This is a genomic window from Nonomuraea bangladeshensis (assembly GCF_039529455.1).
Classification (GTDB): domain Bacteria; phylum Actinomycetota; class Actinomycetes; order Streptosporangiales; family Streptosporangiaceae; genus Nonomuraea; species Nonomuraea bangladeshensis.
Window position 1 is genome coordinate 1 of sequence record NZ_BAAAMV010000020.1, and the last position, 50,718, is coordinate 50,718.

The window sequence follows — 50,718 nt, forward strand, 5'->3', positions numbered from 1 at the left end:
GCAAGAGATGGACCATGCGCTGGAAGGCACCGTTGAACGCCTTCCAGATCGCCTTCGAAGGCCGCCTCACCCCTGCCAACCTCTGAACACTTCAACAACCAAGATCAGCCGTTAAGTTGACACTCCCGCTCCCGGCCCCCAGAGGCCGGCGGGGGGGGTGGGGGGGTGTCAGCGGCGCCGGTGCCCGGAACGCGGAAGCGCCCCACGTGCGGGGAAGCACGTGGGGCGCTGAGAGCGCGTGTCGCTAGATGTACCTGGTCGGGTTCTTCAGAACCTCCGCCATCCCGCGACGGATGGCCGCTTCACTCTGGGCCATCACGAGGCGGAGCTTCTTGATCTCCGCGCGGGCCGCGACCTCGTAAGGACTGTTGGGCGTGGCGTTGGCCAGCTTCCGGGCGAGAGTGATGCCCATCAGGTCATGAGCGGCCGTGTGCGCGTCTGCCAACGGCTCGGCGATGCCCTCATGCCAGAAGATGGCGGCGTTGTGGACGGCCTCGCAGTGGTCACTCATCAGGAACACGGTCCGCCGGGGCTCGCCCGACGTGGAGAGGATGATCTGGCCGATGATGTTGAGTTCGGTCATGGCGAGCGCGTAAAGCTCCGCCGTTTCTTCGATCAGGCCGTTGGTCGGGGTCGTGTCGTACAGCATGGGTTCCCTTTCGGGGTTGGGTTGGTTGGGAGTGGAGCCGGGCCACGCGGGTACGTGGCCCGGCTTAGGTGCTGCTAGCTGGTCTGCTCGCCCGTCTGCTCGCCCGTCTGCTCGCCCGCCTTCTGGGCCTCGAACGCGGCCAACATGGCGCGTTGCGGGGTCACGTCAAGCCCCAGGTTCTCCGCGACCTTGATCGCAGCCACCATGTCCGCGATGGTCTTGTCCAGCAGCTCACCGGCGGCCTTCTGCTCCGCCAGCTTCCGGGCCGCTTCACGCTGGGCCGCGATGCGCTCCACGGCGTCCGGCATCACGTCCTGAACCCACTTGCGAAGGTCGGGGACGCTGACGGAAGCCGTCTGTGCGAGCGGGTGCGTGGCGTCCACCTGAAGCAGGTACATGCCGTACTGGCGGAGCGTGGTGAAGTGCTTCGCGGTCTTGCCCGATCCCCGGCTGTAGACGTAGCTCGCGGGGTAGTCGTCCACCTCGGGAACCTCGATCAGCTCCTCCGAGACAGTCACGTCCCCGGCAAGCTGCTCCATCTGGTGAAGCGCAACGAGGGTCGCGATGCTGGGACGCATCCCCCCGACGAACGACCAGAAGGAGGCGGTTCCGCGCCCGGAGCCGGTTCCCTTCGCGTTCTCGCCGCGAGTGAGCCACGCCCACACGGGAAGCAGGGCGTTCGCCTGAGCCTCAGTGAGCTTGATCTGGGGGGCGGCGGCGGTCGTGTTCTCCGACATGATCAGTCCTCCGTGTTGGTGGGGGTTGGGTTGGTTGGGATGTTGTCACGCAAGCGCTTTTGCTTGCGGGAACGCCAGTGAAGCCAGAGAGCCGCACTGGCCGAACAGAGGGCGACGGCGGCCAAGCTGCCGACCGCCAGACCCATCGGGCCACCCATTGCCGCCGGGGCAGCGGCAACGGGCACGTCGGGGACGGGAGTGTCCGGCACGCATGCGAAGCCGGGCACCGGGGGGGTCGCACATCCGGGCACGGGCGGCATGATCGCGTCGCGTCCGGGCGTGGGGTTGCCGGGCGTGGCCCCTACGGCGGAGCCCGGCAACGTGGGTAGCGGGTCCGTGGTCACGAACGACACCGACACGGACACTGACACCGATGGCGCGGGCGTGGAAATGCTCACGCTAGGGGCGGGTGTCTCGGTACGGGTCCGCGTGGGGCCCGGTGCCGTCACCGTGGCCGTGGGGCCCGATGCCGTCACCGTGGGGCCCGGTGCCGTGACCGTGACCGTAGGGCCCGGTGCCGTCACCGTGACCGTAGGCGGCGTCACAGTGATGGTCGCGGTCGTCGTGACCGTAGGGTCCGCCGTGACCGTGGGGGGCGGGTCCTCCGGCGTGGAGGCATACCCCCACGCCACGGACGGGGTTAGGAGGGTTGCGCACGTGATGGCGGCGGCGAGTGCCCCCGCTGATCTCCCGTGCGCTTCGTTCAACTTCATGCCCCTATCCTAGGGTCGTTTCGATTTCGCGTCAACCCTTGCCGGTGAGGGTTTTCCCAGGTCAGACGTTGTGGCCTGGCCAACGCCCCATTTCGTCGTGTCCGTGTTGCGTCTTGTGTCCCCGTTTCCCTTGTGTGGCCCTGATTTGCCCGTGGAGCGTTTTTGATCATGTCTTGCGTGTCATGGGACCAATCGCACGCGCTAGCGCTTCAGCTTGCGTCTGAGCGCGTCCTAGGGGGGTCCTGGTCGTGTCCGTGCGTGGGGGTCGCGTCGTGGTTGAAACCCATCAGCGACGAGGGGTTGCCTCGGCCTCGTGCGCTGCTGCACCCCGGGCAGTGACTCAGGTCTTCGGTGTGGGTCCAGCCCAGTGCAGCTGTGGCTGCGCGGGCGGCGTCGGGGTGGCGGACCTCGACGCTGATGCCGTAGGGGCAGGTGCTGGTGTCGCACCAGACGTGGTAGATGCCGGGCTGAGGAGTGGCGCTGATCATTCGTGGTCTCCGGTGGGGCGTCGGTTGATGATGCGCTTCGCGTGGTCGCGGTAGGCGGCGTACTGCTCGGGGGTGAGGCGCTGCTGCTGGGATCGGACCTTGACGACGGCGTCGCGGACGCGGAGCCGGCCGCTGGGGTCGTCTCTGGCGGCGAGCAGCGATTCGAGGGCGAGGCGGGGGCTCCAGGGGCAGCCGACGAGTTCGCCGAGGACCTGGTCGAGGTCCCAGTCTTCGCGCATCTCGACGAGGAGCGCGGCGAGGGGGCCGTACGCGGGCCGGAGGGTGGGCTGGGTCATGGGCGGGTCTCCGTGTGTTCTTCGAGGGGCCAGTCGATCTGGGGGCGGTAAGCGAGGGCGATGGCCCAGCAGGTGGGGCAGGTGCGGCCGTGGGTGCGGGTGGGGTAGGTGGCGAGGTGTTCGTTGAGGCCGCGGCGCCAGGCGGGCGGGCCGGCGGCGGCTGCCTCGAGTAGCGCGGCGAGGTCGTCGGCTGCGTCGGGCGGGGTCCAGAGCTGGTCGAGGGTGAGCTGCGTCATGGGGCTCCTTCGTGCGTGCGTGATTGCTTGCGTGAGCGTCGTGGTCCTCGGTGCGTGATCTTGCCCCCCTTCCTCCTTAGCCACGTACGGGGAGATCCATAGAAGGACATAGAGAAGGGATAGCTAGTAGGGATAGGGGCCCCCGCTTGAACGTGACCTAACTCGGGGTTTGGTTACGGTCTGAGCGTGACCTACGGGCCACGCTCAGACGTGACCTAACTCCTCCCGATTCCATGATCATCTAGGAGTTATCCACAGGCTTTCTCCGGCGGCTTTGGCCACGGTCTGAACGTGACCTAACCGGCGCCGGAGGGAGCTCCACCGACGCCGGCAACGGCGGCAGGTGGTAGTCGACCGCGTGACCCCGCCGAGCGAACACCGGCCGCCCGAGCGAGTCCGTGTCGATCTGCACCCGCACCTCGATCCCGCGCGCCGCGAGCCGCTGCAACGCGTCGCCCAGGCCCCGCGCGCCGAGCCCCGTCCGGATCTGCAACGTCTCCGTCAGCGTGATCTTCGTGCCGTCGTCTCTGCGGTCCCCGCGATGCCACAGCATGCGGCGCGACGTCTTGTTCGACCGCTCCGCAATGATCATCAGCACCAACCGGTCCGAGGCTGGCATACCCTCCGCAGCTGGCGTCCCCAGCCACGCAGCCACCTCCCCGACCAGGCTTTCGGCCACCACTCCCCCTGTCGTTCATCGTCCTTGAGGGAAGGGCGGTCATATCGGGTCACTCCGGTCTTCGAGTCCAACACCGTAACGCCAGCTCTTTCGCTGGCCTGTCCCATCTGCCATCGGCTCTCCTCCCAACTCCGTCACCGGCCCGGCCGAGGAGCCCGGCCGGTCAAGTCGTACGTCTGGCGTTTGCGAGGGTCCGACAGCACGTCGTACGCCTGCGTCACCCGCTTGAACCGCTCGGCCGCGGCCTCGTCGCCAGGGTTGACGTCCGGGTGCAGCTGCCGGGCCAGCCGCCGGTACGCCCTCTTGATGTCGTCCGGGCCCGCGGACCGCTCGACGCCGAGCACCTGGTAGAACGACTCGGCCGCCGCCGGCCTCGCCCTCGGCGGGCGCGGCGGCGTCGTCGTCCTGGTCCTCGTCGGCGGCTTGCACGTCGCTACGTGCGGCATCATCAGCTTCTCGTGCGCCGCGAGGGGCCTCTCCTGGGTGACGCGACGCGACCGCAGAACCCCGGTCACGTCGCGCCACACCGCGACATTCCCCTTCGGGTCCGGGGCGAGGTTCACCGGGAACGGCGCGCCGGCCTCGGTCCTCGTCATCCGGACCTGCTGCCCGCACGACGGCTTGACGCCGAACCCTCTGCAGATGCGGATGTCAGCCTTGGAGAACACGACGCTCCCCCTCGGCGGTCACCTCCGCCACGGCTTCAAGACGGCACTCGTGGTCGTCGTAGCAGTCGGGGCACAGCAGCCCGCCCTCGGCCGCGCAGCCCACGTGGAACTGGCAGCACGGCGTGACGCCCAGGTGCTCGTGGACGCACCCCATCAGCAGCACGATCACCGTGTCCCGGTCGCACGGCTCGTCGTCGGGCAGGTCAACGACGGCGCACGACAGCAGCTCCTCGGCGTCGCCGTCGAGCAGGTCGATGAGGGCGCCGGTCACCCTCGTCCCTCCTCTCGCGGGCCGCCCTGTTGCTCGGCCGTCACGGTCGCCTGGCACTGCGGGCACAGGCACAGCACGAGGATGACCGCGCCCATCGTCACGGCGCTCACCGCCGCCTCGCCTTCCGGGCTGGTCCGGCCGCACCGGTCGCACGTCGACCACATGGCCTCCCTGAACCGGGGGTAGAAGCATCGCAAGCACCACAGCGCGCCCATCTGCGACGCCGCGCCGAACACCGGCTGAGGGCTCTCCAGGTGCCCGCACCCACGCAGGTCCGCCAGGTACGCGGCTGCGAAGTCGTCCGCCACCTGCTGAACCCACCCGCGCGGGTCGTCCACTTTGCTACCCGAGGCGAATACGTGGGCCGCGATGCGGCCCGTGTGCGCGACCGCGGCCTCTATCTGGTCGTCTATGGGGTTGGCGCTCATACCGCCGTCTCCTCGATCACTCTCAGGCCCCGGAACTTGGCGTAGGCGGCGGTGCCGGCCGCGCCGCGCGACTCGGGGTGCAGGTGTGCCAGCATCGCCCGGCTGCCGGCGGCGGCCAGGGTCCGCTCGACGATCGCGCCGTTCCGGTAGAAGCCCGCGGACTTGTCCACCTCAGGCAGGTGCCACGGCGCGGGCAGGCACTCCGCGAGCACGCCCGGCGCTTCGACGGCCCAGTCGTAGGCGTGCATGTCGCCGCCGCTCGGGGTGCGCTTCTTCGGGTCGAACCCGACGATGAGCCGCAGCGGGCCGACCTCGCGCCTTATCCGGGTCAGGTCCGCCCACACCTTCTCCCGAGACGCCCGCCGCCACCCGGTGTAGCCGAGGGTGAACACGTCCGGCTCACACCAGACCGACACGTCCGTGAAGAAGAAGCTGGTCACCACGCTCCGGGTCTGCTGATGCGACACCCCGGCCTCGCGCAGGACGCGGTGCAGGATGCGCGCCATGTCCTGCCGCTGCTCGAAGCTGACTCTCGGCCGCTGGTCCGACGCCATCAGCCGCCACCTCCCTTTCCTCCGGTGCCGCTCTTGCCGAACCCGCCGCGCTGGATGGACTTGCCGACGCGGGTCTTGATCTGTGCGTTCGGCGGGCGGCTGGTCGTGCCGCCGCGCACGTAGCCGGTCCGGCTCGTGGCCGAGCCGCCGTACAGCCAGTGGTAGTAGGCGGCGTGGGAGCCGCCGTCGCAGAACCGGTCATCGACCACCTGGTAGGTGCCGTCCGCCTGCTGCGTCGCGATGACGCAGTCCGCGACGACCTCCTCGGGGTCGTCATCCGCGACACCCACGACGATGGTGGCGACGGCCAGGCCCAGGAGGGTCAGCATGCCCAACCCGGCAGCAACGTCGTCGATGTCCGGGCCACTGCCACGGGAGGAACGCTTACGCATCGGCGGTCACCGCCTCGAAGTGGGCGATGAACACCCTGCAGGGGTGCGTCGCGAGGAAACACCGGTAGCAGAACGTCAGCCCGTCGCGCATCTGCTGCAGGTGCCGGCCGCAGGTCCAACCGGTCCGGTCGTGGCCGTGTGCGCACCGCGCGGTCACCTTCGCCGCGGCGGGCTCGCCGCACGCCTGGCCCAGGTCGATCTCCTGCACAGCCCCGCAGGGCTGCGCGTCGGCGGCCGTCATGACGCCTCCCACGGCAGGCGCGTGGCCTCGTCAACGATGACGAGGGTGGGGCGCGCGCCCTGGAACGGCCGGCGGGTCTTCTTCGCCGCCGTGTGCGGGCCGTAGTGCCAGTAATCGCCGCAGGCGAACGCCCGCAGCTTCTTGCCCGGGTGAATCTGCCGGGCTGCGATCTTCGCGGCCTTCTTCGAGACGTACCGGACTCTGCCGCACTCGCTGCAGGGGCCGAAGTGCCTGTCGGCGTGGATCGGCTGCAGCGCCTGCTGCTGTCCCTTCACTGCGTATTCCTTCCCGCGAGCTGTTCCGCTTGCGTGTTCGGCGAGCCGTGTCGTGCCAGGCACGCCTCCAGAGCGGCCACGGTCACGCCGAGACGTTCCGCGACCAGCGCCACCCCGTCCGGCTCGTGCAGGGGCCAGCCCTCGTGCTCGGAGACGAACAGGGCGTCCTCCGCGAGCTCCGGCCCTTTCCGCGCCGGGCGGTAGCCGTCCAACGTGCCGTGCTTCTCCAGCCGCTCCGCGCACGCCGCGCAACGGAGACGGCCCGGCTTCACTGCGCGGCTGCACTCCACGAACTCGCACAGCACCGACGCCCAGTCCGGCTCGGCGTCCGGGTCGTCGATGTCGACGCCCTCCCACGCGGCCGGCGGCGCCCACCGGCGCCGCTCAGCTCGCGCCTTGGCCCTCCTGGTGTGGACGTCGGCGGGCGGGGCCTGCGTACGCAGGTCCTCGTAAACGGCGCTGATCTCATGCGCGAGGGTTGCCGTGACGTACCGCTCGTTCATGACGCGGGTGATGTTGGTCCAGGTGTCGCCGCGCCGCGACGCCACGCGGCGGCCGACCTCCTTGACCGTCCAGCCCATCACCGCGAGCGCCTGGAGGCGGCGGCGCGCCCCGATCGAGTCGATCCAGATCGCGCCGATGGAGGGGGTCACCGCGAGAAGCTTCCGCTCGGTGGCCGGCATGACGGTTTCCTGGCCATGCAGGATCATCCAGACTGCCTTGTAGGTCACGCTGGATGCCTGCGCGATGCCCATGATGCTCATGGTGCGGCGCAGCACCAGCAGGTGCTGGCGGACGCGAGTGGCGTCCACGCGCGTCTTGATGCCGATCCGGTGCGCTTTCCGCTGCCGGGTCGCCGCTTTCACGCGGCGGGCCTGCTCAACTGCCATCGACACCGCCCCCCGGGGCAGGCCGGGTGTCGATGTCCTCGATCCACGCGAAGATGACGGCGGCGGCCTTAACGAGACGCTGACGCGCGACGGGCAGCTCGTCAGCGGCCATCGCCGCGTACACCTGCTCCAGCAGGATCGACTGCCAGGACTTCGTGGCGGGGTCGGCGTTGATCAGCCGCTCGATGTCGGCGAGCCGCGCGTGATAGTCGAAGTCGGCCTGGTCGAAGCTGATGCGGTGGCGGTGCTGCTGCTGGCCGTACTTGCGGTGCTGGCGCATCCGCTCCTCCAGGACCTCCCGCGTGAGGGCGGCCCGCACGCGGGCGTTGGCCAGGAAGTCGCCGGGCTTCACCATCACACGCCTCCGGTGGACGCCACGGCCAGGCCGAGCGCCATCGCGCGGGCGCTGGCCAGGTCCGCCGCGGTGACGCCGTAACCCTCGACGACCGTCACGACGCCCTCGCTGACCACGACCTGGTGGCGGGGCAGCTGCGGCGTCTTCTTCTTGTGCTTGATGACCCGCTTGCCGTCGATCCGGCGGGGCTTCTTCTTCTTGCGACCGTACGGGGGGAACTGCTCGTCCATGGAGCCGCTCATGCGGTTGATCCTTCCGTGAGGTTCTTCTTCCGGGCCTGGTAGGCGGCCCGCTTGCGTTCTACGCGTTCCTGGTAGGCGGCCCGCTGCCGCGCGTTCTCGCAGGTCTTGCACTTCGACGACCGGCCGCCCTTGCCGCGTTTCCGGGCGTAGAAGTCCGGCAGCGGTTTGGTTTCGTGGCACTGCGAGCATTCGCGGGGAGCGTCAGCCAGCCCCCCGGCCAGGTGTTCGGCTCGGGTCAGCCCGGCCACGACGAGGTCGGGCAGCTCGTCCTTCCGTTTGCCTGCAGCGTCAGCGGCGCAACGGTGCAGGGCGGGGCAGCCCGCGCACACCTTCCGCTGCCGCTCGACGTCGAGGGGGTGTTTGGACGCCCACAGCTTGCCGAGGGGGCCGCACGCGGCGTCTCGATGCCAGGACGGCAGCGAGCCGATCGCAGAGGAGAGCGTCACTCCCCGTCCTGGGGCTCGGTGGCGCGCAGGGTGCCGTACGCCTGTGCGCGCCGCTCGTACCGGCGCATCCGGAGGCTGCTGCGCGCCTCCTGGACGACGCCGCCGCCGATCCACAGCGCGGCGAAAGCCCAGACGATCGCACCGGCCGGGATGACGATGTGGCCGATCAGCGGCCACACGTACGCCAGCACCCACAGGGCGACCGCGAGGACCGCCCACGAGCCGATGGCCAGAAACTCTCTCACTGCTGTCTCCAATCACATCCATGGGGGTGAGGGGATGCGCAGACCAGGCCCCCGCCGTGGTCTGCGCATCCCCTCCGGCTGTTACGGGTGGCTGACCTGCAGATATCCGGGTGGGGCCGGGGTGCTCTGCTGGACCGCGCGGTTGTCCTCGGCGGTCAGGATCCAGACGAGGAGGGCGAAGGCGGCGAGGCCGAGCATCATGCCGAGGACGACGTAGATCAGCGGTCTCATCGCGCGTCGTCTCCTGCGGTGCCGGCCGCGCTGTGGGAGCCGCGGACCTGGTCGAGCGTCCACGTGCCGATCAGCTTGGTCGACTCCAGCTCGCCGCAGCCGTCGCACTTCTGGAGCACGGCGGTCGCCTGCGGCGCGAATGACGCCGCCTTTATGTCCGAGACGGCCACCGGCGTCCACCTGCACTGGTGGGGGCGGCGCTGCGCGCTGGACGCGAGGTAGCTGAACACGGCGAGCCCACCAAGAACGGCGATCACGCCGCCGACGATGAACGCCGCGCCGGGGCCGGTCACAGCGCAACTCCCACCCTGCCGCTGTCGGCCAGAGCGGCGGGGCCGCCCTCCTGGTCTCCCAGGAGAGCGGCCACCACCTCGACGGTGAGGTACGCCCGGCGCGGCTCGATCGCCTGCTGCAGGGCGGTGATCGTCGGCAGTTCGACGTCGAGCTGCCCGACCTGCCACACGATCGTGTCGTGCGGGTCGCGGGCGTACGCGGTGAACGTGCCGCGCTGGGCGTCCCAGGCCGCGTAGACGCGCAGCCCGCCCCACCCTCGGAACGTGCGGTACTGCATCAGCCCTTCGACCCCGCCTGCGTCTGCTGGATCAGGCCGAGGAAGCCCTGACCGGGGGTGAACTTCGGCTTCCACCGGTCCGGCACGGCGACCTCGTCGCCGGTGCGGGGGTTCCGCGCCGTGTGGGCCTCCTTGTGGACCAGGGCGAAGCTGCCGAAGTTGGTGAACGTGACCTTGTTGCCCTCGGCCACCAGCTGCTGGATCGCGTACAGGGTCGCCGTGACGGCCTTCTTCGCGGTCTTCTCGTCGAGGTCGGTCGCGTTCGCGACGAGGGCGGCGACGTCGCTGAGGTTGCGGTTCTCGCTCATGTGTCCTTCTTCCGATCGTGGTTGTGCGGGGGTCAGTGGGTCGGCGTGGCGGTCGGAGCTGCCGGAGCCGCTAGGGGCCGGGTGGGCGGCGGGGTGAAGGCGGCCGAGCTCGGCATGGGGGCGCGGCCGTCGTCGTGGACGACCTGCAGGGGGAGCGGTTCGACCGAGGCGTTGACGATGGCGATGCCGTGGCCCGCGCAGTCCGGGCAGCCCTTCCCCTGGCAGCCGGGGCAGGGCGGGTTGTCGAGGTGGTGGCAGGGGGCGTCGGCGCGGTGCGCGGTGTTCGGCGCGGCTGGCTCGCCGCACCTGCACGGCGTCGGCGCGGCCGGGGCTTGGGCGGGCGGTGCGGGGATGTGGGTGCGAGCGGCGGCCAGGCGCAGCTGCTCCGCCTGGTTCTCCAGCCACGCGATGCGGGCCATCGAGTCGCGGTAGGCGTGCTCGGCGGCCTCGGCGATCTTCTTGTAGAGGACGACGTTCTCCTTGAGCGCGCCCAGGTCGGTCGTCGGCGTCGGCAGCCGGTACGCGCCGATGGACAGCGCTGCCTCGTGCTCGTATCGGACGTAGCCGATGCGGGAGGTGTCGAGGTGTTCGGACTCCACGTAGAGGGGTCGCATGGTTCGGTTCTCCTTGAGGGTTGGGGCCCCGGCCCTGGGTGCGGGCCGGGGCGAAGAGGGTCAGTTCGTGGGCTGCTCGGCGCGGGCGCCCTGGATTTGGGCGATCATCGCGTCGTAGGTGGCGATGTCACCGCCTGCGGCTTCCAGGACGTCGATGGCGTCCTGGATCTGCTGCGGGGTGGGCGGGGCAGCCGCGGTGACGTTGGAACCGGTGATGATGCTGATGTCCCGCAGGATGTCCTCCCGGTCCTTGATGCCGAGGGCGCCGAACAGCGCCAGCAGGTGGGTGCGGCGCGCGGCCGGGTCCTGCTGCTGGGGCTGCGGGGCGTCGGCCTGCTTCGGCTTGCTCGGGTGGGTGACCGGCATGGCCTTGAGCCGCGCCATCACCAGGTCAGCTTCGCTCTCGGTGAGATCCGCGGTGGACTCGACGGGCCGTTTGACCGTCTCGGTCAGCCATGCCGCCTTGGCCGCCTTGTTCGCCGCGGTGCTGCCCTTGCCGGTGGCGGAGGCGATGCCGCGCTCACCGATCATGATGTTCATCCGGGTCAGGCGTTCCTTCGCCACCGGAGGGTCGTCGACCACCTCGGCGTCCACGATCTCGTCGTCCGGCGGCATCGGCATGTCTTCCGCGCTGCGGCCGGCGGGGGCCTGCGTGGGCGGGGCCTGCTCGGCGGCCGGAGGCTCGTCGGGCTGGATGTGCTTGAGGAACGCCTTCAGCTCGTCGGCCGTGGCGTCCTCGATGCGGCGGCCTCGGGAGAAGTCCGCGAACGCGCGGTGCAGCGCCTCCATGTCTCCGCCCTCCCAGGCGGTGACGACGTCCTTCCACACCTTGGCGAGCAGGTCGATCTCCTTGGCGCGCTTGGCCGCTTCCGCCTCGATCTCCGCGCCCCTGGCCATCCACTCTTCGCGGTCGGCCTTGGCCAGTTTCCACAGTTTGACCACGGTGTCGCGGGTCTGCGCGGCGCGGATGGCCGCGATGTAGTCCGTCTTCTCGGGCTGGCCAGCCTCGATCGCCAGCCGATCCTCCGACGCTCCGGCACCGAGCTCGGCGTGCTCGGGTGCGGCGGCCATGATGCGCGCCGCCGCCTCCTGGGCGGCCATGCCGCGCATCGCGATCTCGACCTTGGTGTAGAGCTTGAGCTTGCCCTTCTCTCGGGTCTTGCCAGGGACGAGCCACAACCTGACCGGTACGGCGACCTTGGTACCGAACATGGCCTGGATGACGTCGACGAAGCCGGGCAGCTCCGCGCCAGCGTTCGCGCCTTTGGTCTCCAGCAGCCACACGCCGATGTCCCGCACCTCCGGGAGCCAGATGTTCAGGCGGGTGTGCAACTTGCACGCCTGCTGCGGCGGCGCGCTCTCCCAGAACCGCGGCCCCCACTGCGCCTTGCAGATGCAGGGACGGCCGCCCAGGTTCTCGACGGTCTCGCCGTTGCAGCGGGCCTGCTTGCCGCCGCGTGACCACTTCTCGTACGCCTGGTCCAGCGGGTCCCGGTGCGGCGGGATGATCGCGTCGAGGGACGTCAGTTCCTCGTTCATCAGCCGCCACTGCATGCCGCCGTCGCCCTGCGGCTTCCACTGCTCGACCTTGCCGCCGTAGATGTCGGCCAGTTCCCGGATGAAGTGCTCGAACTCCGAGGTGGGGATGAAGAACTCGCTGGCCTTCGGTCGGCCTTCGAACGTGCCGAGGCGGATCCGGCCGATCGTGCGGAGCCGGTGCTGCCGGTCGATGATGCGCCCGCCCATCAGGCTGCCTCCTCCGTGCTCTGGGTGTTGTCGGTGCCGTCGTCGAGGGTCAGCGGCTCGCCGATGACGCTCTTGGACAGGCCGGTGTGGAACTCCGCGACGCGGCGGATGGTCTGGAAGATCGCGTACATGTCGTCGCCGCAGCGGGCCGGGTAGAGGTTGTAGCCCTCCGGCCTCAAGTGCAAGATCACGCCCACGTCGTGCCGGGGCGGCAGCTCGATGCGTTCGCCGTCGCGTTCCCACCCCCAGGGCGCCTTGCGGTAGGCGCTCATCTGCAGGCCGGCCTCCGGGTAGACGCCGTGGACGTGGCCGCTGTAGGTAGTCCCGTTCAGGGTGCCGCCCGTCTTGGTGTCACCTGGGAAGATCGTGTCCGGCGGGACGCCGAGCTTCTTCGCGAGCGGCCGGGACCGGAAGAGGTAGTCCAGGGTGCCCGCGTACTGGTCTTCGTAGTGGGCGACGACCATCTCCGACGCCTCGAAGTCGATCTCCCAGTCGGCGACCCACCGGTTGAAGTGGACGATGTACGGCTTCAGGTCCTCGTTGGCCAGCAGCCGCACCGGGGCGGGCTCTCCGAGGATCTTGCATTCGATCAGCTTGTGGACCGCGCTGCCGACGTCGGCCCGCTCGTCCTTGCGCCGGTCCGGCTCGCCCTTGAGCCACTTGATCATCTCGGCCTTGCCCTCTTCAGTACGGGCGGCGTCGAGCAGCTGGAACACGTTGTCCATCGCGGTCTCGGCGACGACCTTGGCGGCCCAGTAGATGAGCCCTTCGTGCGCCGAGCCCTGGTTGAGAATGGTGGTGACCGACCGCAGCATCACCCCGGTCACGGGGTCCTTGTAGAACCCGGACTTGCTGCGGTGCGGGATGCGGGCGGTGAGGATCGGCGCGCCGCTGCCGGTGCACGGCAGGACGTCGCCCTTGTTGGTCTTGTGCTTGCGCATCCGGCCGTTCTTGTTGACCTTCTGCAGCTTGCCCGTCTTCTTGCACTCGCCGGGGCAGGGGTAAACCTCGGGGAACACCTGCTCGGCTGCGTCCTGCCAGTCGTTGGCGTCCTCGTCGGCCAGGCCCTCGGCCAGCTCTTGTGCGGCGGCTGCGGCGAGTCGGGTCACTTGCTGGTCTCCATCTCGTGCATGGCCTGTGCGTACTTCTGTGCCTGCGGGCTGCCGGGGCACGGCGTCGTGTGGGGCTCGCCCGCAATCGCGACGGCCGCGAGGCCGATCAGGTCGTCGGCGTGCAGCTTCGCTGCGGTGGCCGGGTGGCCCTCGATGCGGAGCGCGTTGACGAGCGCCGTACGCAGCGGCTCGAACGCGGAGCAGCCGAGGTGCCACGCGGCTTCGATCGCCGCTGCGGCGTGCTTCCGGTCGAACTGCAGGTCAGAGCCCTCACGCCTACCGGCAGCAATAGTGCTTGCGTGATGCGACATGGTCGTGTCGGTCTCCTCCGTGGTGCCTGGGTTGGTTGGTTACGCGACGGCTTGGGTGGGCCGTCTGCGGTGGGGGTGCGTGTCGGCGCCGATCTGGTTGAGCTTGGCTTCGGCGGCGGCGATGCGCTCGTTGAGGTCGGCCAGCTTGAGCATGGCGGCCTCGATGGCCTGTTGGGTCTCGGCGAGCTGCTGTTCGGCGGCCGTGAGCTTCCGGGGGATGAAGCTCTCCAGCAGGTAGTCGACCAGCACGGCGCGAGGGATGCGATAGCCGCGCTTGCCGGTGCGGACGTAGCTGAGCCTGTTGTCCTTCAGGGCGTAGAGGACGGCCCGGTCGGTGACGCCGAGGACATCCGCGACCTGCCCGACGTCGAGCATCTGCACGTCTTCCGGTACGACGGCGTCGATGAGGTCGCCGACGATCTGCTCCGGCGTCGTTGCCGTGTCTGTGCTGGTCATTGGCACCTCCCGTGTGGTTTGTGATCTTCGTTCCGAAGATCAACGGATCTCGTAAGCGACATTACCCTGTTGTTCGCGAAAAGCAAGTCGCTTCGCGAAGTGTCGCGAAGCGACGCGAAGTTACGGAACGTAACGGAAATCTCGCGAAGTACCGGCACGGTCGCGCACCAACTGATACGGTGATCGCGTACCGAAAGAACTGAAGATCAGTGCAAGAACCGAAGGAGGCGGTTACCGTGCCGCAGCCGTCACCGCATGACGACACCCACCTCCCACCCGACGCCGCCCTCATCCATCGGCTACGCACCGACCGAGGCATGGAAAGCCCACTGAGTGTCGCCAAGTGCGCCGAGATGCTGGGCCACTACACCAGCACGCCCTTCAGCGACCGCACCTGGTCCGCCTATGAGCAGGGGAAACGAGCCATCCCTGACCGGGAGTACGTCCTCATGGCCCTCGTCGTCGGAGCCACCCCGGAGGACGTCAAGGCGGTCGGCCGGGAGAAGGCCGGCGACCTCCTGCGCCAGGAACTCGACAAGCGCAAAGGTCCTCGATCGAGCGGCGCGTCCGCGCGGACGGCCGAGCGGGTGGAGGCCGCTATCGCCCGCATACATGAACTGCCGTTCAGCGACAACACGAAGGAGGAGATGGTCGCGGTGCTCCTCCGCCAGGTGGATGCCTTGCTGGATTTGCACACTAAGCAGATCGACATCATGCGGCACGAGGCGCCGCCGCAGCCTTAAGCCTGCTGAACGTCGTTATATTACGGACACCGAAAACGCAGGAAATCCGGATGGATGAACTGTAAACCAAACCTATGAGGTGTGCGTCTTAGCGCGCCACGCAGGTACTATGCCGCTCTGGCCCGGATGGCGCATGCCTGCATGGCCGACATTGGCCATGACAGATTTCGGTCACGAATCCCCCTAGACGAACGGCATTTCAAAGCTTTACAACATATGTCCTGTCGTTCCCGCAATCGCCGCGAGCACACGGTTCATCGCGTTTGGAACGTTCAGACCAACCTTCGTCTAGGAGTGACTTCATATGCGAATGCCCTCGTTCACCCGCCTGCGCCTGCCCGCCGCCGCCCTCACCATGGCGTTACTCCTGACTGGGGCCGCGGCCGCCCACGCCGACACCCCGGCCGACAGCCCGGACGCCACTCCCGGCATCACCACCACCGAGACCGAATCCACCCAGACGGTCACCCACCCCGACGGCAGCAAAGTGATCACGAAGACCAGCACCACCACCACCGTCACCGTCGTGCCGGCACCGAACCCCAACGAGGCCCCGCCGGCCCTGCCCAACAGCACCACAGGCGGCATGTAGCAGAACGGCGCCCAACCAACCCAGCGAGGACGGTTCGATAGCGGATCGCCTCAAACCGCGTCAGACCTATAGGACCACCCGTGCCATTGAGTGGCGACGACAGCAACGAGCTGCGTCTGTACAAATATCTGATCGACAACGGACCCACCCCAGCAGAGAACCTGCTCCACGTCGTGCCGGACCCAGAGCACACACTGGACTGGCTGCGCGACCACGGCTTCGTGGTAGGCGACCCGCCGCGCGCTCGTCGCCCCCGCCGCGCTTTCATCCCGGCCGTCTCCCGAGCGGCCTACACCCTGGACCGGCTGCAAACCCTCATGCTGGACCTGGAGCATCGCTACGAAGACAGCCCGCACTACCGGAGCGCCGGCGAGCCTGTGGCCCAGCTGACCAGCAGAGAAGAAGTCACCAGCGTCTTCGACCTGCTGCAGAACACCGTCAGGCACGACTGGATGCAGCTCATCACGGGGCCGTTCCTCCCTCTCGCGCCGCCTCCCCCGCCTCCCTCACCCGATCGGAGCCTCACCACCACCGGCGGTCCCGCCTGCCGCCGGCGAGTGGTGTACGAGAAGGAGGTAATGTCCAACCCGGCCGTGATGGAGGGCCTGCGCGCCACCCTCCGCTGGGGAGGGGCGCAGATCCGGTTCACCGACCGGCTGCCGACGAAACTGCTCATCGTTGACAACGCTGTCGCGTTGACACCGGTCGAGGAACGCGGCGGCCTCCCCATGATGATGATCGAGTCTCCGCCGCTCGTCGCCGGGCAGGTCGCCCGCTTCGAGGAGGAATGGGACAAGGCCATCCCGTACAACGTCGACATCTCCAGCGCCCCCTCCGACCTGGACCCGCAGGACCGCAAGATCCTGCAGCAGGTCGTCGCCGGCGAGACCGACGCAAAGATCGCACGCATCTGCGAGTCGTCGCCGCGGACCGTGGGCCGCCGCATCGCGCGGATGCGTCGCCTGGCTGGCGTCTCCACGCGCGGCCAGCTCATCCACTACGCAACGAAGCACTGGCTGTAGCCAGCAACAACGTCACCTACTGGGGGAATCGCAATGCTGCGCACCAAACGCGCCATGGTCGCGTCCGTGACCGTCACCGTGCTCGGCTGGATCGCGGCGGGGGTCAACAGCATATTCGTCATCCGCAACCCGCACCTGCACTACGCCCCTGTGTCCCTGCTGTGGCTGCACAGCTTCGCCATCGTGGCGACCATCATGACCATGATGCTGCTCGCCACGAGGGCGTTCCACCGCATGATCGGCGAGACAGCGCAGGCATACGCGGTCGGACTGGAGACCGGCATAGAGATCCGCGACTCGATGCCGGCCCCGGGCAGCTTCGCGCCGACGCCCGAAATGAAGGAAGCTCCGGCGGTCGCCGGAGCTTGCCGAGGCTAAGTCGAAGCCTTACTCGTCCTGCTGCTGGAGGTCCGACACCACCTTCAGGATGGTGTAGAGGGTCAAGCCCTCTCCTGCGGGGTCGGCCTCCTTGAGGATCTCTACCATGCGGCGGCGAGTCACGAGGGATTTCTTGTCGCTGGCGGGCACGCCTTCGGGTGGGCCCGCCGCAGCGGCGAGAGCCTGGTTGAGCTTCCTGGTCGGCTCCTCGATCGCCTTGTAGTACTCGCGGGCCGCCTCCAGCAGGGCTTTCTCCGCCGCTTCTCTCTGCTCCTTCGGGGGGAGCCTGCCCGGATTCTTCATGAACATCAGTCTGCCACACCTCGTTTCGTTTTCGTACCAACCTTGCGGGATTGGCGGCGCCGCCCCACCAACTCGGCGACGTGCTCCTCGTACTCCTCCTCGGTCCACAGCGCCCCGCACCCGCCGATCTCCTCGCGGGCATCGCACTCGATGTACCGCTCCCCCGCCGTCCGGATCAGCGCCCGCTTCCCGCACGACGGGCAAGGCCCGACGAGTTCCTGCACGTGCACAGCCCACGGCGCGAGACCATGCGCCCACCGGCGCAACGCCCCGACCTCGCCGATTAGGTCGTCCACCCACGGCTGACCGGCCGCCCAGCCCAGGTGCCGCAGTAGCCACGCCGACAGCTCGGCGACGTCGGCCCGCTGTGGGTAGACCAGGCCGCGATGCTCGGCGATCAGCCACGCCCAGTTCTTGAGCGTGGACGGGATCGACGGCGGCCCGATCTGGTCGTCGTCTTCACCGTGGACCGGCACCGCGCCGTCGTGCAACATCGACAGCACGTCGAGCCGCGCCGGGGTGCCGGCCTCCTGCGACCCGGACACCCGGTCCCCGCCGCCCTGGCCAGGCGTCTTGTGCTGCTCCAGCCACCGCACGAGCTGCGGCGTGATCTCCACGTCGCGGCGCAACCTGGTGGTGCAGGTCTCGCAGATGAGTCGCCCGGCCGCTGCCTGGCGAGGTTCGCCCCGCCTGCAGCGAGGGCCGATGCACAGCGAGGTCGTGGTTTCGGGCAACGCCGTCCTTCCCAGTCCATGAGGGGTGCGAGCCGTTCCGTCATTGCTGCAAGCGGAACAGCTCGCGTTAGTGGACTAAGGTACGTCCTTCCTGGTAGGGACGCCGTTCGCCGTGGCCATCGCCTCGTACGACGGGTACAGCTCCGGCCAGCGATCACCACGTTCCAGCGCGTCCAGCGGTAGCCTGCCGTCTCGCAACGCCAGCCGGACACCTATGTGGTTGTGGCCCTCGACGGCGAGCCAGCCCGCACATGCCAGGTCCTCGCCCGTGCGAGGATCACCGACGTGGCAGCCGAACATCGGCGTGCCCGGCAGCGGCGGCATCCCAGCCGCGTTCGGACGGCAGGTGGCGCGCAGTTCCTCGTACCGCTCCGGCGGAAACTTCCCGACTGGGGCTTTCACCTGCCACGGGCATTCGCCGCACGGGAACTCGCGGCGGGGCATCTTGTCGCCGCTCACCCCTCCTCCTCTCGCATCACCTGAATCATTCCGGCAATCTCCATGCAGTGGTGCTCCAGCGCCCGCCGCTCCCCCGGCAGCATCTCGGCCAGGAGCGCGCGAGCGTGGTCCACGTCCTCATTGACGATGGCGAACAGGACCTCCGACTCAACGAACGTCGTACCGTACCGGCCGAGGTAGACGCTCACCGCGACCTCCGCTTCGCCGGGCGCCGCTTGACCAGCAGCACCTCGCCGCCCACCTCCCAGCACGCCAGCAGGCCGCCGTCCCACTCCTCCGCGAGCCGGAGCGTATAGCGGATGCGATTGAACGGGCACACCACCTCGACCTCAAGGTCGGAGTCCGCAGGGACGGTCAAGCTCCGCTCGCAGCACGGAAGCTCGGTGGTTACGGTGTCCGCACCCTCTTCCTGCACGGTGTGCCGCTGCACCACCATGCCAGGGGTGGAACGGAGCTCGCCAGGCGTCACGTGAGTGCTCGCCGAGCGGACCGGCGGCGTCGGCTGTGCCCGCCGCGCCGAGGGCGCCGGTGCCCGGCGCACAACGTCATACCTTCTGGTGTCCAACGCCTGGAGCAGCCGGTCAGCCATCCGCAGCCGGTAGTCCTCCTCAGCGAACGGCCCCAGCGCCTCGCTGCGCTCCAGCTCGTCAGCGAGGACATGCATCGCTGCCGACCACGTTGAGGTGCTCATCACACCATCCCGTACTTGTCGTCGATCAGGTCCCACACCTTGACGCCGAGCTCGACCAGCGCCTCGGGGTCGTCGAAGAACTCCAGCGCCCAGTTCAGGGCGTGCTGTTCGTCCTGGGCAACGACGCAGGCCGCGGCCGCGAACTTGACCAGCTCGCGCACCTGCTCGTCATCGAGGCCCAGGTGCCTCATGCTGACGGCCATGAAGTGATCTCCTTCGCGGTGAGTCCGAACCGTTCTATGAACATCCGGATGATGTGGAGGGCGACGCGCCGGTCCTCGGCCTCGTCGTAGTCCTCGGTGTGGCTGTACGTCTTCGTCCCGGTGTCGGTGTCCAAGTCGTAGTCGTGGTACTCGATCTCGAACAGCTCCGGCCGGTCGGGCATGTGGTCGCGCCAGTCGCCGCCGTAGCGGTCGGCGTCCCGCCGCGCGCCGTCCAAGACGTCCTGGATCTCGACCCATGCCCGCTCCAGGCAGAGCGCGTTCTCGTAGGTGCCGCTGATCGTGGTGGCCTGCACGGCGACCATCTCGGACGGCTGGCCGGGCCGGATACACAGCAGGCCGGCCACCTCGGCGATCTCGTCGCGGGTGATGTAGCCGTGCGCGCTCATCGGCCCTCAAGCTCCTTGACCCGCTGCTGCAGCCTGACGACCTGGAGACGGAGCGCGTCAATCATCTCGAACAGCTCATGTGCCCTGGCCGCCACCTCGGAGGTCATGTTGTCGGCCTGAACGCGGTTGCGCGCCACGGTGTCCGACAGCATGTCCAGGTCGTGCCGTACCTCTTCGGCGGTCCGCTGCGCGTCGCGGGCGGCCGAGCAGTCCTCTCCGTAGCCGTAGCTCATGCCTTCGGTCCTTCCTCGGGGTGTACGAATCGGGCGTTGTCCGGGTAGCGGTGCCGCCACTCGGGCGGCACGGTGCCCTGGTGCCACAGGTTCCGGGTCGTGGCCGTCCGGCCGTCGAACCACGCGATGTCGAAACGGCGGCCGCCGTGCCCACGGAACCCGCCGGTGTCGCCGCCGATCGCGTAGTGCTCGCCGTCGACCACGACCCGGTCGGCCGGGTCGGTGCTCTCCTCTAGGAAGCCGCCGGGCCCCCAGAACGGAGGCAGGTCCGAGGTCTCTTCGCTGCCGGTCAATGGAGGATCCCGCGCGTGATGCCGTCGTGGACGTCCCGCACGCAGCGGGCGTCACCGAGCGCGGTGTGCTTGGTCTCCGGTTCCTGCGTGACACCGACGATCTCCCAGGCCAGCACGTCCGAGTCTCCGCTCAGCCAGCGGCGGACGTACTCGGCCTGCGCGGGCAGGAACGCGTCGTCGACGTCGCCGCCGGCCGCGGCCAAACGGCCATAGACGTAGCCCTTCAGCAGGGCCCGGATGTCGTCCATCCGGTGCGAGGCCGTGAACGCCTGGCCGTGGGCGCGCAGGAAGGAGCGCAGGAAGTCCCAGTCGTGGCGGGGGTTGTTCGCGACGATCGTCGCGCCGTCGAGCTGCTGAGCGAGCTGCAGCGCGATCTCTTCCGCCGTCACGTTCTCCCGGACCGCGCCCTCGGAGAGAATCTCCCGCTCCCGGACTGCGCCCTTGGAGAGGATTTCTCGGTCCGCGCCGCATGAAAGGTCCACGCCGTGGCCAATCGGGAGGTGAGCGACCTGGCTCCGGTCGTAGTACCGGCTGATCTGCAGCGACTTGGGGTCGGCGGCGGTGAGGTCCGGGCGGACCTGCCACCAGAACTCCAGGTCGCCGCCGTCAGAGAAGTCGAGGTCGCGCACAATCAGCGCGACCTCCCACAGATGACCGACCTCGGAGTCGAGGTGCGTCGACTCGGTGTCCAGGTAGACGTACTTCACGGGTGTTCCTTTCTCGGTGGGGTTGTGCATCGGGTTCTCGGGAGCAAGGCAGGGCGACCCGGCGCGTGGCCGGGCCGCCCTGCACGGTCAGGGTCGGGCCAGCGGCGCGGGCGGTGCCGCCGAGGCGGCGGAGATCGGCTGCCGATCGGGGTTGCGGTGGTCGCCTCGGTGGAACCGGGCCAGTTCCTCCGAGGCGGCCTTGACCACGCCGGGGTGGCTGGCCCACGGGCCGCCGTCGACGCCGAGCGTGCAACCGGGGGTGCGGCAGACGGCCTGGTGCCGGAGCTCGCCGTTGACCGTGACCGGCTCGATCTTCACGACGATCCGGGGCATCAGGTGTTCTCCTCGCCGCCGCCGATGGTGATCATGACGACCGGGTGGATCTCCGGGTTGATCGCCTCGGTGGCCTTCTCGATCGCCGCTTCGTCGTCGGCCTGCACTGCCTGGGCGAATGCGTGGAAGTTCGCTCGCGGCAGCCACCGGGAAGGGCTGCCCAGCCGGGGGTACTCACGAAGTACCAGGCCGTCGTCGTCCCAGTCGCCCCTGCCGAGCAGGTCGCTGGTGCCGGTGGCGTGGACCCGGCCCATCAGCTCGCGCGTCACGCGGGGGCCGAACTGCTGGCCCAGGGTCTCGATCTGGGCCAGGTCGCCCGCGCCGAGCGGCGCGTCACAGACGGTGGACCAGATGAAGTACAGCTCCACGTCCGAGCTGGCCTTGATGATGAGGTGCATTAGTCGCGAGCCTTTCCGCTTGCGTGAGGGAGCTGGAGTTCGGTCCAGTCCGTCCAGTTGGTGCCGTCCATGCCGATCCAGCCGGGGTGGACGAGGCGCGCGCCGCTGCAGGCGATGCCGACGACCCAGCCGACGTTCTGGTGGAGCGTGTCGTCCGCTGCAGGCAAGACGCCGCAGACGGGGCAGGTGATGGTCAGCCACTTCTTGAGGTGCTGGGATGCCGTCTCCAGGTAAGAGGCCAGGTTTTCGAGGTAGCCGGCGTCGTCGGCGAAGAACGTGTGCCCGCTGACGACCTCCCGGTTCTCGGCGGTGAAGAAGTGTTCCTCGATGTCGTCGGCCCACGCCTCGGTGTTGTCGGTCAGATAGGCGGCCAGTTCGTCAGCCGTCACGCCGACGTGGACCGACAGCTTCATCTCCCGCTCGTAGGCGACCAGTTCCTCGACCCTGATGCGGACCTTGCGGATCTCGCGGGGCAGGGCCTCCTCGACCTGGTACGGCGGCATCGCCGTGAAGCAGGGCGGGTTGGTGGCGGTGGTGTGCTTCCACACGTCAGGACGGCCGTCCTCGGCCTGGTTGCGGAGCGGGGTCTTGCAGCTGGTGCAGGTCGTTTCCGTGTTCTCCACGGTTCTCCTTCAGGGTTGGTTGAAGGGCGGGCGCTGGGTGGCGCCCGCCGCTGACGGGGTTAGGAGCTGATGGCGCGCTGGCCGGTGGCGCTGAGGCGGGCGTTGCCGCCGATGTCGGCGCGGTCGCCCGCCTCACGGCCGGCGAGGAAGGCGTGCGGGTCGCCGATCGTCGGGCCCCTGTTGGCTCGGGTGTTCGGGGCCTGCTTGTTGAAGTAGGCGTCCACGGCGGCCTTCCGGTCGCGCAGGACCAGGGCGGTGGAGCTGCCCGTGCTGCTGGTGGGGGTCTCGGCGGCGGCGGCCTGGTTGGCTTCGCGCAGCTTCTCGCCGACGCGGGAGGCGAAGCCGAGCATGAAGCTCTTGCGGACGGTGGCGACGCGCTTGGTGGCGGTGACGGCCTTGACTTCCTTCGTCATCTGCAGGGCCAGGGAGGTGTAGAGCATCTTCACGGCGTCGAGGTCGCTCTGGTAGCCAGACACCATGACGTAGGTGGTGCCGTTGACCTTCCACGTCAGGACGCGGCAGGTCTTGGCGTTGGTGATGGCGGCGAGGAGCTGGATGCGTTCGGCCTGGTGGGGTCCGTCGACGACGAAGCCCCAGCTGGCGAGTTCGTCGGTGATCTGTCCGGCGGCGGCGAGGTGGGCTCGTTCGACGCCGTACTTGGCCATGAGGGCGTAGGCGCGCTCGCGGAAGGTTTCAGCTTCTGCGGTGCCGGTGTTGGGGTGTTCCGCGATGGCGAGGTATCCGCGGATGCGGTCGAGCGTCTTTTCGCTGGCGGTGGTGGTCACGGCCTGCCTTTCTGGGTTGGTTGGTGCTATCGCTTTTGCTTGCGTGAGTTGGGTCGCTCGCGCTCGCTTGTGGTTTGGATCTTGCGCCATTCTCGCATGTTCGTTTCGCTTTCGCAACAACCCCTAGAGCGTGCTGAAATGCTCGTGAGCGAGCGTGCGACGCGGGATGATCGTTGGGGGCGCACAAGCCCCTGAGAAGCGCTCACGTTGGCTCTGAGCCCTCCGTAAGCGCACTTCAGCGCCACGCGAGACGGGCAATTTCACTGCACCCGGCACCGCCCTGCGACCGCCGACGCGCAAGCAATGCAACTTGCGGAATAAACCGAAGCGCGGGAAGGTGGAGATGACATCAGCCGCCCGCCAAGGAGACGCCGTCCGACCATGGCCCGCTCAACCACCGCCGCCGCCCGCAAGGCACTGGTCAAGCAAGCAGAACGGCAAGCATCTCCCCTGCGCACCAAGGCCCGCGCGGACAAACCCACCCTCTCCACCCGCATCAGTCCCCAGCTCGACGAACGCCTCAGCCGCGCCAACGAAGCCACCGGCCTCGGCATCTCCGGCATCGTCGAAGCCGCCCTCAGCGAGTACTTCGACTTCCTCGGCATCCCCGCCGACGCCGAGCCACCCCTCAACCCGGACGGCAGCCGGCCCAAGCGAGAGCGCACCGTGAAGAAGCGCACCCGCCGAGCCAAGGAGGAGATCGACGACGTGGCCATCGCCCCGCGCATCACCCGCCAGACGGACAACCGGCTCACCGTCGCCTGCCTGAACACCGCCACCGGTCCCCAGGAAGTAGTGGAAACCGCCCTCAAGGCGTGGCTGCTGAAGCGCGGTATCTCTCTCTACGGCCGGACCCCCGGCACCTGACCTCACCAGGCCGTCCTCATGTAGCGCTCGCTACACGGGGGTATGCTGTCGCCGGACCTGTGAAGAGGCCACCAGAAGGCCGCCACCGCGCGAGGGTGGCGGCCTTCTGCGTGCCCCGGCCTAGGCTTCTGCGGTGCCTTTCAGGCCCCGCCACCGCCCGACCCGGACCACCTGCCGTTGGCGTCGGTGACCTCGATCACGCCTCCTCCCGCTCCTTCGCGTTCTCGACGAGCAGCGGCCACAGCTCGTCCGCGAAGCCCCAACGGGACTTGCGGCCCTTGGTAGTGGACTCCCGGCCGGTCACGTACTCCTTGATCGCCTGGACGACGAGCAGGTGGTCCGCGAGGGTGTCGACGATGGGCAGCGGGTTGCCCTCGTTATCGATCCAGCCGGCGGGGTGCCACACGATCGTGACGCCCTCCGGCCAGGACTCGGCGAGGCTCGGGTTGCCGGGCTCGAACATCCAGTACGCGCCCGGTCCTTCCTCGTGCTCCCCGCCGTTCCACTCGTGGCGGTCCGGCTGAACGCCTGCGTCGATCAGCGTTCCGGTGATTGCCTGGAAGTAGATGTTCAGATCGTGGTCCAGCGAGCCGGGCGCGGGCTGCTCGGCGGCGGTTCCCACCAGGTCGGAGTGGGTGCTGTTCATAGGAAAACTCTTTTCTATAGGTCGAAGATTGCCAACAACAGGGGGACACCAGCCACAGCGCTCGCGTCCCCGACCAGGCAACGGATAGCCTGACAACGCGGGCCGTCACGCTCGCACATCATCACCCTGGAGGGATTGGCCCCAGCACCCTCATGCCGTGGGCACCGCGACCACCAGGAGCATCCCCCATGGACCGCAGCACCCCTTGGCGGCGAGCCAACATGGACGCCGCGTTCACTGACGACATGCGCGCCCACGTCCTGCGCGCCGTCGCCGCCAGCACCCGCCTTGCCGACGCGATGGCTGAGTTCGAGCTGCCCCAGGAGGTCGCGTACGGCCGCGCCCGCTGGGACGCTGAGTTCCGGGACGCCTTGTACTCGGCGCTCATGGACGGCCGGGACCCGCGCCTACGCCACGGGTCCTGGACGACGTACGACCGCGATGGGTGCCGCTGTCCTGAGTGCCAGGCCACGCAGCCCTCCTGCACCGGCGCTCGGCGATGGCTACAAGAGCAGGGTCTCTCTACGCCGGCGGGTCAGGCAGACGCCTGAACTCCAGCCGGTCGAGCGGCTCGAACTGCTCGATCAGTCGCCGCACGCAGCCCGAGCGGACCTTGCGGTAGTCGCCCTCCTGAGTCCAGGCCACCATGTCGTCATCGCCGATGAGTTCGCGGGCGCGGTCGTCGAGACTCCACCACATCGGCCCCTTGGTGACCTTGACGAGGATGTAGCTGGGGTGGTGCTGACCGTTCTCGTCGAGGAAGCGCCGCCTGTTGCCCTTGACGTACCTGGCGTAAGGCGGCTTCACCTCAACGCCTGCCTCGGCGAGCATGGCGTCGAATGCCTCTGGGTGGTTCTCGACGCGGATCTCGCGGACGGTGACCCGACGCGCATTCTCACCGAGCCGGGCGAGGAATCCCTGCAGGTGCTTCCGCGGCAGGAGCATGTAGCCGAACCCCATGCTGAAGGTGCTCCGGGGCGGCGGGACCTCGTCGTCCCAGGCGTCCTGGAAACCGACCCAGTTACCGTCCTTCTTGACTGCCACGTGATCGGGGTAGCGGTCGATGACCTCGCTCCACTTCGGCGCCGTCCAGTCCTTCAAGGGCGGCTTGATCTCGATCGCGGCCATGGCCTTCCTTCCTGTGTGAAGAGGTGTTCCATTGTGCCGAGACGCCAGCAGTTTGGCTGGCGTCTCGGCAGTTTCAGATGCGCTTGACGCGCTTCTTCAGCACATCCGCTTCGGCCTCGGTCAGCCGTCCACCCTCGGGTACGCATCCGTACTCGCACGGCAGCCCCTCGGTGGCGCCGTACAACCGGCAGATCAGGGGACGCACCTCGTACGCCCGGCACCGGCCGTCGTCGCCGAGCGCCGCGCACGGCGGGGCCTCCGTCACCTTGCTGAGCCGCTGCCGCAGCAGCGGGCCGGCCGCAGTCGGAAGGCCGGGGAACCCCGCCTCCTCCATCCGCTGCGACTCCCGCTTGCTCCCGGCGATCGTGTGACAGTGCGCCTGGCACAGGCCCTTGCAGCCCGCGTCCGGCACCTTCGCGTAGATGCCTTCGAGCAGGGCGTCTTGCCGGTCGGTCCACTCGCTCACCGCTCCTCCTTCGCTACCTGCGCCAGCGCCTCACCCAGCCGCTCTAAGGTGACGCCGCGCTGCCCGCCCGGCAGCAGCCGGGCGATGAGATCCCACTCGTCCACCTCGGAGAGGCGGGCCACCTCGCCGACCGGCTCGACCAGCGCGGCCCGGCCGTCCATGACGGCCCACGTCGCGAGCACCGGCCCGGTCCCGTCCTCATCGACGTCGAGGACCTGGGCGTGCAGCTTCAGGTACGGGAACGCCGCGGCGATCGTCTGCCACTCGGCGGTCACCTCCTCCACGCTGGGGTGCTTGCCGATGTTGTAGTTGGAGCAGCCGATCCGGCCGTCCCAGTCGCACCAGCCATGAGGGCCGCCGATCCAGGCGGACATGATGCGCTCGTTCTTCAGGTACTCCAGCCGCAGGACGCCGATCCGCTCCCGCCACGCCTTCATCGGGCCCCAGTACGCCTTCCACGCCTCGGGGCCCGCGCCAGGAGCCGGTTGAGCTGGCATGCCGTGCTCGGCGGCCACGCTCTCCACCGCTGCCGTCCACTCCCAATCGCTGAACCCGGCCAGGAACCAGTCGCTGGTGCGGATCAGGATCTCGTTGGTCTGCTCGCGCGTCACCGGCTCGCCGGCGACCAGGAGTCGCGGCCACTTCGTCAGGTCGGTCATCAGGGGAACTCCAGATCATGGGTTGGTTGAGGGGGAAGATCGTAGCCCGTCATGGCGCAGCCCCGAACAGGTCGAGCTGGTCGCCACCGATCGGCGCCATCTCCGCGGCCTTCCGCGCCGCCGCCGTCGTACCCACCTTCTGCGACAGGTTCGTCTCCGGGTCCACCTCGTAATGCCACTGGCAGATGTCCGCCAGCCGGCCCCGGTAGAGCCCGCGATACCAGCCGCCGAAGAACGCCGTCGGGTGGAACGCCAGCTCCCGCCCGCGCTCGATGCTGTCGGCCTGCTCCTCCGAGAAGAGGAGCCGCCGCCCGCAGCTCGTGTACTCGCAGTCGATCACGACCAGCGCGACCAGCTCGGGCGCGGCCGGGTACAGCGCCGCCGCCATCTCGCGGGCGTGCGCCACCGTGCGCACCTCGAAGCGATACGAACGGTCTGTCGTGTACGGGTTGCTCCCGCGCTCGTACAGCCAGATCCAAGCCGTCACTCGGCACCCCCCGGCCACTCCAGCTCCAGGGTCGGTTGAGCGGGACGAGCGTCCCGAGTCTTCTTCGCCTGGTAGTACGACGCGGCCAGGTCGTAGCCGCCGCCCGGCGCCTTACCGGGCAGATGCCGGGAGAACCGGGAGTCGGCGCGGACGGTCACGATCGGGCCGCCGGCCTCCAGCCAGCCCGGCGGGTACGCGCGGCCCACCTCGACCAGCCACCGCGCGTGATTCGACTTCGGCGGCTTCACCGCGGGCAGGTCACGCCAGCCGGGCCAGGCGTGGTCGTGCGCGTCCTCGACGGCGTCGCCGCCGCTCTGCCGCGTCTCGCCCTCCCAGTCGCAGCCCAGGCACGCGCCCCGGTACAGCTGGTGCCAGCTCGGTTCGTCGACCACGCGGGCCAGCAGAGTCGGCCGGTGCTCCGGCGCGGTGGACGGGAAGTCGTCGCCGCGCGCGTTCGCGCCCGGATGGCCGAAGTAGATGCCCCACATGCCGCGCCCCTCGCCGATCGGGAGCTGCCGGCGAGCGGCGAAGCGGGCGGCCGCGCCGCGAGGCTCACCGCTCATCGGGCTGCTCCTGCTCGGCGAGCGACCAAAGGATCACCTTCGTGCAGTCGTTGAGGTCGCGCGTCGTGCCTCGGGCGCCTATCTCGTGACGTACGAGCCCGTCCCGCTCCAGGGAGCGCAGGGCCTTCTTCACGGTCTGCTGCGCGGTGCCCGGCAGCCCGAGCACCCGCGCGAGCATCCACGCGGTGATCCGCAGATGCGGATACGTGCGGAGGTGTTGCAGCACCATCGGTTTGAGCTCCGGGTACACGGTGCCGCGCCGGTCGACGTCGCCTTCCAGCTCGCGCAGGTACCGCTGGATGGTCCGTGAGTGGACGCCGAGGCGGTCCCCGATGAGGACCGGATCGGTGACGCCGGCGTGCCGCAGCTGCTCGGTCTGCTCCTTCCGGCTGGCCCGCCGGTTGGTGCGGGCAGCGCTGGCAGCGGTGGTGTCGCGGCTCACTGCGGCGTCCCCCGCTCCAGGTCGTCGGCCGCCGCGATGACGGCTTCTACCGCGCCTTCGGCCGGCTGCAGCGTGGCCGCGGGCGGCTCCCAGTCGGGGCGGGACGCGACCATGGCCAGGTACAGCCAGTCCGGCCGCATCGCCCACGACTCCGGGTGGGTGCCGAGCGTGCGCTCCGTCACGGTCATCTGGCCGACCGAGCCGTCCGCTTTCCGGTTGGGTCCGGACAGCTCGTACCGCTCCAGGTACCAGCCACGCTCGGGCGTCCACACCCACCGGTAGTTGGCGTCGCGGGGGAAAAAGTCGCGCTGGCCGGGCCGGACGATCGGCTCGGCGGCGGCGAACTCGTCCTCGACGATCACCGTCACCTTCTTCCGCTTGACCGTCGTCCAGCCGTGCGCGGCCCCCGGCCCCGTCGCGGTGGCCGGCGGGTCGAACAGGGTGTCGTCGTTCACGTCAGGGGTTCCTTTCACAGCAGGGCGAGTTGTTCGTGTTCAGGTCGAGGCCGCGACGGCTTCTGCCGTCGCGACCAGCCGGGGGGCAGCCACTGCGCGAGGTCGTAGCTGCCGTCCCACGGGTCGAGGTCGCGCCGGGGCGGGTCGAGGACGAACAGGCCGGGCGGCGGCTCGTCGTCGCGGCGCAGCGCGTCGTGCCAGCCGAGGACGGTCGGGATCGCCCGATCGGGGCCGGCGCGCTGCAGGTAGGTGCCGTCCACGGAGTCGGCCCAGGCGACCATCCGGTAGCGCAGCAGGGAGTTGACCCGCCCGACGTGCGTCCACAGGCCGATGCTGTTGGCGACGCGGCCGAGGTTTTCGGCGGCGTCCGACAGCTTCCACGCCGTGGTGCCGCCGATGAACAGGCAGTCGAAGTCCTCCCAGTCCCACAGCGGGCAGAACTCCATGTAGTCCTGCGCGACGAGGGCGGCCGGGAGGCCCATGGCGCGGATCTCCTTCAGCATGTGCCGTGACCGCGCCACGGTGGCGAACGCGTCGCCCACCACGTCGGGCGCGGTCACGAACAGGCACCGGTCGGCGTGCGGCACGAACCGCTCCAGCCAGCGCAGGTACTTCCGGTCGCCGGGGTACTTGCCGCTGAACACCGCGTTGTCCACGCCGAACAGGCCCTGCTCGGGCACGCCGTTGCCGCTGGCGGGGTTGAGGATCGCCCCCAGCCGGTCGGCGGCGACCTGCTCCCGGATGGCCGGAGTGGACGGCGGGGCGAGATACAGCGGCCGGGGAAGCATCAGCTCTTGGCCGCCTCGCGCAGCGCGGCGTGCAGCTCGCGAAGCCTGCCCGGCCCGAAGTTTTTGATCCCCGTCAGGTCGGCGTCGCTGTAGGCGGCCAGGTCGCCGAGGACGCGCATACCGGCCCGCATCACGAGGTTCCGCACCCCGCCGTACGGGCTGGGAAGCACGTCGTAGAGATCGGTGTCCAGCGGCAGCCCGGTCCGCCTCACCCGGTCCGCCATCGTCAACGTCTGGGCGCCGAGCTGGTCCACGATCTGGTCACGCCAGTCGCGGACCTGCTTGCCGTACTTGGCGGCCTCCTGGTGCTGGGGGCACATTGCGGGCGCGGCCTGGTCGCAGCCGTGGCAGTCGCCCAGCCACGGGCGTTCCTCGGCCGCGTCGGCGTAGTCGCCGAGCCGGTCGATGATGTGGTCCCAGATGTCGCTGGCCAGGGTGACGGTCAGCATCCGGGACGGGTCGATGGGCACGATGACGCTCCTTCGAGAGAAGGCGCTGGCAGTTTTGCTTGCGTCACTGCCAGCGCCGGAATGGGAGATCAGCAGGGGATGACGACGATGACCGTGCTGACGGAGATGCCGGACATCGCGAAAGCGTCAGCCGGAAGCGCGGTGATCGAGCCGCCTCGGTCCTCGACGAGCTGCCGGAACTCGGCCGCGGCCTTCACCTTGTGGAAGGCCACGCCCCCGCTCATGACGGCGACGAGCCGCCCGCCGGGCTTCACGAACTGCAGGGCGTGGGTGACGTGTGCGATGTCCCGGCCGCGTGAGAACGGCGGGTTCATCACCACCCGGTCGTAGGCGGCCTGCTCCATCTGGGTCAGGGACAGGAAGTCGGCGCGGCGCACGCTGTTCACGCCGGGGACACGCTCGACCAAGACGTTCGCCAAGCCGTTGTCGAGCTCCACGCAGTCCACGACCGCGCCGGCGTCGACGGCCGCCGCAGCGATGTTGCCGGTCCCTGCCGAGGGTTCGAGGACGGCCATGCCAGGCTCGATGCTGGCCAGGTCCAGCAGCCGGGCCACGACATCGGGCGGCGTCACGAACGCTTCCCGGTCGCGGCCGACCTCCATGTTGGAGGCCAGGTCGGCGGCGGCCTTCAGCTTCTCGACGTCGATGCTCGGCACCTCGACCTTCGGCCGGGCATCCTGGGGCTTCTTCTTGGGCCGGTTCGTCACGGTGACGGCCGGACCGTCGTCGCCGTGCGGGCACTCCACGGCCAGGATGTCGGTGAACTTCACCTTGTCGGGCCAGGAGTAGCCGGACTGCACGCTCACGGTCACCTTGTTGACCTTCAGCACGACGCGCCGCCGGTCCCGCATCCAGTACGTGACGAGGTCGCCGACGTGGACGTTTCCCTTGTGCCACATCACGTACTCGCCCGCCTCGATCGCGGCGGCGAGCTGCGCCCGGTCGTATTCGAGCTGGTTGTCCAGCTGCGCCTTGCGGGCCAGCAGCCGCTCCCGGTAGTCGCCCGTGGCGGGCTCGTGCCGCTCGATGTAGATCGGCCGGTCGTTGTGGTCGAGGTGCCTGCGCTCGTGCCCGTCCAACGCCTTCTGGATCTGCCGCAGCTCCGCTTCGGCCGTCTCGATCCGGCGGCGGGTCACGTCCGGCCGGGCGGACCGCTTGAGCTGGGAGCCGACCGCGTTCGCGCGGCGAGCCACCTCCTGCGCGGTGTTGTTCTCGCTGATGCTTTTACGCATCGCGTCGTGCATGCGCTGCTGGTCACGCCGCGCGCCCCGCTCGGAGTGGTGGCCGGGGATGATGGGCTGGCCGCCCGCGAACCGCTCGCTCAGCTGGTCCGCTCGGTCGTGCGCGGCCGCCGCCGCGCCGGCGTGCCGGTCGACCTTCCGCTCCAGCGCGTCGCGCCGATCCTCCAACCGGTCGGCCTTGTCCGCGAGGACCTGGGCGCGGTCTCGGGGAGTGTCGTCGATATCGACCTCGACCTCGTACCCGGCTTCGCGCAGGGCCTTCGCCGCAGCGTTGATGGCGTACCGGTCGGCGACCTGGTCACGGCTGTTGCGCAGGCCGATGCACGGCAGTCCTTGCCTGGCCATCGACGGGAAGAACTTGAAGTTGCCGTTCTCCCACTTGCGGATGATGTCGTACACGCCGTCACCCTTGCGGGTGCCGTACACGAGGGTGCCGTCCTCGTGGTTGTGCCTGATGATGATGGTCAACGTGCCCCTCTTCTGGGTTGGTCAGGTGAAAGGGGGCGGCGGTGGGTGGCCGCCGCCCCGGGCGGGTGATGGTCGCGGTCAGGACCGCTGGAAGGTCCAGCCGGGCGGCAGCGACACCGGCCGGCCGCAGCCGTGGCACTCGAAGCCCTCGGGCTCGCCGAGGTCGTCGTCGCCGACAGAGGCGCTGACCACGCGCTCCTCAGCGATGTAGATGGGGAGGTCGCCGCCGTCAGAGGTCTTCACCATGATCGAGTCGTCGCCGCACCCGCTGTACGGGCAGGCCAGGCTCATGCGGAGGAACAGGGTCGCCGCGTCGGCGCGCACGGGCACGGTCTCGTTCACCGCATGCTCACGCTGTTGGGGTCGTCCGCAGTCCGGCACTGGTCCTTGTGCAGGTAGCCGATCTGGTACTGGTCGGCCCGGCCCTCGATCGCGGCGGCCCGCGTCTTCACCGCCAGCAGCGTGGCCGGCTTGCCCTGGCCGACGATGCCAATCTCCCCGTCTTCGGGCAGCGGCTGGCCGGGCCGGACGACCTGCACGAACCACGTGCGGGCCTGCACATTGTGCTCACACACCGGGATGCCGGTGAGCGGGTCGGTGCCCTTCGGCTCGGGCAGGAACGGCACCTGCAGCCAGGAGTCGTCCCACGGCAGGCCCATCTCGTGCGCGGTGTCGCCGATCGCGCCCTCGTACGCGTTGGCGATCTCCTCCAGCGTGTAGCCGTGATCGGCGATGTAGCGGCTGATCTTCCGGACGACGGCCTGCGGCGTGATCTCGACCAGCAGGACGGCGTCGTCCGTGTGCCAGCCCTCGGCCATCTGCTGCAGGTTCCCGGCCGCGTAGTAGCGGCCGTGCCGGAACTCGCCGGTCCAGGTGAGGTCGCCAGCGACGGGCCGGGGCGCGTTGACGACGGCCAGCCCCTTCGTCCGGATGAGGTGGTCGTGCTCGCCCCAGCCGGGCATCCCGGCCAGGACGTGCCGCTTCTCCAGGGTGATGTCGGTGGTGGTCATTGCTGAGGTCCCTTCGGGCAGTAGCGGAGGAGGTGGTCGTTCATGAGCTCGTCGAGCGCCTGGATGACGGTCTGGCCGTAGCGGTTCTCGGGGCCGCGGACCTTCTCCTGGCAGAGGGGGCATGTCACGCCGATCTCGAACTCCTCCCGGTTGTGGGAGTAGCCGTGGCGGCGGGCCTGGCGGGCGATCTGGGCGCGGCCGGTCTTCGTGGCCGGGTCCGGCGGGCGGCGGGTCACGCGTCCCCGTCTTCGGGCTCGTCGTCGCTGATCTGCGAGAGCAGGAGGTCCATGACGTACTCCCTCGGCGGGAGCACGCCCTCCCTCGGCAGGAACACCGAGCACGTCGGGGGGCACTGGGCGTTGCTGCGCTCGGTGCCGTCCGGCTCGGTGCCGCAGTGCGGGCACCGCTCGCGGGGGACGGTCTGGGACACGTCGAACGTGCCCCGCTTCACGTAGTAGCCGCGGTTACGTCCCGTCTTCTCTTCGCCGTCCTGGCCGTCCTTCGGCTTGTCCTCGGCCTCGTCCGTCTTCTTGCGGCCGATACGGCGGAACGTCCCCAGCGCCTGCTCGCCAACGGCGACCTGGCGGCCCTGCGCGTGCCAGTCGCGGAAGCCCGCGCAGTGGGTCAGGCCGGGCCGCTGCGCCAGGAGCAGGGCGATGTTCAGCAGGGAGTAGCCCGGCTCGCTGCTCGCGGGGTCGAGCTTCCAGCCGAGGCTGGCTGCGGCCTGCCTGTACGCCTCGAACTCCTCGGGGTTGTTCAGGCAGGCAACGGCGTAGTTGTGTAGCAGTTCGTTCGCGGCGGCCTTGCTCGCTGCGGATCTGGCCTGCATCGCAGGCGTGACGGTGCGCCGCTTGCGGCGCTTCGTGGCGGTCTTGCCCATGGGTTGGTTGGCCTTTCTTGCATGCGTTATTGCTTGCGTGATGGTGCTGGCCCCAGGGGTGGGGCCAGCACGTGCGGAGGGGTCAGATCCGGATGTGGGCGGGCGGCGGCCCGAACAGGTCCGTGCCGAGGAGCACGAGGTCGTCGTAGGTGTTGGTTTCGGCGAACAGGTCGTAGCTGCCGTCCAGGCCGAGCAGCCGGACGGCGCGGTTGTGCGCCGAGGTGACGGTGATGCCGTCCCGGACCGAGGTAAGGATGTCGTCCGGTTCGGCAAGCAGCAGGTCCATCGCGCCGAGGACCGAGCCCCTGGGCGGCTTGCCGTCGACGAGGAGCCCGCCGTGCTCGTCGAGGGTCACCAGCCATCTGCCGCCGCACACGTCGCTGATGTATCCGGCGAGGCAGAAGGCGGTGCCGCAGCGGTCCTTGCCGACGAAGTCTCGCCACGTGCCCTGGTCCCACCGGACTTCGCCGGGCAGCACCGGGCTGCAGGGGTTGGTGTTCGCCTGCTGCAGGATGAACGTGCTCATGACGTGCCAGAACAGGTCAGCGCCGCGCAGCGCGACAGGCTGCTCGTTGACGATGGTCATCACAGATCCTTTCGGAGGAGGCGGCCCCGCCCGGGTGGGCGGGGCCGTGAGGGGGTCAGTAGCGGGTGGCGTCGCGGTCGTCCTGGGTGAACCCGTCGCCGCCGCGCGACACGAGCCGCCCGGCGCGGGTCATGGTCTCGGTGGTGCGGTGGGAGGAGTAGGACAGCGTCGTGTCCGTGCCGATGCCGATGCCCTGGGCGGCGGCGAACGCGTCCTGGTCCGCGCCGAGGAAGACGAACGTCCAGCCCTTCTTCTGCAGCTCCTCGATCAGGCGGCGGATCTGGCGGCGGGAGCGCCACTCGCGGGAGGCGTTCTCCTCGCCGTCGGTGAGGATGACGACGCTGACGCTGCCGGGCACGTCGCTCTCGGGCATGGCGTCGAACTGGGCGGTCATGCGGGTGAGGGTCTTGCCGATGGCGTCGAGCAGCGCGGTCGTGCCGCGCGGCTTCAGCCGGTAGTCGGGGACGTCGGCCAGGGGGCGGAACTCGTACACCGCCTCGTACTCGTCGTCGAAGTGGTAGAGCGAGACGAGCGTCTCGTCGGAGTTGGCGGTCTGCTCGGCGAGGAACGCCTTCAGGCCCCCCTCGGTGTCGGCCTTGACCCCCTCCATGCTGCCGGAGCGGTCCAGGATGATCCTGATGTCGTGGCGGTTCGGGTTGGGCATGGTGTTTCCCTTTCGGGTTGAAGGTGGGCCGAGGCCGGCGGCGCCGGTCGGCCGGGGGGAATGGTCAGGAGGTGGCGGTACGCCTGACGCAAGCAATGTTGCTTGCGTCAGGCGGGACAGGGTTACACGTACTCGTGGACCCAGGCCAGGCCGGTGTTGTCGAGGTCGTACTGGGCGCGGGTCACCGTGACGTACGCGAGCATCGCGTCCGGGCGGGAGATCCGGCCCAGCTTGCCGTCAGCGGTGGGCTTCGGCTCGGGGAAGCCGCTGGCCACCTGAACGCGGTGCCACTCGCGACCCTTCGCCTTGTGCGCGGTGGAGATCTCCACCTCGGGGTTCGCGGTGACGAGCTTGGACACCGTGTCCAGCACCACGTCGGGGCCGTGCTCGTCGATGAGGTTCACGAAGGGCCGCAGGTCGGAGCCCTCCTCCTCCTCGACGTAGTCCTGCAGCTCTCCCCAGTCCTTGAACGCGAACAGCTCCGGGTGGGAGCAGCCGCGGCCGTCCTTGAGCTGGATCGCCGCCTCAGCCAGCTTGCGGATCTGGTCGCCGCCGCCGACGAGGGAGACGCGGCGGCCGGCCTGCAGCTGCTGCATGACCTGGGCCATGGCGGTGCCGTTGGTGCGGCACAGGATCGCGTCGGGCTCGTCCAACTCGATGATGCGGGAGTTGATCTGGTCGAAGCCCCGCAGCCGCAGAGGGGCGTCCAGCAGCTCCAGCCACACGTTCGCCTCCTCGGCGACGGCCGCGCCGAATCTGAAGCTCTGCGAGAGGGTCTTGCGTGCGCCGTTGAACCCGGCCATCGCGTTGTCGGCGCCGCGCCACCCGTAGATGGACTGGGCGCTGTCGCCGACGAGGACGAGCTGGGCGTGGCGTTGCTGCTCGACCACCTTGGCGACGGGCGGGTTGGAGTCCTGCGCTTCGTCGAGCAGTACGTAGTCGTAGCGCAGCTGGGGCTCCGACAGGCACCACATCTTGAGGTAGCAGTCGTGGGAGAAGGGCAGCTGGCCGCGCGGGTCGAGGATGTCGTCCCACGCCTTCTTCGCGAAGAGCGGGATCTCGGCGGCGAGGGTCTGCCTCGTCTCACGATCATCGAGGCCGGGGATGCGCGGAACCGGCTGGGTGAGGATGTTGGTGCGGGCGGAGCGGGTGAACGCGCCGACCGTGGCCATGACGATCCGGGCGACGTGCGCCGGGGGGATGATGCTGGTCGGCGTGTAGATCGGGTTGTTGATCTTCAGCAGCCGGGCGACGTCCTCGGACTTCATGCGGGCCGCCTTGAGCCGGTGGGCGTACTTGCGGCCGACCGCGCCGAACGCCAGGCCGTGCGAGGTCTTGCAGGTGACGGAGTCAGGGAAGCTCGCGGCGGCCTCGACCTGGATGGCCTTGTTGTAGGCGATGTACAGGCCCTTGCGCTTGGGGACCGCGCGGGCCGCCATCTTGAGCACGCTGGTCTTGCCGCAGCCTGCCCCGGCCTCGATGACGAGGTTCTTGTCGCCGGGGACGAAGGTTTCGACGATGTCGGTCTGCTCAAGGGTGGGCTTCGGTGCCATGACTGGTCTCCTCGGGGGGATGCCGTGTTGCTAGCTGTAGTGCTAGCAACAACGGCTGGATGGGTTGGTTGGTGGGCCGGGGCGGTGGGTGGCCGCCGGGGCCGGGGGTGGTGCTGGGTCAGCCGATCTGGCAGGCGAGCATCGCCTGGCGCAGCGTGGTGCCGTGGGTGAGGGCGTGGTGGATCGCGTCGAGGGCCATGCCGCGCGGCCAGGCGGCCTCGTACATGAGGGCGGCGAGGCTTTCGGTGAGGTGGTCGGCCGCCTTGTCGTACTGGTCGGGTGAGAGGGGCCGGTCGGTGGCGGCGGCGAGCTGTCGCAGCGTGTTGAGCATGTTCTCGGCGATCTGGGCGCTGGCCGGGGGTTCGGCCGCCGCCGGGGGCGCGGTGATGGTCATGCGTGCCTTTCTGCTTGCGGTAGTGGCGCGGTGCTGGTCGGTGGGATGTTGCCGGGCGGTGGAGGGTTGCCGCCGGTCCGGCGTTTCACCGCGTTTCCGCAGGTCACGTTGTGTTTTGCTGAGATCATCTTGCCATAGGTTCGTCTCGTTTGCAAAACGACCCTCTGACGTTGGGAAACGCGCGTCTCAGAGCGTCCCTGAGCGCTCGAAAGAGCGTCGCAAACCCATCACGCGAGACGAGCGCTCGGAAGCGCTCACGCGCGATTCTGGCCACGCACGGACGCCAATACGCAAGCCTGATCGCTCGCAACAACGCCAAGCGCGGACACGCAATCACCACGGCTCGGCAGGCCCCTCCCCCGCTAACCGACACCACTCCCACCCCTCCGACTCCCCCGCTCCCACCGCGCCCGAGCCACCGCCCGCAACCGCGCCACCTCAGACGGCTCCAACTCCGGAGACTCCGGCTCCGGCTCCCACACCTCACTCACAGCACCAGCCGCCACCGCAGCCGCCGCCACCTCATCCACCCGCTGCCACCGCTCCCGGTCCTCACGCGTCCCCGTCTTCCGCTCCCGGCCAGCCAACGGCTCAGCCGCCGCCGGCAACACCCTCCCCACGATCTCCCGCGCCCGCTCGACCGCAGCCGCCGGATCAGGCGCCGCCCGCCGCGCGACCTCCTCCCGCGCTGCTCGGGCCAGCGCTTGTGCTCGCGTCCTCGCCGCGTTTGCGCGGGCCACCTGCTGCGACCGCGACAGGATCGGCTGCAGCGCCCCGTCCATCCAGAGCCGCAGCCGGGCCCTGGCCACCTCCCACCGCATCGGGTCGCCCCACAGCGGCGACCCGTCCGGCGAGTAGTTCAGCGCGTGCAGCACATCCGCGTGGCTCCACCCGGCATCGAAGAAGCGGCCGGCCAGGTCCAGCAGATGCTTCGGCACCTGCGGCGACGAACTGCCCGTCACGCGCCCACCCCCTGTGCTCGCAGCGCCGCCCGGGCGGCCACGTACTCCGCGGGCGGCGTCCGCCGATCGGCCAGCTCGACCACGGCCGCGGCCTGCTCGACCGGCTCAGGCCCGAAGTCGTGCAAGCCCCATGCAGCGACGAGGCGACGCCCCTGGTCCCGCCACATCGCGGCCTCAGCGTCCTCGGCCTGCTGCGACGCCGACCGCACCAACGGCGTGCCGTCCGAGCCGACCCACAAGCCCACCCGGTGCCGGATCCGGGCCCGCATGCCCCGCCGACGCTCGACCGCGCCCGCCCGGCGGCCAGGGTCGATGTCGCCCCACTGCCGACCGTCCGGCGTCCGGTTCAGCACGTGCTCCACGTCCGCGACGGTAAACCCAGCGACGAACAGGGGACGCAGCAGCGACCGCAGGTCCTTCGCCGACAAGATGCCGAGCGTTAACGCGTGGTCCCGGCGCAGCCGCTCGCACGCCGCGACCTGGTCCTTCTTGCTGCCAGGCGTTGCGTGACGTGGCCACGAGGGGGACGGGCCCGTAAGTCCGGAGTTGTCGCGCGCGCCCGCGTTAGGGATAGATCCTCCCCAAGAGAAACCCCGAACAGCGGGGGTGCAAACTTGTTCCACACCCTCGCTGACGTGGGAAAACGTGGGGCGTTCCGTGACGGTTTCGCACGGCCAAGGGATCTCTTCGTCGTCGGAGTCGTCGAGCTCCGCCACCTCGAGGTCGTCGACGTCGTCAGGCAGCAGCTCGGCCGGGACGGTCAGGGCGTACTCGGCGGCGAGGTTGCCGAGGCCGTCATCGAGCAGGCCCCACAGATTGCCCGCTCGGGTGCGGGAGGTGGAGCCGGTGACGACGGTGACGAGCAGCTGCTGGTCGCGCATCCACGCCAGCAGGTAGGCGATGGTGCGGCGGGAGACGCCGACTTCCTCGGCGAGCACGTCCCAGGTGGCGCCGCGTTTGGGTGCGGTCATCATGGTGGCGTCGGTGCGGGTGGCGAGCTGCCACGCGAGACGCATCAGGTTGCGGTGCCGCTGCCGGTTGCAGTGGGCGCGGGCGAGGTAGTCCACCGCGTCCAGCCATGCCGCGCGGGTGGGTGCAAGTTTCTGCCCGTCCATGGGGACGGGCGTGACAGGGGCGTGCGCTGACCTGCGCAGACGCCCCCCGCTTTCGGTTTGTTCGCATACCGAGGGCAGGCGTGTTATCTTGTTCTCCGAGAGTAAGGCCCCCACGGGGGCAACGCGAAGGTGCCCCGCTCGCAGCCGGCCAAAGCACAGAGCAGGGATCGCAGTCGCGATGAAGTGGTTACTTCAGGAGCGGCCCGCACTGCGGGCCGTTTCTCATTTCAGCCGATAGATCTCCTTCGATCAGGTCGCCGGATTATCCCACAGATTCCGGACTTCGCCATTTACTGAAGCGGGCGGGCAACACGCGCTGCCGCGTCTCCCCCCACACCGAATGCACGACGATCCACGCCTTCGTGGGATCTGTGCGGAACACCTCCACGCGGTGAATCACCTCGGCCAGGATGTCCCGCAACTGATCAGCGGGCAGAGTGTCCCATTCCTGGATGAGCCCTTCGACCACTGGCACGTACTCCATCAGCGCCTTCACCTCCGGCTGGTCCTCGAACTCCGCCAGCCTGCTTAGGACCTCGGACCGTTCGCCGAGCAGCCTGTCTCTCAGCGGCTCGTACGACGATTGCGGGATCACCTCGGCTATCAGCAGTTCGGTCTGCCGTTCCAGGGCCTTATCGATGCGTTCAAGCTCGCGCTGAAGCACGTCCGACTCAGACTCTGCGACCTCTCGAACCGTGAGGCCGGCAGTCTCCGCAGCAGCTGCAGTCTCGATGTCGGGTAACCACTCGGCAAGCACCTGCTGAACCGCTTCTTCAAAGGCGTCCATCGTCACGTGGCGGGTGCTGCACTTCACCTCCTTCTTCTTCGTCGAGCCGCACACGTACGCCTTGCGCCGAAGGTGTGACACGTACATAGACATACCGCAGTGGCCGCACTTGATCAGCCCCGAGAACGGATAGACGGCCCTCCTCGCGCGCGGCGGCCGAGCTGCGGCAATCTTCCGGTACCGCCTGTAGGTCTCCCATGTCTCCATGGTGATAACGGCCTCGTGCGCGCCGGGCAGGTACTCCCTGTTGCGGCAGTTCTGCGGCTTGCCGCACGGGCACTCGCGATGATGGATGCAGATCAGACCGGCGGCGAAGCCTCGGTCCATCATCCGGCGCAGCTCGTTCGGCTCGAACAGCACGCCTCTTGTCGTCCGGGCGCCACGGGCCTTCATCCACTCGGCTACGACGACGAAGTTCCGGCTGGCGATCCACCGGTCGTAGGCTTCCGCAAGAACGCCAGCCATACCGCTTGCGTGGTCGGGCTCGTAACGTTCAGGGCCGTCCTGGGGATCCGCAATGGTTCCGGGGTAGAGCGGGTGAGGTGCCCGGCCTCGCCGGATATAACCGAACTGGGCAGCACCGAGCGGAGGAAGTCCGCGGGCCAGACGGTTCTGGAATGCCTCGCCCCACTGCTCACCGGCCCGGTCGGACTCGAACGCGGCCAGCTCGAACAGCACGCCGCGCGTAAGCTTTCCGACCGCTGTGCGAGCGTCGATCTCTTCGGTCGCAGAGATCAGCTCACCGCCGGCCTTCTCGACCCGGGCGAGGTTGAGCTGATTGCCGGTCCGGTTGCGTCCGAAGCGGCTGTACTTCCAGACGAGGATCGCCTTGGCGTTGCCGTCTTCGACGGCCGCAATGACCTTCATGATCTTCCGCTGGAAGGTGCGGCCGGAGACATCGAGGTCCGAGACCCACTCGATGATGCGGTAGCCGCGGCGGCGAGCCAACTCGGTGATCGCGGCTCTCTGGATGTCCGGGGAGATCTTCTCTTCGAGCATCATGGAGACGCGGATGTAGCCGATGGCGGGGATCAAGTCCTGACGTGGGGCGTTACGCACAAGGACAAGTTACTCAATTAGAGACAGTGCCCCACAGCAGGGCCGGGCCGAGCGAGCCCCAGAAGAAGGCGCGGTCCCAGCCCTTGGTGCTGTCGCTCTTGCCGCGGTACTCCAGGGCCACGCCGCGCACGATCAGCGCCAGCAGGATGAGGAACAGCGGCAGGTAGAAGCCGCTGAAGAGGGTGGCGTACCACTCGGGGAAGGCGGCGAAGGTGGCGCCGCCGGCGACCAGCAGCCACACCTCGTTGCCGTCCCAGACGGGGCCGATCGTCCTGACGATGGTGCGGCGCTCGCCCTCGCCGCCGCCGCCGAGGAAGGGCAGCAGGATGCCGACGCCGAAGTCGAAGCCCTCCAGGACGAAGTAGCCGGTCCACAGCACGGCGATGAGCAAGAACCAGACGGTGGTGAGTTCCATGGCCGGTGAGTTCCTTAGTAGGACAGGGCGGGCACGGGAGCTTCGGGTTCGAGCTCCTCCTGCGCGCCGCGCTTGATGAACTTGAGCAGCAGCCGCACCTCGATCACGGCGAGGACCGCGTACACGAGGGTGAACCCGACCAGGGTGATCGCGACGGAGGGGACGTCGGCGGTGGGCGAGACGGCGGCGGCGGTGCGCATGAGGCCGAACACCGTCCACGGCTGGCGGCCCATCTCGGTGAAGATCCAGCCGAGCGAGTTGGCGACGAACGGCAGCCCGATGCCGAGCATGGCCAGGCGGTAGGCCCACGTGCCGGCCGGCAGCCGGCCGCGCCGGGTGAGCCAGAGGCCGGCGAGGGCCAGCAGCGCGGACAGCATGCCGAAGCCGATCATGAGCCGGAACGACCAGTACGCCAGTCCGACGACCGGCCGGTAGTCGCCGGGGCCGTACAGGGCCTGGTATCGCTCCTGGATGTCGTTGACGCCCTCGACCCTGCCGTCCAGGGTGTTGGTGGCGAGGAGGCTGAGGCCGTAGGGGATCTGCAGGTTGACGTGGTTGCGGCCGTTCTCGACGTCGCCGATCGCGAACAGCGAGAACCCGGCCGAGCTCTCGTCCTCCCACAGCGCCTCGGCGGCGGCCATCTTCATCGGCTGCTGCTCGGTCATGATCTGCGCCTGCATGTGGCCCGACAGCGACACGCCGACGGCGGCGACCAGGCTGACGACCATGGCGAGCCGGGCCGCGGGGCGGAAGACGTCCACCTCGCGCCGGCGCATGAGGAACCAGGCGCTGACGCCGAGCACGAAGCCGCCCGCGACGAGGAAGCCGCCGGCGATGACGTGCGGGAAGGTGACGAGCGTGGTGGAGTTGGTGAGCACCGCCCAGATGTCGGTCAGCTCGGCGCGGCCGTTGTTGATCCGGTAGCCGACCGGGTGCTGCATCCAGGAGTTGGCCGCGAGGATGAAGTACGCGGAGACGTTGGTGCCGATGGCGGCCAGCCAGATCGTGGCCAGGTGCACCTTCTTCGGCAGCTTGTCCCAGCCGAAGATCCACAGCCCGAGGAACGTCGACTCCATGAAGAACGCGATCAGCCCCTCCATGGCGAGCGGGGCCCCGAAGACGTCACCGACGAAACGCGAGTAGTCACTCCAGTTCATCCCGAACTGGAACTCCTGCACGATGCCGGTCACCACACCCATCGCGAAGTTGATGAGGAACAGCCGCCCCCAGAACCGGGTCATGCGCAGGTACTCCTGCTTGCCGGTGCGGTACCACGCGGTCTGGAGCCCGGCCACGATCACCGACAGGCCGATGGTCAACGGCACGAACAGGAAGTGGTAGACGGTGGTGATCCCGAACTGCCATCGGGAGAGGTCGAGGACGTCCATGCGGATCAGCGTCTTGCAAGATCCCGGGCCTCACCTAGGGCCCTTGGTCCTCTCCGTCCGGGACCTCCGCCTTTCTGAACCGCTCAGCTCAGCAGGTCGCCGACCGGACGGCGGACCGTCTCGGCGTCGTCGAAGGTGATGCCGAGCCGCATGATCATCTGCGGGTGCGCGCCGCCGCACAGCTCCTCGCGCAGGAACGCGCGCAGGTGGTCCATCTCCAGGGCCTGGGTGTGGAAGGCCGCCGACACGCCGTACGCGCTCGCCTTCAGCAGCACGTGCTGCAGCGCCTCGCCGGCCTTCAGCCAGTCCTCCCTGGTGTCGCCGGCGGTGGTGAGCACCGTCACGACGCCGGGCGAGGTCGAGCCGGCCTGGTCGGCGGGGTTGCCCCAGTCGTGGCGCCAGGCGTAGTCGCGCTGCGCGAAGGCGGGGTCGGTGCGCGGCTCGTCGTGCGGGTAGGCCCCGGCGGGCACGCCGTCCTTGCGTGCGCTGCCCGGCGGCCGGGCCCAGCGGACGACCTCCAGGTGGCGGGGCCGGTCCTCGCTCTGCACGATCTGGGCGGCCCGGGTCAGCGCGGCGACCGCCTCGACGGCCGGCGGGGCGAGGACGAGCAGCGCGGCGCCCTCCTGCCCGGCGGTCGCCGCCAGCGACCGGACCAGCCGGTCCGGGACCGGCAGGGTGGTGAACCCGGACCGGTGCGTACGCCGCCGCTCGATCTCCCCGGCCAGCACCCGCGTGTGCTCGTCGGGCTCGGTCCCGGCGCCGGGCCGTACCAGGGCGAGCAGCGACGGGCGGTCGGGGTCGGGCAGGACGCGCACGACGGGCTCGAAGCCCGCGCGGCGGATCGCCGTGCGGATGGTGAACAGCGCCGCGCCGCAGCTGATGAGCAGCTCCCTGCCGGCCGGGTCGCCAGCGCGCAGCCGGCGCCCGGTGTCGGCGCGCAGGCCGATCTCGTCGCCGGACACGGCGAACGACCAGGGCTGGGTGTTGTGCACGGACGGGGCCCAGCGCGCGGCTTCCAGCGCGGCCTGGACGGCGTCGCTCGCCGTACGGATGCTCATGTCCCCACCTCCAGCGGACGATACGACCAGTCGATCACGGCAGGTGGCGGCCGATGAGGGCCGAAGGTCCCCTCCGGGCAGGGGCGTCGGGCCCGCGAGCGGCCCGGCCTGACCAAGGACCGCCTCACCAGGGACTTCCGTCCCTACTCCCCCGGCCCCCAGGAAGCTGTGATGGAGGCGACCGCAAAGGAGGCAGGCATGCGAATGACCGTAGCGGACGTCATGACCGGCGAGGTCGTCTCCGTGACCGAGGAGACGCCGTTCAAGGACATCGCCCAGGCCCTCATCGAGCACGGCATCAGCGCCGTACCGGTCGTCGACGGCGACCGGCACGTGGTCGGCGTGGTGTCCGAGGCCGACCTGCTGCGCAAGGAGGAGTTCCGCGAGGAGTTCTACCGCGAGGGCTACCGTCCCCCGCTCCGCGCCCGGCTGCGTCACCCCAAGGGCCGGCAGAAGGCGGAGGGCGACACGGCCGCGGAGCTCATGACCCGTCCCGCCGTCACGATCAGCGGCGAGGCCTCGGCCGTCTCGGCCGCCCGGCTCATGGACGCCCACGGCGTCAAGCGGCTGGCCGTGGTGGACCACAACGGCCGCCTGACCGGCGTCGTCAGCCGGCGCGACCTGGTCAAGGTGTTCCTGCGCCCGGACGAGGAGATCGCCGAGGAGGTCCGCGACGAGATCCTGGACCAGGCGCTGTGGGTGAACACGGCGGGCGTCCACGTGGAGGTGCACCAGGGCGTCGTCACGCTCACCGGCTGGATGGACCGCCGCACCGAGGCGGCCGTCGCGGTGCGCATGACCGGCCGGGTCAACGGCGTGGTCGGCGTGGCCGACAAGCTGACCTGGAAGCAGGACGACACGAGGTGATCGGGACGGCGCGACCGGCTTCCCCCGGATGATCTTGGCGCGGTAGCCTTCGGCGTCCCCTCGTCGTGGAAGGACCGCCGGTGTTCCGTCTCCTGGCCGTGCTGGCGGCCGTCACGCCCGCCGTTCTCGCGTCGGTGATCCCCGGCGAGACCTGCGGGTACTTCGGTTACCGGATGCCGGAGCCCTCCGCGCTCGCCGTGGTGGTGTACTCGGCCGCGGGATGGGCAGCCGATCTGCTGCCCGTGGCGCTGGCGCTCGCCGGGCTGTGGCTGCCGCGCCGCTTCCCCGTGCTCGGGGCGGCGGCCTCCGGGCTGGTGCTGCTGCTGGGCGGGCTGACGTACCTGGTGCCGTACGTCTCGATCTGCGGGACGACTCAGGGCCTCGGGCTCGTGACCGGGTGCGCGGCGGCGGCGACGGCGGCCTGTCTCCTCGCGCGCCGCGACGCCGGCCCGCGCCGGGTCCCGGCGGCGGTGGCGGCGGCCTGGACCACCGTGATCGGTCTCGCGCTGGCCCGCTCCTTCACGCTCTGGGGGCCTGACGCCTACCTGGGATGCTTTCCGGACCTGACGGACGAATGGGCGTCGTGGTGGATGCGCCTGGACACCTCCGAGCGGCTGGGCCTCTGGGTGGCCGTGGCGGCGCTCGGCGCCATCCTCGTCAGCGGCAGGGGCGCGACGGCCGCCGCCGTGGCGCTGCTCGTCCCGGCGCTCTACACGCCGCTTGCCACGGTCCTGTCGGGCGCCGCGCACGACTGCTCCAGCCTGACGGAGCTCGTCGTTTGGCCGTACGTGGCCGCGGCGGTCATCGGCGTGATGGCGGCCAGGGCCGCGCGGGACGTCACTCCGGCAGGTCGCGCGTGACGTCGGGGACGTGGGACCCGACGCGGGGCGGGCGTCGGTAGCCGGTGGAGGGCGGCCGCTCGGGGATCTCCAGCGGCGCCCGCCGCACCTCGTGGTACGGGATCGAGGCCAGCAGGTGGGAGATCATGTTGATGCGGGCCCGCCGTTTGTCCTCGCTCTCCACGTCGTACCAGGGGGCCTCGGGGATGTGGGTGTGCACCATCATCTCGTCCTTGGCCCGCGAGTAGTCCTCCCACCGGGTGATCGACTCCAGGTCCATCTCCGACAGTTTCCACCGCCGCATCGGGTCCTCCAGCCGGGCGCGGAAACGCCGCTCCTGCTCGGCGTCGCTCACCGAGAACCAGTACTTGCGCAGCAGGATGCCGTCCTCGACCAGCAGCCGCTCGAAGATCGGGCACTGGTGCAGGAACCGGGTGTACTCCTCCTGAGTGCAGAAACCCATGACCCGCTCCACCCCGGCCCGGTTGTACCAGCTCCGGTCGAACAGCACGATCTCCCCGGCCGCCGGCAGGTGCGCCACGTAGCGCTGGAAGTACCACTGCGTGCGCTCCCGCTCGGTGGGGGCGGGCAGGGCCGCGATGCGGGCCACGCGCGGGTTGAGGTATTCGGCCACCCGCTTGATCGCGCCGCCCTTCCCCGCGGCGTCCCTGCCTTCGAAGATCACCACGATCCGGTGGCCGCCGGTCTTCACCCACTCCTGCAGTTCGACCAGCTCCGCCTGCAGGCGGAGCAGCTCCTTCTCGTACGGTCCGCGCTTCAACCTGCCGGTCCTCGCATCGGCGTTCATGCTGGCAGCCAACCGTCTCCCGGCCCCCCGGGGCAAGGATCAGCGCACCACGGCCACGGCGCAGCGGGCGTGGTGGAGGACGCCGCGGCTGACCGAGCCGAGCAGGGCCGAGCCCATCGCGCCGCGCCCGTGCGAGCCGACCACCACGAGGTCGGCCTGCGCGCCGGCCGCCGTCAGCACGTCCACGGGGTGCCCGGAGTGCGTCTCCTCGATGACCTCGACGGCGGGGTGCTCCGCGCGGAAGGGCTCCAGCGCGGCTGCGACCAGCTCGTGCTGGGCGGCGCGGATCTCGTCCACGTCGTAGGCGATCTCCGGCGCGAACGCGTGCACGGGAAGCTGCCAGGCGTGCACCGCCCGCAGCTTGGCGCCGCGCAGCTCGGCCTGGCGGAAGGCGTAGGCGAGGGCGGGCCGGCACTCGGGCGAGTCGTCGACGCCGACCACGATCTCGCCGCAGGCGGGCTGCCGCGCGGCGCGTACCACGACGGCGGGGCAGCGGACGTGCCCGGCCACGTGAGTGCTGACGGAGCCGAGCAACGCCCGGGCGAAGCCGCCGAGCCCCCGGCCGCCGACCACGATCTCGCTCGCGCCCTCGGCCTCCTCGCGCAGCACGACGGCGGGGGCGCCCTCCACCTCGCGCGTCTCGACCTCGACGTGCGGCTGCCGCTCGCGTACCAGTGCGACGGCCTCGTCCAGGATCCTGCGGCCCTCGCGCAGCAGCGCGTCGGGCAGGACGGGGGTGGGGAACCTGCCGACCTGGTACGGCGTGCGGTCCACGGCGTGCACGATCCGCAGCGGCTCCCGCGTCCGCACCGCGTCGGCGGCGGCCCACTCCACGGCCGCGCGCGCCGCCACCGATCCGTCGACGCCCACAACGATCATGACTTCCTCCTCGGCCGCTCCTGCTGACACCTCAAGTGGACCGCGCGGGCGGCGGCCGGGTGCAGGGCCGGAGGTCCCGGGGCGCCGGGTCCAACGGCCCTTGGGCTGGCCGGGGGTCTCGCGGGTAGCGTTCAGGACATGGGCACCGCTTCGGCGGACCTCGATCCGACGCCGGCCGCCGGGCGGCCCAGGAACGGGGGAGCCATCATGACCGGAACCGGCGATCTGGGCCGGCGCCTGATCCATCACCGCGAACGCCTCGGCCTGACCCGCGAGCAGGTCGCCGCGCGCGCCGAGATGTCGGCGGGCTACGTGCAGTACCTGGAGGAGCACGCCGACATCCCGGACACCGGGTCGCTGCACCGGCTGGCCAACGCCCTCGACACGACGATGGACGAGCTGCTCGGCGGCGGCCGCGAGCGGCCTCCCGGGCGCGGCCCCGCGATGGCCCACCCCTCGCTGGAGGTGCTGGGCGAGGACGAGTGCCGGCGGCTGATCGAGCCGGGCGGGATCGGGCGGGTGGCCTTCTCCGGCTCGCACGGGCCGACGGTGCTGCCGGTGAACTACCGGATGCACGGCGGCGCGGTCGTCTTCCGCACCGCCCACGGCGGGCCGATGGACCAGGACCTGCGGTCCGGGGTGGTGGGCGTCGAGATCCTGATCGCCTTCGAGGTGGACCATTTCGACGAGACCCGCCGCGAGGGGTGGAGCGTGCTGGTGCAGGGGGCCGCGCACCACGTGCCGGAGGAGGAGGCGGCCGCGACGGCCGGGGCCGGAGTGACGCCGTGGGCGGGCGGCGAGCGCCACCTGTACGTCAGGATCGTCCCCCAGCAGATCACCGGGCGGCGCATCCGCGGGCTGTGATCACCCGGTCAGGCCGCCGTAGTGGGCGGCGACGGCGGCGAACGCCTCCTTCGGCTCCCAGGGCAGGTCCGGGTAGGTGGTGCCGCGGCCCTCGGCCAGCACCTTGACGATGCCGTAGCTGGCCAGGTCGAGGTCGTCGCGCGGGTCGCCGTCCGGGCGGTGCACGTGGTCGTAGAGGGCCAGGATGAACACGAACGCGCTGTCCACGCCGGCGGCGTCGAAGATCTCCAGCAGCTCGCGCACGTACGCGGCCTGGCCGGGCTCGTCGCGCTCGTAGACGCCGCGCAGCCGGACCGGGCCGTGCTCGTCGTACTCGACGGCGTCCAGGGCGGTGGCGCCGAGGTCGCCCGCGCCCCGGTAGCCGGCCGCGCCGAACTCGGTGATCGCGACCGGCTTGCCCTGCGCGACCAGCGCGCGCACGCCGTCCTCGAAGCGGTCGGCGACCTCGGCCGACCGGTAGAGGTCCACGGAGACGAAGTCGAACGGCGTCCAGTCGACGCGTTCGAGCGGGATGGAGGCGTAGGTGACCCGGCCGCCGAACCGTTCGCGGACCAGCGCCACGGTCTCGCCGAGGAAGTCGTTGACCAGGGTGCTCGCCCCGGCGACGCGCTCCGGCAGGCCCTCGCCGCGCAGGAGCCCGTCGAGCCGTTCCCTGAGGTTGCCGCCGGGCAGGAAGCCGGGGTTCATGAGGCTCAGCTCGGCGCCGGCGACGAAGACGACCTCGGCGCCGCGCCGCCTGACGCGCTCCGCGCGCTCGGCGCAGTCGGCGAACAGCTTCAGGCACTCCTCGCGGGTCAGCTCCAGCGGGTAGGGCGAGAACCAGACCTCCAGGCCGAGCTCGGCGGCGCGGGTCGCGGCGAACTCCAGCCGGTCGGGGTCGCCGCCGATCACGCGTACGGCGGTGCAGTGCAGGTCGTCGCGGATGATCCGCAGCTCGCGGCGGACCACGTCGTGGTCGAACTCGCGGCGGGAGAGCTCGCCCTTGTTGAGGAACCCGGTCTCGTAGCTGATGCCTTTGGCGCGCATGACCGCACGCCTCCTTCCAATTAGGGTACGGCCAGTACCGTAGACCCATGCGACGCAGGGCACAATCCCGTTCCGCTAAGGTACGGACGTGAGCGATTCGACCAAGCGGCCCCGCCGCCGGGGCGCCGCGCTCGAGGAGGCGATCCTGCGCGCCGCGGCCGACGAGCTGGCCGAGTCCGGCTACGCCGGCTTCACGATGGACCGCGTCGCCGCCCGCGCGGGCACCAACAAGAACGCCCTCTACCGCCGCTGGCCCAACCGCCTCGCCCTCGGCGTGGCCGCCTACCGCCTGCTGACCGCGACCGTCCAGCCCCCCGACACCGGCGACCTGCGCGAGGACGCCCTGGAGATGCTGCGCCGGGCCAACCGGCACTGGAGCTCACCGCTCGGCATGATCCTGCGCGAGCTCATGGCGGCGGCCGGGGGTGCGAGCGAGCTGCTGACCCGCCTGCCCGACCAGTCCACGGACACGACGGCCGCCACCTGGCTGACCATACTCGGGCGCGCGGTCGCCCGCGGCGAGGCCGCCCCGGAGGCGCTGCACCCGCGGGTCGCCACCGTGGCCATGGTGCTGCTGCGCAACGAGTTCGTGGTGCGCGGCGTCCCTAGCGCGCCCGACGACGTCCTCGTCGAGATCGTCGACGAGGTGTTCCTGCCGCTGGTGCGCAGGCGCGGCGCGGCGGGCTCATGACGTCTCCAGCACGATGGTGGTGCCCCGGGCGTCGGAGCGCAGGGTGAAGCGCTCGACGTTGTTCCTCGCCAGCCAGAGCCCCCGGCCGCGCGGATGGTCGGGCGGCGGCAGGTGGGGCTCGGCCGCGCCGCCCGGCCCCTGGTCGTCGACCCGGCAGAAGAGCCGGGGGCCCTGCTGCCACAGGTTCAGGCTGCCGTGCCCGCCGCCGTGCCGCACCGCGTTGGTGGTGATCTCGTTGACCGCGACGACGAAGCGGTACAGCGTCAGGCCGCTCAGCCCCCATGTGCGGCAGGCGCGCTCCACCTCGTGCCGGAGCAGGACCAGCGTGTGACGGTCGAACTCGAACGCCAGCAGGGCCTGCCGGCCGGACGGCTGCGTCCCGGAGTTCCCCTGCTCGCTCATCGCGCCTCCCCGGGAAGGAGCGGGCGCGCGGCCAGGATGCAGGTGTCGTCGTCGGGGTTGGCGTGGCGGAGCTGTTTCAACAGGTCGGCCAGCGGGTGCGGGACGGGCTCGGCGGTGATCCGGTCGAGGACGGCCAGCACGGGGGCGAGCCCTTCGTCGAGGTTGCGCCGGCGGTGCTCGACGAGGCCGTCGGTGTAGAGCAGCAGCACGTGGCCGGGGCGCAGACGGGTGGAGGTGGTGGCGTAGCGGGCGTCGGGGAAGGCGCCGAGCAGCGGCCCGCCGGGCCGGTCCAGCTCGACGGTCCGGCCGGCGCGGGCCAGCAGCGGCGGAGGGTGCCCGGCGCGGGCCCACACCAGACGGCCGGTGGCCGGCTCGTAGCGGGCCACGACGGCGGTGGCCGTCACGGGCACCCCGCGCGGCGGGCCGGTCGGGTCGCCCGCGAACAGCAGCCGGTTGAGCGCGGCGAGCAGCCGGGCCGGGTCGCGGGTGGTGGTGACGGACAGCGCGGCCAGGGCGTGGCGGAGCCGGGCCATCGCGGCGGCCGCCTCGATGCCGTGCCCGGCCACGTCGCCCACGGCGAGCAGGACGGCGCCGTCGCCGGCGGGCGCGGCGTGGTACCAGTCGCCGCCGACCCTGCTGGCCTGTTCGGCGGGGAGGTAGCGGATCGCGACCCGCAGGCCGGGCAGGTCGATCGGCTCGCGCGGCATCGGCAGCACGATCTGCTGGAGCCGCC

77 protein-coding genes and 2 pseudogenes (1 of these 79 only partly in view) are annotated in these 50,718 nt (G+C 69.9%); 9 read left to right on the top strand and 70 right to left on the bottom strand.

Annotation, left to right across the window (positions count from 1 at the left end):
- Positions 1-244: 244 nt before the first annotated feature.
- From ABD292_RS45025 to ABD292_RS45150, 26 genes and pseudogenes are all read right to left on the bottom strand, one after another.
- Positions 245-649 carry a hypothetical protein gene (locus ABD292_RS45025; protein WP_344218856.1) on the bottom strand — a complete coding sequence of 135 codons (405 nt, stop codon included), beginning with the start codon at positions 647-649 and terminating at the stop codon, positions 245-247.
- A gap of 74 nt (positions 650-723) precedes the next feature.
- Entirely contained in the window at positions 724-1,386 is a 663-nt protein-coding gene (locus ABD292_RS45030; protein ID WP_344218858.1) for a hypothetical protein, read from the bottom strand.
- Between the two features lie 1,197 nt (positions 1,387-2,583).
- Positions 2,584-2,883 (bottom strand): hypothetical protein, encoded by a 300-nt coding sequence (locus tag ABD292_RS45035; protein ID WP_344218860.1) that lies wholly within the window; start codon positions 2,881-2,883, stop codon positions 2,584-2,586.
- Positions 2,880-3,119, bottom strand: a complete 240-nt coding sequence (locus tag ABD292_RS45040) for a hypothetical protein (RefSeq protein WP_344218862.1) — start codon at positions 3,117-3,119, stop codon at positions 2,880-2,882. Before ABD292_RS45040 ends, ABD292_RS45035 begins: the two co-directional genes overlap by 4 nt.
- A gap of 241 nt (positions 3,120-3,360) precedes the next feature.
- Positions 3,361-3,798, bottom strand: a complete 438-nt coding sequence (locus ABD292_RS45045; protein ID WP_344218864.1) for a hypothetical protein — start codon at positions 3,796-3,798, stop codon at positions 3,361-3,363.
- A 140-nt stretch (positions 3,799-3,938) separates the two neighbouring features.
- Positions 3,939-4,142: pseudogene (locus tag ABD292_RS45050) on the bottom strand (J domain-containing protein); the annotation flags it as partial.
- A gap of 307 nt (positions 4,143-4,449) precedes the next feature.
- Positions 4,450-4,737, bottom strand: a complete 288-nt coding sequence (locus tag ABD292_RS45055; RefSeq protein ID WP_344218866.1) for a hypothetical protein — start codon at positions 4,735-4,737, stop codon at positions 4,450-4,452.
- Positions 4,734-5,165, bottom strand: a complete 432-nt coding sequence (locus ABD292_RS45060) for a hypothetical protein (protein ID WP_344218868.1) — start codon at positions 5,163-5,165, stop codon at positions 4,734-4,736. Before ABD292_RS45060 ends, ABD292_RS45055 begins: the two co-directional genes overlap by 4 nt.
- A complete protein-coding gene (locus tag ABD292_RS45065) occupies positions 5,162-5,719 on the bottom strand; it encodes a hypothetical protein (protein WP_344218870.1) in 558 nt (185 codons plus the stop codon). The genes ABD292_RS45060 and ABD292_RS45065 overlap by 4 nt, the downstream gene beginning before the upstream one ends.
- Positions 5,719-6,048, bottom strand: a complete 330-nt coding sequence (locus ABD292_RS45070; protein ID WP_344218872.1) for a hypothetical protein — start codon at positions 6,046-6,048, stop codon at positions 5,719-5,721. Before ABD292_RS45070 ends, ABD292_RS45065 begins: the two co-directional genes overlap by 1 nt.
- 55 nt (positions 6,049-6,103) lie before the next feature.
- Positions 6,104-6,352 carry a hypothetical protein gene (locus tag ABD292_RS45075; protein ID WP_344218874.1) on the bottom strand — a complete coding sequence of 83 codons (249 nt, stop codon included), beginning with the start codon at positions 6,350-6,352 and terminating at the stop codon, positions 6,104-6,106.
- Positions 6,349-6,627 carry a hypothetical protein gene (locus tag ABD292_RS45080; protein WP_344218876.1) on the bottom strand — a complete coding sequence of 93 codons (279 nt, stop codon included), beginning with the start codon at positions 6,625-6,627 and terminating at the stop codon, positions 6,349-6,351. Before ABD292_RS45080 ends, ABD292_RS45075 begins: the two co-directional genes overlap by 4 nt.
- Positions 6,624-7,517 (bottom strand): hypothetical protein, encoded by an 894-nt coding sequence (locus ABD292_RS45085; protein ID WP_344218878.1) that lies wholly within the window; start codon positions 7,515-7,517, stop codon positions 6,624-6,626. The genes ABD292_RS45080 and ABD292_RS45085 overlap by 4 nt, the downstream gene beginning before the upstream one ends.
- Positions 7,507-7,872 carry a hypothetical protein gene (locus tag ABD292_RS45090; protein WP_344218880.1) on the bottom strand — a complete coding sequence of 122 codons (366 nt, stop codon included), beginning with the start codon at positions 7,870-7,872 and terminating at the stop codon, positions 7,507-7,509. The genes ABD292_RS45085 and ABD292_RS45090 overlap by 11 nt, the downstream gene beginning before the upstream one ends.
- Entirely contained in the window at positions 7,872-8,114 is a 243-nt protein-coding gene (locus ABD292_RS45095; protein WP_344218882.1) for a hypothetical protein, read from the bottom strand. Before ABD292_RS45095 ends, ABD292_RS45090 begins: the two co-directional genes overlap by 1 nt.
- Positions 8,111-8,560, bottom strand: a complete 450-nt coding sequence (locus ABD292_RS45100) for a hypothetical protein (protein WP_344218884.1) — start codon at positions 8,558-8,560, stop codon at positions 8,111-8,113. The genes ABD292_RS45095 and ABD292_RS45100 overlap by 4 nt, the downstream gene beginning before the upstream one ends.
- Positions 8,557-8,805: a hypothetical protein gene (locus ABD292_RS45105; protein WP_344218886.1), complete on the bottom strand. Its 249-nt coding sequence runs from the start codon at positions 8,803-8,805 to the stop codon at positions 8,557-8,559. The genes ABD292_RS45100 and ABD292_RS45105 overlap by 4 nt, the downstream gene beginning before the upstream one ends.
- A gap of 81 nt (positions 8,806-8,886) precedes the next feature.
- Positions 8,887-9,036 (bottom strand): hypothetical protein, encoded by a 150-nt coding sequence (locus ABD292_RS45110; protein ID WP_344218888.1) that lies wholly within the window; start codon positions 9,034-9,036, stop codon positions 8,887-8,889.
- Positions 9,033-9,329 carry a hypothetical protein gene (locus ABD292_RS45115; protein ID WP_344218890.1) on the bottom strand — a complete coding sequence of 99 codons (297 nt, stop codon included), beginning with the start codon at positions 9,327-9,329 and terminating at the stop codon, positions 9,033-9,035. Before ABD292_RS45115 ends, ABD292_RS45110 begins: the two co-directional genes overlap by 4 nt.
- The gene (locus ABD292_RS45120) at positions 9,326-9,607 is read right to left on the bottom strand and encodes a hypothetical protein (protein WP_344218892.1); all 282 of its coding nucleotides are present in this window, start codon (positions 9,605-9,607) and stop codon (positions 9,326-9,328) included. The genes ABD292_RS45115 and ABD292_RS45120 overlap by 4 nt, the downstream gene beginning before the upstream one ends.
- On the bottom strand, positions 9,607-9,915 hold the full coding sequence (locus ABD292_RS45125) for an HU family DNA-binding protein (protein ID WP_344218894.1): 309 nt from the start codon (positions 9,913-9,915) through the stop codon (positions 9,607-9,609). Before ABD292_RS45125 ends, ABD292_RS45120 begins: the two co-directional genes overlap by 1 nt.
- Positions 9,916-9,947: 32 nt before the next feature.
- Positions 9,948-10,529, bottom strand: coding sequence for a hypothetical protein (locus ABD292_RS45130; protein ID WP_344218896.1), 582 nt, complete (start codon positions 10,527-10,529; stop codon positions 9,948-9,950).
- A 60-nt stretch (positions 10,530-10,589) separates the two neighbouring features.
- Positions 10,590-12,275: a recombination directionality factor gene (locus ABD292_RS45135; RefSeq protein WP_344218898.1), complete on the bottom strand. Its 1,686-nt coding sequence runs from the start codon at positions 12,273-12,275 to the stop codon at positions 10,590-10,592.
- On the bottom strand, positions 12,275-13,384 hold the full coding sequence (locus tag ABD292_RS45140; RefSeq protein WP_344218900.1) for a hypothetical protein: 1,110 nt from the start codon (positions 13,382-13,384) through the stop codon (positions 12,275-12,277). Before ABD292_RS45140 ends, ABD292_RS45135 begins: the two co-directional genes overlap by 1 nt.
- The gene (locus ABD292_RS45145; protein WP_344218902.1) at positions 13,381-13,698 is read right to left on the bottom strand and encodes a hypothetical protein; all 318 of its coding nucleotides are present in this window, start codon (positions 13,696-13,698) and stop codon (positions 13,381-13,383) included. The genes ABD292_RS45140 and ABD292_RS45145 overlap by 4 nt, the downstream gene beginning before the upstream one ends.
- Positions 13,699-13,737: 39 nt before the next feature.
- A complete protein-coding gene (locus ABD292_RS45150) occupies positions 13,738-14,154 on the bottom strand; it encodes an excisionase family DNA-binding protein (protein WP_344218904.1) in 417 nt (138 codons plus the stop codon).
- Positions 14,155-14,390: 236 nt separating this feature from the next.
- Between ABD292_RS45150 and ABD292_RS45155 the strand changes: the two genes are divergently transcribed.
- The 4 genes from ABD292_RS45155 (at position 14,391) to ABD292_RS45170 (ending at position 16,889) form a co-directional block, all read left to right on the top strand.
- Positions 14,391-14,897 carry a hypothetical protein gene (locus ABD292_RS45155; protein ID WP_344218906.1) on the top strand — a complete coding sequence of 169 codons (507 nt, stop codon included), beginning with the start codon at positions 14,391-14,393 and terminating at the stop codon, positions 14,895-14,897.
- Positions 14,898-15,201: 304 nt separating this feature from the next.
- Complete coding sequence (locus ABD292_RS45160; protein ID WP_344218908.1) at positions 15,202-15,489, top strand: hypothetical protein; 288 nt, start codon at positions 15,202-15,204, stop codon at positions 15,487-15,489.
- 80 nt (positions 15,490-15,569) lie between these two features.
- Positions 15,570-16,511 carry a helix-turn-helix transcriptional regulator gene (locus ABD292_RS45165; protein ID WP_344218910.1) on the top strand — a complete coding sequence of 314 codons (942 nt, stop codon included), beginning with the start codon at positions 15,570-15,572 and terminating at the stop codon, positions 16,509-16,511.
- A 33-nt stretch (positions 16,512-16,544) separates the two neighbouring features.
- Positions 16,545-16,889, top strand: coding sequence for a hypothetical protein (locus ABD292_RS45170; RefSeq protein WP_344218912.1), 345 nt, complete (start codon positions 16,545-16,547; stop codon positions 16,887-16,889).
- A gap of 9 nt (positions 16,890-16,898) precedes the next feature.
- Here ABD292_RS45170 and ABD292_RS45175 read toward each other — a convergent pair whose 3' ends face one another.
- From ABD292_RS45175 to ABD292_RS45240, 14 genes are all read right to left on the bottom strand, one after another.
- The gene (locus tag ABD292_RS45175) at positions 16,899-17,192 is read right to left on the bottom strand and encodes a hypothetical protein (RefSeq protein WP_344218914.1); all 294 of its coding nucleotides are present in this window, start codon (positions 17,190-17,192) and stop codon (positions 16,899-16,901) included.
- A gap of 5 nt (positions 17,193-17,197) precedes the next feature.
- Entirely contained in the window at positions 17,198-17,926 is a 729-nt protein-coding gene (locus ABD292_RS45180; RefSeq protein WP_344218916.1) for a hypothetical protein, read from the bottom strand.
- Positions 17,927-18,001: 75 nt separating this feature from the next.
- On the bottom strand, positions 18,002-18,385 hold the full coding sequence (locus tag ABD292_RS45185) for a DUF6283 family protein (RefSeq protein ID WP_344218918.1): 384 nt from the start codon (positions 18,383-18,385) through the stop codon (positions 18,002-18,004).
- Complete coding sequence (locus ABD292_RS45190; protein WP_344218920.1) at positions 18,382-18,573, bottom strand: hypothetical protein; 192 nt, start codon at positions 18,571-18,573, stop codon at positions 18,382-18,384. Before ABD292_RS45190 ends, ABD292_RS45185 begins: the two co-directional genes overlap by 4 nt.
- Complete coding sequence (locus ABD292_RS45195) at positions 18,570-19,049, bottom strand: hypothetical protein (protein ID WP_344218922.1); 480 nt, start codon at positions 19,047-19,049, stop codon at positions 18,570-18,572. The genes ABD292_RS45190 and ABD292_RS45195 overlap by 4 nt, the downstream gene beginning before the upstream one ends.
- Positions 19,050-19,075: 26 nt before the next feature.
- Complete coding sequence (locus ABD292_RS45200; RefSeq protein ID WP_344218924.1) at positions 19,076-19,279, bottom strand: hypothetical protein; 204 nt, start codon at positions 19,277-19,279, stop codon at positions 19,076-19,078.
- Entirely contained in the window at positions 19,264-19,686 is a 423-nt protein-coding gene (locus tag ABD292_RS45205; RefSeq protein WP_344218926.1) for a hypothetical protein, read from the bottom strand. The genes ABD292_RS45200 and ABD292_RS45205 overlap by 16 nt, the downstream gene beginning before the upstream one ends.
- Entirely contained in the window at positions 19,683-19,919 is a 237-nt protein-coding gene (locus tag ABD292_RS45210; RefSeq protein WP_344218928.1) for a hypothetical protein, read from the bottom strand. The genes ABD292_RS45205 and ABD292_RS45210 overlap by 4 nt, the downstream gene beginning before the upstream one ends.
- Positions 19,916-20,212: a hypothetical protein gene (locus ABD292_RS45215; protein ID WP_344218930.1), complete on the bottom strand. Its 297-nt coding sequence runs from the start codon at positions 20,210-20,212 to the stop codon at positions 19,916-19,918. Before ABD292_RS45215 ends, ABD292_RS45210 begins: the two co-directional genes overlap by 4 nt.
- Positions 20,209-20,919 (bottom strand): hypothetical protein, encoded by a 711-nt coding sequence (locus ABD292_RS45220; protein WP_344218933.1) that lies wholly within the window; start codon positions 20,917-20,919, stop codon positions 20,209-20,211. The genes ABD292_RS45215 and ABD292_RS45220 overlap by 4 nt, the downstream gene beginning before the upstream one ends.
- 87 nt (positions 20,920-21,006) lie before the next feature.
- A complete protein-coding gene (locus ABD292_RS45225) occupies positions 21,007-21,252 on the bottom strand; it encodes a hypothetical protein (RefSeq protein ID WP_344218935.1) in 246 nt (81 codons plus the stop codon).
- Positions 21,252-21,650: a hypothetical protein gene (locus ABD292_RS45230; RefSeq protein ID WP_344218937.1), complete on the bottom strand. Its 399-nt coding sequence runs from the start codon at positions 21,648-21,650 to the stop codon at positions 21,252-21,254. The genes ABD292_RS45225 and ABD292_RS45230 overlap by 1 nt, the downstream gene beginning before the upstream one ends.
- Complete coding sequence (locus ABD292_RS45235; RefSeq protein ID WP_344218939.1) at positions 21,650-22,273, bottom strand: hypothetical protein; 624 nt, start codon at positions 22,271-22,273, stop codon at positions 21,650-21,652. Before ABD292_RS45235 ends, ABD292_RS45230 begins: the two co-directional genes overlap by 1 nt.
- Positions 22,274-22,332: 59 nt before the next feature.
- Positions 22,333-23,058: a DUF2786 domain-containing protein gene (locus ABD292_RS45240; RefSeq protein ID WP_344218941.1), complete on the bottom strand. Its 726-nt coding sequence runs from the start codon at positions 23,056-23,058 to the stop codon at positions 22,333-22,335.
- A 381-nt stretch (positions 23,059-23,439) separates the two neighbouring features.
- Here ABD292_RS45240 and ABD292_RS45245 point away from each other — a divergent pair, with 381 nt between their 5' ends.
- Positions 23,440-23,925, top strand: coding sequence for a hypothetical protein (locus tag ABD292_RS45245; RefSeq protein WP_344218943.1), 486 nt, complete (start codon positions 23,440-23,442; stop codon positions 23,923-23,925).
- A 196-nt stretch (positions 23,926-24,121) separates the two neighbouring features.
- Here ABD292_RS45245 and ABD292_RS45250 read toward each other — a convergent pair whose 3' ends face one another.
- From ABD292_RS45250 to ABD292_RS45370, 25 genes and pseudogenes are all read right to left on the bottom strand, one after another.
- The gene (locus ABD292_RS45250) at positions 24,122-24,571 is read right to left on the bottom strand and encodes a hypothetical protein (RefSeq protein WP_344218945.1); all 450 of its coding nucleotides are present in this window, start codon (positions 24,569-24,571) and stop codon (positions 24,122-24,124) included.
- 522 nt (positions 24,572-25,093) lie between these two features.
- Entirely contained in the window at positions 25,094-25,699 is a 606-nt protein-coding gene (locus tag ABD292_RS45255) for a hypothetical protein (protein WP_344218947.1), read from the bottom strand.
- A 73-nt stretch (positions 25,700-25,772) separates the two neighbouring features.
- A complete protein-coding gene (locus ABD292_RS45260) occupies positions 25,773-26,165 on the bottom strand; it encodes a YkgJ family cysteine cluster protein (RefSeq protein WP_344218949.1) in 393 nt (130 codons plus the stop codon).
- The gene (locus ABD292_RS45265) at positions 26,162-26,824 is read right to left on the bottom strand and encodes a hypothetical protein (protein WP_344218951.1); all 663 of its coding nucleotides are present in this window, start codon (positions 26,822-26,824) and stop codon (positions 26,162-26,164) included. The genes ABD292_RS45260 and ABD292_RS45265 overlap by 4 nt, the downstream gene beginning before the upstream one ends.
- A gap of 49 nt (positions 26,825-26,873) precedes the next feature.
- Positions 26,874-27,311, bottom strand: coding sequence for a hypothetical protein (locus ABD292_RS45270; RefSeq protein ID WP_344218953.1), 438 nt, complete (start codon positions 27,309-27,311; stop codon positions 26,874-26,876).
- Entirely contained in the window at positions 27,308-27,874 is a 567-nt protein-coding gene (locus ABD292_RS45275; RefSeq protein ID WP_344218955.1) for a DUF6349 family protein, read from the bottom strand. Before ABD292_RS45275 ends, ABD292_RS45270 begins: the two co-directional genes overlap by 4 nt.
- Entirely contained in the window at positions 27,864-28,316 is a 453-nt protein-coding gene (locus ABD292_RS45280; RefSeq protein ID WP_344218957.1) for a hypothetical protein, read from the bottom strand. The genes ABD292_RS45275 and ABD292_RS45280 overlap by 11 nt, the downstream gene beginning before the upstream one ends.
- Positions 28,313-28,771 carry a hypothetical protein gene (locus tag ABD292_RS45285; RefSeq protein ID WP_344218959.1) on the bottom strand — a complete coding sequence of 153 codons (459 nt, stop codon included), beginning with the start codon at positions 28,769-28,771 and terminating at the stop codon, positions 28,313-28,315. The genes ABD292_RS45280 and ABD292_RS45285 overlap by 4 nt, the downstream gene beginning before the upstream one ends.
- Positions 28,772-28,785: 14 nt before the next feature.
- Positions 28,786-29,559 carry a hypothetical protein gene (locus ABD292_RS45290; RefSeq protein ID WP_344218961.1) on the bottom strand — a complete coding sequence of 258 codons (774 nt, stop codon included), beginning with the start codon at positions 29,557-29,559 and terminating at the stop codon, positions 28,786-28,788.
- A complete protein-coding gene (locus ABD292_RS45295; RefSeq protein ID WP_344218963.1) occupies positions 29,559-30,029 on the bottom strand; it encodes a DNA-directed RNA polymerase subunit alpha C-terminal domain-containing protein in 471 nt (156 codons plus the stop codon). The genes ABD292_RS45290 and ABD292_RS45295 overlap by 1 nt, the downstream gene beginning before the upstream one ends.
- 68 nt (positions 30,030-30,097) lie before the next feature.
- Positions 30,098-31,738 (bottom strand): DUF3560 domain-containing protein, encoded by a 1,641-nt coding sequence (locus ABD292_RS45300; protein WP_344218965.1) that lies wholly within the window; start codon positions 31,736-31,738, stop codon positions 30,098-30,100.
- A gap of 78 nt (positions 31,739-31,816) precedes the next feature.
- A complete protein-coding gene (locus ABD292_RS45305; RefSeq protein ID WP_344218967.1) occupies positions 31,817-32,080 on the bottom strand; it encodes a hypothetical protein in 264 nt (87 codons plus the stop codon).
- Positions 32,077-32,748 carry a hypothetical protein gene (locus ABD292_RS45310; protein WP_344218969.1) on the bottom strand — a complete coding sequence of 224 codons (672 nt, stop codon included), beginning with the start codon at positions 32,746-32,748 and terminating at the stop codon, positions 32,077-32,079. Before ABD292_RS45310 ends, ABD292_RS45305 begins: the two co-directional genes overlap by 4 nt.
- Positions 32,745-32,984 carry a hypothetical protein gene (locus tag ABD292_RS45315; RefSeq protein WP_344218971.1) on the bottom strand — a complete coding sequence of 80 codons (240 nt, stop codon included), beginning with the start codon at positions 32,982-32,984 and terminating at the stop codon, positions 32,745-32,747. Before ABD292_RS45315 ends, ABD292_RS45310 begins: the two co-directional genes overlap by 4 nt.
- Positions 32,981-33,628 carry an ArdC-like ssDNA-binding domain-containing protein gene (locus tag ABD292_RS45320; RefSeq protein ID WP_344218973.1) on the bottom strand — a complete coding sequence of 216 codons (648 nt, stop codon included), beginning with the start codon at positions 33,626-33,628 and terminating at the stop codon, positions 32,981-32,983. The genes ABD292_RS45315 and ABD292_RS45320 overlap by 4 nt, the downstream gene beginning before the upstream one ends.
- An 82-nt stretch (positions 33,629-33,710) precedes the next feature.
- Positions 33,711-34,214, bottom strand: a complete 504-nt coding sequence (locus ABD292_RS45325) for a hypothetical protein (RefSeq protein ID WP_344218975.1) — start codon at positions 34,212-34,214, stop codon at positions 33,711-33,713.
- A 55-nt stretch (positions 34,215-34,269) separates the two neighbouring features.
- Positions 34,270-34,878, bottom strand: a complete 609-nt coding sequence (locus ABD292_RS45330; protein WP_344218977.1) for a vWA domain-containing protein — start codon at positions 34,876-34,878, stop codon at positions 34,270-34,272.
- 122 nt (positions 34,879-35,000) lie between these two features.
- Positions 35,001-36,431, bottom strand: a complete 1,431-nt coding sequence (locus ABD292_RS45335; RefSeq protein ID WP_344218979.1) for a UvrD-helicase domain-containing protein — start codon at positions 36,429-36,431, stop codon at positions 35,001-35,003.
- A 118-nt stretch (positions 36,432-36,549) separates the two neighbouring features.
- Positions 36,550-36,825 (bottom strand): hypothetical protein, encoded by a 276-nt coding sequence (locus ABD292_RS45340; RefSeq protein WP_344218981.1) that lies wholly within the window; start codon positions 36,823-36,825, stop codon positions 36,550-36,552.
- Between the two features lie 362 nt (positions 36,826-37,187).
- Positions 37,188-37,787 (bottom strand): hypothetical protein, encoded by a 600-nt coding sequence (locus ABD292_RS45345; protein WP_344218983.1) that lies wholly within the window; start codon positions 37,785-37,787, stop codon positions 37,188-37,190.
- The gene (locus ABD292_RS45350; protein ID WP_344218985.1) at positions 37,784-38,902 is read right to left on the bottom strand and encodes a hypothetical protein; all 1,119 of its coding nucleotides are present in this window, start codon (positions 38,900-38,902) and stop codon (positions 37,784-37,786) included. The genes ABD292_RS45345 and ABD292_RS45350 overlap by 4 nt, the downstream gene beginning before the upstream one ends.
- A 262-nt stretch (positions 38,903-39,164) precedes the next feature.
- Complete coding sequence (locus ABD292_RS45355; protein WP_344218987.1) at positions 39,165-40,724, bottom strand: recombinase family protein; 1,560 nt, start codon at positions 40,722-40,724, stop codon at positions 39,165-39,167.
- Between the two features lie 52 nt (positions 40,725-40,776).
- Positions 40,777-41,163: pseudogene (gene cydB / locus ABD292_RS45360) on the bottom strand (cytochrome d ubiquinol oxidase subunit II); the annotation flags it as partial.
- Positions 41,164-41,177: 14 nt separating this feature from the next.
- Positions 41,178-42,551, bottom strand: a complete 1,374-nt coding sequence (locus tag ABD292_RS45365; RefSeq protein WP_344218989.1) for a cytochrome ubiquinol oxidase subunit I — start codon at positions 42,549-42,551, stop codon at positions 41,178-41,180.
- An 83-nt stretch (positions 42,552-42,634) separates the two neighbouring features.
- The gene (locus tag ABD292_RS45370) at positions 42,635-43,609 is read right to left on the bottom strand and encodes an Acg family FMN-binding oxidoreductase (protein ID WP_344218991.1); all 975 of its coding nucleotides are present in this window, start codon (positions 43,607-43,609) and stop codon (positions 42,635-42,637) included.
- Positions 43,610-43,807: 198 nt separating this feature from the next.
- Here ABD292_RS45370 and ABD292_RS45375 point away from each other — a divergent pair, with 198 nt between their 5' ends.
- Both ABD292_RS45375 and ABD292_RS45380 read left to right on the top strand, forming a co-directional pair.
- On the top strand, positions 43,808-44,476 hold the full coding sequence (locus ABD292_RS45375; RefSeq protein WP_344218993.1) for a CBS domain-containing protein: 669 nt from the start codon (positions 43,808-43,810) through the stop codon (positions 44,474-44,476).
- Between the two features lie 80 nt (positions 44,477-44,556).
- Complete coding sequence (locus ABD292_RS45380; protein WP_344218995.1) at positions 44,557-45,336, top strand: hypothetical protein; 780 nt, start codon at positions 44,557-44,559, stop codon at positions 45,334-45,336.
- On the opposite strand, the gene ppk2 is transcribed toward ABD292_RS45380, so the two are convergent.
- Both ppk2 and ABD292_RS45390 read right to left on the bottom strand, forming a co-directional pair.
- Complete coding sequence (ppk2, locus tag ABD292_RS45385) at positions 45,314-46,096, bottom strand: polyphosphate kinase 2 (RefSeq protein WP_344218997.1); 783 nt, start codon at positions 46,094-46,096, stop codon at positions 45,314-45,316. The genes ABD292_RS45380 and ppk2 overlap by 23 nt on opposite strands.
- Positions 46,097-46,162: 66 nt before the next feature.
- Positions 46,163-47,002, bottom strand: a complete 840-nt coding sequence (locus ABD292_RS45390; protein ID WP_344218999.1) for a universal stress protein — start codon at positions 47,000-47,002, stop codon at positions 46,163-46,165.
- A gap of 138 nt (positions 47,003-47,140) precedes the next feature.
- Between ABD292_RS45390 and ABD292_RS45395 the strand changes: the two genes are divergently transcribed.
- Entirely contained in the window at positions 47,141-47,866 is a 726-nt protein-coding gene (locus ABD292_RS45395) for a helix-turn-helix domain-containing protein (RefSeq protein ID WP_344219001.1), read from the top strand.
- Here the strand turns inward: ABD292_RS45395 and ABD292_RS45400 are convergent, their stop codons facing one another.
- Positions 47,867-48,892 carry a glycoside hydrolase family 113 protein gene (locus ABD292_RS45400; protein WP_344219003.1) on the bottom strand — a complete coding sequence of 342 codons (1,026 nt, stop codon included), beginning with the start codon at positions 48,890-48,892 and terminating at the stop codon, positions 47,867-47,869.
- An 88-nt stretch (positions 48,893-48,980) separates the two neighbouring features.
- Here ABD292_RS45400 and ABD292_RS45405 point away from each other — a divergent pair, with 88 nt between their 5' ends.
- The gene (locus ABD292_RS45405) at positions 48,981-49,583 is read left to right on the top strand and encodes a TetR/AcrR family transcriptional regulator (RefSeq protein ID WP_344219005.1); all 603 of its coding nucleotides are present in this window, start codon (positions 48,981-48,983) and stop codon (positions 49,581-49,583) included.
- On the opposite strand, the gene ABD292_RS45410 is transcribed toward ABD292_RS45405, so the two are convergent.
- Both ABD292_RS45410 and ABD292_RS45415 read right to left on the bottom strand, forming a co-directional pair.
- Positions 49,578-49,985: an ATP-binding protein gene (locus tag ABD292_RS45410; protein ID WP_344219007.1), complete on the bottom strand. Its 408-nt coding sequence runs from the start codon at positions 49,983-49,985 to the stop codon at positions 49,578-49,580. The genes ABD292_RS45405 and ABD292_RS45410 overlap by 6 nt on opposite strands.
- A protein-coding gene (locus ABD292_RS45415) for a SpoIIE family protein phosphatase (protein WP_344219009.1) crosses the window boundary here: on the bottom strand, positions 49,982-50,718 show its final stretch. The gene runs 1,258 nt beyond the window's last position; 737 of the gene's 1,995 nt are visible here — the last part of the coding sequence; the start codon falls outside the window, past its right edge; the stop codon is at positions 49,982-49,984. The genes ABD292_RS45410 and ABD292_RS45415 overlap by 4 nt, the downstream gene beginning before the upstream one ends.

Bases quoted from the DNA above. Each gene is read 5' to 3' on its own strand.
- ABD292_RS45025 (WP_344218856.1), bottom strand. From the start codon at position 649: ATGCTGTACGACACGACCCCGACCAACGGCCTGATCGAAGAAACGGCG.
- ABD292_RS45030 (WP_344218858.1), bottom strand. From the start codon at position 1,386: ATGTCGGAGAACACGACCGCCGCCGCCCCCCAGATCAAGCTCACTGAG.
- ABD292_RS45035 (WP_344218860.1), bottom strand. From the start codon at position 2,883: ATGACCCAGCCCACCCTCCGGCCCGCGTACGGCCCCCTCGCCGCGCTC.
- ABD292_RS45040 (WP_344218862.1), bottom strand. From the start codon at position 3,119: ATGACGCAGCTCACCCTCGACCAGCTCTGGACCCCGCCCGACGCAGCC.
- ABD292_RS45060 (WP_344218868.1), bottom strand. From the start codon at position 5,165: ATGAGCGCCAACCCCATAGACGACCAGATAGAGGCCGCGGTCGCGCAC.
- ABD292_RS45065 (WP_344218870.1), bottom strand. From the start codon at position 5,719: ATGGCGTCGGACCAGCGGCCGAGAGTCAGCTTCGAGCAGCGGCAGGAC.
- ABD292_RS45070 (WP_344218872.1), bottom strand. From the start codon at position 6,048: ATGCTGACCCTCCTGGGCCTGGCCGTCGCCACCATCGTCGTGGGTGTC.
- ABD292_RS45075 (WP_344218874.1), bottom strand. From the start codon at position 6,352: ATGACGGCCGCCGACGCGCAGCCCTGCGGGGCTGTGCAGGAGATCGAC.
- ABD292_RS45085 (WP_344218878.1), bottom strand. From the start codon at position 7,517: ATGGCAGTTGAGCAGGCCCGCCGCGTGAAAGCGGCGACCCGGCAGCGG.
- ABD292_RS45090 (WP_344218880.1), bottom strand. From the start codon at position 7,872: ATGGTGAAGCCCGGCGACTTCCTGGCCAACGCCCGCGTGCGGGCCGCC.
- ABD292_RS45095 (WP_344218882.1), bottom strand. From the start codon at position 8,114: ATGAGCGGCTCCATGGACGAGCAGTTCCCCCCGTACGGTCGCAAGAAG.
- ABD292_RS45110 (WP_344218888.1), bottom strand. From the start codon at position 9,036: ATGAGACCGCTGATCTACGTCGTCCTCGGCATGATGCTCGGCCTCGCC.
- ABD292_RS45120 (WP_344218892.1), bottom strand. From the start codon at position 9,607: ATGCAGTACCGCACGTTCCGAGGGTGGGGCGGGCTGCGCGTCTACGCG.
- ABD292_RS45125 (WP_344218894.1), bottom strand. From the start codon at position 9,915: ATGAGCGAGAACCGCAACCTCAGCGACGTCGCCGCCCTCGTCGCGAAC.
- ABD292_RS45130 (WP_344218896.1), bottom strand. From the start codon at position 10,529: ATGCGACCCCTCTACGTGGAGTCCGAACACCTCGACACCTCCCGCATC.
- ABD292_RS45135 (WP_344218898.1), bottom strand. From the start codon at position 12,275: ATGGGCGGGCGCATCATCGACCGGCAGCACCGGCTCCGCACGATCGGC.
- ABD292_RS45145 (WP_344218902.1), bottom strand. From the start codon at position 13,698: ATGTCGCATCACGCAAGCACTATTGCTGCCGGTAGGCGTGAGGGCTCT.
- ABD292_RS45150 (WP_344218904.1), bottom strand. From the start codon at position 14,154: ATGACCAGCACAGACACGGCAACGACGCCGGAGCAGATCGTCGGCGAC.
- ABD292_RS45160 (WP_344218908.1), top strand. From the start codon at position 15,202: ATGCGAATGCCCTCGTTCACCCGCCTGCGCCTGCCCGCCGCCGCCCTC.
- ABD292_RS45170 (WP_344218912.1), top strand. From the start codon at position 16,545: ATGCTGCGCACCAAACGCGCCATGGTCGCGTCCGTGACCGTCACCGTG.
- ABD292_RS45175 (WP_344218914.1), bottom strand. From the start codon at position 17,192: ATGAAGAATCCGGGCAGGCTCCCCCCGAAGGAGCAGAGAGAAGCGGCG.
- ABD292_RS45195 (WP_344218922.1), bottom strand. From the start codon at position 19,049: ATGCATGTCCTCGCTGACGAGCTGGAGCGCAGCGAGGCGCTGGGGCCG.
- ABD292_RS45200 (WP_344218924.1), bottom strand. From the start codon at position 19,279: ATGGCCGTCAGCATGAGGCACCTGGGCCTCGATGACGAGCAGGTGCGC.
- ABD292_RS45205 (WP_344218926.1), bottom strand. From the start codon at position 19,686: ATGAGCGCGCACGGCTACATCACCCGCGACGAGATCGCCGAGGTGGCC.
- ABD292_RS45210 (WP_344218928.1), bottom strand. From the start codon at position 19,919: ATGAGCTACGGCTACGGAGAGGACTGCTCGGCCGCCCGCGACGCGCAG.
- ABD292_RS45225 (WP_344218935.1), bottom strand. From the start codon at position 21,252: ATGCCCCGGATCGTCGTGAAGATCGAGCCGGTCACGGTCAACGGCGAG.
- ABD292_RS45230 (WP_344218937.1), bottom strand. From the start codon at position 21,650: ATGCACCTCATCATCAAGGCCAGCTCGGACGTGGAGCTGTACTTCATC.
- ABD292_RS45245 (WP_344218943.1), top strand. From the start codon at position 23,440: ATGGCCCGCTCAACCACCGCCGCCGCCCGCAAGGCACTGGTCAAGCAA.
- ABD292_RS45250 (WP_344218945.1), bottom strand. From the start codon at position 24,571: ATGAACAGCACCCACTCCGACCTGGTGGGAACCGCCGCCGAGCAGCCC.
- ABD292_RS45255 (WP_344218947.1), bottom strand. From the start codon at position 25,699: ATGGCCGCGATCGAGATCAAGCCGCCCTTGAAGGACTGGACGGCGCCG.
- ABD292_RS45265 (WP_344218951.1), bottom strand. From the start codon at position 26,824: ATGACCGACCTGACGAAGTGGCCGCGACTCCTGGTCGCCGGCGAGCCG.
- ABD292_RS45275 (WP_344218955.1), bottom strand. From the start codon at position 27,874: ATGAGCGGTGAGCCTCGCGGCGCGGCCGCCCGCTTCGCCGCTCGCCGG.
- ABD292_RS45290 (WP_344218961.1), bottom strand. From the start codon at position 29,559: ATGCTTCCCCGGCCGCTGTATCTCGCCCCGCCGTCCACTCCGGCCATC.
- ABD292_RS45310 (WP_344218969.1), bottom strand. From the start codon at position 32,748: ATGACCACCACCGACATCACCCTGGAGAAGCGGCACGTCCTGGCCGGG.
- ABD292_RS45320 (WP_344218973.1), bottom strand. From the start codon at position 33,628: ATGGGCAAGACCGCCACGAAGCGCCGCAAGCGGCGCACCGTCACGCCT.
- ABD292_RS45325 (WP_344218975.1), bottom strand. From the start codon at position 34,214: ATGACCATCGTCAACGAGCAGCCTGTCGCGCTGCGCGGCGCTGACCTG.
- ABD292_RS45330 (WP_344218977.1), bottom strand. From the start codon at position 34,878: ATGCCCAACCCGAACCGCCACGACATCAGGATCATCCTGGACCGCTCC.
- ABD292_RS45335 (WP_344218979.1), bottom strand. From the start codon at position 36,431: ATGGCACCGAAGCCCACCCTTGAGCAGACCGACATCGTCGAAACCTTC.
- ABD292_RS45340 (WP_344218981.1), bottom strand. From the start codon at position 36,825: ATGACCATCACCGCGCCCCCGGCGGCGGCCGAACCCCCGGCCAGCGCC.
- ABD292_RS45350 (WP_344218985.1), bottom strand. From the start codon at position 38,902: ATGGACGGGCAGAAACTTGCACCCACCCGCGCGGCATGGCTGGACGCG.
- ABD292_RS45365 (WP_344218989.1), bottom strand. From the start codon at position 42,551: ATGGACGTCCTCGACCTCTCCCGATGGCAGTTCGGGATCACCACCGTC.
- ABD292_RS45370 (WP_344218991.1), bottom strand. From the start codon at position 43,609: ATGAGCATCCGTACGGCGAGCGACGCCGTCCAGGCCGCGCTGGAAGCC.
- ABD292_RS45375 (WP_344218993.1), top strand. From the start codon at position 43,808: ATGCGAATGACCGTAGCGGACGTCATGACCGGCGAGGTCGTCTCCGTG.
- ABD292_RS45390 (WP_344218999.1), bottom strand. From the start codon at position 47,002: ATGATCGTTGTGGGCGTCGACGGATCGGTGGCGGCGCGCGCGGCCGTG.
- ABD292_RS45395 (WP_344219001.1), top strand. From the start codon at position 47,141: ATGGGCACCGCTTCGGCGGACCTCGATCCGACGCCGGCCGCCGGGCGG.
- ABD292_RS45400 (WP_344219003.1), bottom strand. From the start codon at position 48,892: ATGCGCGCCAAAGGCATCAGCTACGAGACCGGGTTCCTCAACAAGGGC.
- ABD292_RS45410 (WP_344219007.1), bottom strand. From the start codon at position 49,985: ATGAGCGAGCAGGGGAACTCCGGGACGCAGCCGTCCGGCCGGCAGGCC.